Annotated in this window: 51 protein-coding genes and 5 pseudogenes (2 of these 56 cut by a window edge); 26 read left to right on the top strand and 30 right to left on the bottom strand. The window is 69.0% G+C overall.

The features are described 5' to 3' along the window. Positions 1–907, top strand: partial view of an IS4 family transposase gene (locus tag ACQPWU_RS47480; protein ID WP_433445463.1) — the 3' portion only. 41 nt of this gene lie to the left of the window's left edge; 907 of the gene's 948 nt are visible here — the last part of the coding sequence; the start codon falls outside the window, past its left edge; the stop codon is at positions 905–907. A gap of 110 nt (positions 908–1,017) precedes the next feature. On the opposite strand, the gene ACQPWU_RS47475 is transcribed toward ACQPWU_RS47480, so the two are convergent. Both ACQPWU_RS47475 and ACQPWU_RS47470 read right to left on the bottom strand, forming a co-directional pair. Then, positions 1,018–1,152 (bottom strand): hypothetical protein, encoded by a 135-nt coding sequence (locus tag ACQPWU_RS47475; protein WP_433432742.1) that lies wholly within the window; start codon positions 1,150–1,152, stop codon positions 1,018–1,020. A 266-nt stretch (positions 1,153–1,418) separates the two neighbouring features. After that, the gene (locus ACQPWU_RS47470) at positions 1,419–1,871 is read right to left on the bottom strand and encodes a MarR family winged helix-turn-helix transcriptional regulator (protein ID WP_433432740.1); all 453 of its coding nucleotides are present in this window, start codon (positions 1,869–1,871) and stop codon (positions 1,419–1,421) included. An 86-nt stretch (positions 1,872–1,957) separates the two neighbouring features. Between ACQPWU_RS47470 and ACQPWU_RS47465 the strand changes: the two genes are divergently transcribed. After that, entirely contained in the window at positions 1,958–2,527 is a 570-nt protein-coding gene (locus ACQPWU_RS47465) for an NADPH-dependent FMN reductase (RefSeq protein ID WP_433432739.1), read from the top strand. A gap of 40 nt (positions 2,528–2,567) precedes the next feature. Continuing rightward, positions 2,568–4,097, top strand: coding sequence for an amidohydrolase family protein (locus ACQPWU_RS47460; RefSeq protein ID WP_433432737.1), 1,530 nt, complete (start codon positions 2,568–2,570; stop codon positions 4,095–4,097). A gap of 81 nt (positions 4,098–4,178) precedes the next feature. Here ACQPWU_RS47460 and ACQPWU_RS47455 read toward each other — a convergent pair whose 3' ends face one another. The 10 genes and pseudogenes from ACQPWU_RS47455 to ACQPWU_RS47410 form a co-directional block, all read right to left on the bottom strand. Continuing rightward, positions 4,179–4,619 (bottom strand): MarR family winged helix-turn-helix transcriptional regulator, encoded by a 441-nt coding sequence (locus tag ACQPWU_RS47455; protein ID WP_433432735.1) that lies wholly within the window; start codon positions 4,617–4,619, stop codon positions 4,179–4,181. 92 nt (positions 4,620–4,711) lie between these two features. Next, positions 4,712–4,930, bottom strand: a pseudogene (locus ACQPWU_RS47450) (hypothetical protein); the annotation flags it as partial. A 15-nt stretch (positions 4,931–4,945) separates the two neighbouring features. Beyond that, positions 4,946–5,779: a hypothetical protein gene (locus ACQPWU_RS47445; RefSeq protein ID WP_433432733.1), complete on the bottom strand. Its 834-nt coding sequence runs from the start codon at positions 5,777–5,779 to the stop codon at positions 4,946–4,948. Continuing rightward, complete coding sequence (locus tag ACQPWU_RS47440) at positions 5,776–6,015, bottom strand: hypothetical protein (RefSeq protein ID WP_433432731.1); 240 nt, start codon at positions 6,013–6,015, stop codon at positions 5,776–5,778. The genes ACQPWU_RS47445 and ACQPWU_RS47440 overlap by 4 nt, the downstream gene beginning before the upstream one ends. A gap of 157 nt (positions 6,016–6,172) precedes the next feature. Continuing rightward, positions 6,173–7,423, bottom strand: coding sequence for a TIGR02679 family protein (locus ACQPWU_RS47435; RefSeq protein ID WP_433432730.1), 1,251 nt, complete (start codon positions 7,421–7,423; stop codon positions 6,173–6,175). Then, a complete protein-coding gene (locus ACQPWU_RS47430) occupies positions 7,420–11,508 on the bottom strand; it encodes a TIGR02680 family protein (protein WP_433432728.1) in 4,089 nt (1,362 codons plus the stop codon). Before ACQPWU_RS47430 ends, ACQPWU_RS47435 begins: the two co-directional genes overlap by 4 nt. Further along, a complete protein-coding gene (locus ACQPWU_RS47425; RefSeq protein ID WP_433432726.1) occupies positions 11,508–12,659 on the bottom strand; it encodes a TIGR02678 family protein in 1,152 nt (383 codons plus the stop codon). The genes ACQPWU_RS47430 and ACQPWU_RS47425 overlap by 1 nt, the downstream gene beginning before the upstream one ends. Continuing rightward, complete coding sequence (locus ACQPWU_RS47420) at positions 12,656–14,188, bottom strand: TIGR02677 family protein (RefSeq protein WP_433432725.1); 1,533 nt, start codon at positions 14,186–14,188, stop codon at positions 12,656–12,658. The genes ACQPWU_RS47425 and ACQPWU_RS47420 overlap by 4 nt, the downstream gene beginning before the upstream one ends. 149 nt (positions 14,189–14,337) lie before the next feature. Continuing rightward, on the bottom strand, positions 14,338–14,682 hold the full coding sequence (locus tag ACQPWU_RS47415; protein ID WP_433432723.1) for a DinB family protein: 345 nt from the start codon (positions 14,680–14,682) through the stop codon (positions 14,338–14,340). Between the two features lie 439 nt (positions 14,683–15,121). Next, positions 15,122–17,146 (bottom strand): AAA family ATPase, encoded by a 2,025-nt coding sequence (locus ACQPWU_RS47410; protein WP_433432721.1) that lies wholly within the window; start codon positions 17,144–17,146, stop codon positions 15,122–15,124. 420 nt (positions 17,147–17,566) lie between these two features. Here ACQPWU_RS47410 and ACQPWU_RS47405 point away from each other — a divergent pair, with 420 nt between their 5' ends. Further along, positions 17,567–18,031 carry a MarR family winged helix-turn-helix transcriptional regulator gene (locus ACQPWU_RS47405; RefSeq protein ID WP_433432719.1) on the top strand — a complete coding sequence of 155 codons (465 nt, stop codon included), beginning with the start codon at positions 17,567–17,569 and terminating at the stop codon, positions 18,029–18,031. 364 nt (positions 18,032–18,395) lie between these two features. After that, complete coding sequence (locus ACQPWU_RS47400; protein WP_433432717.1) at positions 18,396–21,866, top strand: protein kinase domain-containing protein; 3,471 nt, start codon at positions 18,396–18,398, stop codon at positions 21,864–21,866. A 112-nt stretch (positions 21,867–21,978) separates the two neighbouring features. Here ACQPWU_RS47400 and ACQPWU_RS47395 read toward each other — a convergent pair. After that, a pseudogene (locus ACQPWU_RS47395) lies at positions 21,979–22,113 on the bottom strand (lipase); the annotation flags it as partial. A gap of 507 nt (positions 22,114–22,620) precedes the next feature. On the opposite strand from ACQPWU_RS47395, the gene ACQPWU_RS47390 reads away from it, so the two are divergent. Continuing rightward, complete coding sequence (locus ACQPWU_RS47390; protein WP_433432715.1) at positions 22,621–24,027, top strand: alpha/beta fold hydrolase; 1,407 nt, start codon at positions 22,621–22,623, stop codon at positions 24,025–24,027. A 569-nt stretch (positions 24,028–24,596) separates the two neighbouring features. On the opposite strand, the gene ACQPWU_RS47385 is transcribed toward ACQPWU_RS47390, so the two are convergent. Continuing rightward, positions 24,597–26,303 carry a serine/threonine-protein kinase gene (locus tag ACQPWU_RS47385; protein WP_433432714.1) on the bottom strand — a complete coding sequence of 569 codons (1,707 nt, stop codon included), beginning with the start codon at positions 26,301–26,303 and terminating at the stop codon, positions 24,597–24,599. Between the two features lie 463 nt (positions 26,304–26,766). Then, complete coding sequence (locus ACQPWU_RS47380) at positions 26,767–27,132, bottom strand: peptidase inhibitor family I36 protein (protein ID WP_433432712.1); 366 nt, start codon at positions 27,130–27,132, stop codon at positions 26,767–26,769. 393 nt (positions 27,133–27,525) lie between these two features. Here ACQPWU_RS47380 and ACQPWU_RS47375 point away from each other — a divergent pair, with 393 nt between their 5' ends. Together ACQPWU_RS47375 and ACQPWU_RS47370 are read left to right on the top strand one after the other, a co-directional pair. Beyond that, positions 27,526–27,708 (top strand): alpha/beta fold hydrolase, encoded by a 183-nt coding sequence (locus ACQPWU_RS47375; protein ID WP_433432710.1) that lies wholly within the window; start codon positions 27,526–27,528, stop codon positions 27,706–27,708. Between the two features lie 11 nt (positions 27,709–27,719). Further along, positions 27,720–27,845, top strand: a complete 126-nt coding sequence (locus ACQPWU_RS47370; protein WP_433432708.1) for a hypothetical protein — start codon at positions 27,720–27,722, stop codon at positions 27,843–27,845. A gap of 176 nt (positions 27,846–28,021) precedes the next feature. Here the strand turns inward: ACQPWU_RS47370 and ACQPWU_RS47365 are convergent, their stop codons facing one another. Continuing rightward, on the bottom strand, positions 28,022–29,026 hold the full coding sequence (locus tag ACQPWU_RS47365) for a LacI family DNA-binding transcriptional regulator (protein ID WP_433432706.1): 1,005 nt from the start codon (positions 29,024–29,026) through the stop codon (positions 28,022–28,024). A 388-nt stretch (positions 29,027–29,414) separates the two neighbouring features. On the opposite strand from ACQPWU_RS47365, the gene ACQPWU_RS47360 reads away from it, so the two are divergent. The 4 genes from ACQPWU_RS47360 (at position 29,415) to ACQPWU_RS47345 (ending at position 33,772) form a co-directional block, all read left to right on the top strand. Then, the gene (locus tag ACQPWU_RS47360) at positions 29,415–30,554 is read left to right on the top strand and encodes an ABC transporter substrate-binding protein (RefSeq protein WP_433432704.1); all 1,140 of its coding nucleotides are present in this window, start codon (positions 29,415–29,417) and stop codon (positions 30,552–30,554) included. An 80-nt stretch (positions 30,555–30,634) separates the two neighbouring features. Next, positions 30,635–31,561, top strand: a complete 927-nt coding sequence (locus ACQPWU_RS47355) for a carbohydrate ABC transporter permease (RefSeq protein ID WP_433432702.1) — start codon at positions 30,635–30,637, stop codon at positions 31,559–31,561. Position 31,562: 1 nt separating this feature from the next. Beyond that, positions 31,563–32,414 carry a carbohydrate ABC transporter permease gene (locus ACQPWU_RS47350; RefSeq protein ID WP_433432700.1) on the top strand — a complete coding sequence of 284 codons (852 nt, stop codon included), beginning with the start codon at positions 31,563–31,565 and terminating at the stop codon, positions 32,412–32,414. Further along, positions 32,411–33,772 carry a GH1 family beta-glucosidase gene (locus ACQPWU_RS47345; protein WP_433432699.1) on the top strand — a complete coding sequence of 454 codons (1,362 nt, stop codon included), beginning with the start codon at positions 32,411–32,413 and terminating at the stop codon, positions 33,770–33,772. Before ACQPWU_RS47350 ends, ACQPWU_RS47345 begins: the two co-directional genes overlap by 4 nt. 123 nt (positions 33,773–33,895) lie before the next feature. On the opposite strand, the gene ACQPWU_RS47340 is transcribed toward ACQPWU_RS47345, so the two are convergent. Beyond that, positions 33,896–34,318, bottom strand: a complete 423-nt coding sequence (locus ACQPWU_RS47340) for a hypothetical protein (protein ID WP_433432697.1) — start codon at positions 34,316–34,318, stop codon at positions 33,896–33,898. 319 nt (positions 34,319–34,637) lie between these two features. Beyond that, positions 34,638–35,576: a LysR family transcriptional regulator gene (locus tag ACQPWU_RS47335; protein ID WP_433432695.1), complete on the bottom strand. Its 939-nt coding sequence runs from the start codon at positions 35,574–35,576 to the stop codon at positions 34,638–34,640. 114 nt (positions 35,577–35,690) lie between these two features. On the opposite strand from ACQPWU_RS47335, the gene ACQPWU_RS47330 reads away from it, so the two are divergent. The 4 genes from ACQPWU_RS47330 (at position 35,691) to ACQPWU_RS47315 (ending at position 38,722) form a co-directional block, all read left to right on the top strand. Continuing rightward, a complete protein-coding gene (locus ACQPWU_RS47330; RefSeq protein WP_433432693.1) occupies positions 35,691–36,608 on the top strand; it encodes an NAD(P)H-binding protein in 918 nt (305 codons plus the stop codon). Next, positions 36,598–36,963, top strand: coding sequence for a darcynin family protein (locus tag ACQPWU_RS47325; RefSeq protein WP_433432691.1), 366 nt, complete (start codon positions 36,598–36,600; stop codon positions 36,961–36,963). The genes ACQPWU_RS47330 and ACQPWU_RS47325 overlap by 11 nt, the downstream gene beginning before the upstream one ends. A 545-nt stretch (positions 36,964–37,508) precedes the next feature. Continuing rightward, positions 37,509–38,135 carry a ClpP family protease gene (locus tag ACQPWU_RS47320; RefSeq protein ID WP_433432690.1) on the top strand — a complete coding sequence of 209 codons (627 nt, stop codon included), beginning with the start codon at positions 37,509–37,511 and terminating at the stop codon, positions 38,133–38,135. Continuing rightward, positions 38,132–38,722: a ClpP family protease gene (locus ACQPWU_RS47315; RefSeq protein ID WP_433432688.1), complete on the top strand. Its 591-nt coding sequence runs from the start codon at positions 38,132–38,134 to the stop codon at positions 38,720–38,722. The genes ACQPWU_RS47320 and ACQPWU_RS47315 overlap by 4 nt, the downstream gene beginning before the upstream one ends. Before the next feature lie 27 nt (positions 38,723–38,749). Here the strand turns inward: ACQPWU_RS47315 and ACQPWU_RS47310 are convergent, their stop codons facing one another. Next, a complete protein-coding gene (locus tag ACQPWU_RS47310; RefSeq protein ID WP_433432686.1) occupies positions 38,750–39,103 on the bottom strand; it encodes a helix-turn-helix domain-containing protein in 354 nt (117 codons plus the stop codon). 647 nt (positions 39,104–39,750) lie between these two features. Next, positions 39,751–40,314, bottom strand: a complete 564-nt coding sequence (locus tag ACQPWU_RS47305; RefSeq protein WP_433432684.1) for a TetR-like C-terminal domain-containing protein — start codon at positions 40,312–40,314, stop codon at positions 39,751–39,753. Positions 40,315–40,493: 179 nt separating this feature from the next. Here ACQPWU_RS47305 and ACQPWU_RS47300 point away from each other — a divergent pair, with 179 nt between their 5' ends. Continuing rightward, the gene (locus tag ACQPWU_RS47300) at positions 40,494–41,660 is read left to right on the top strand and encodes an MFS transporter (protein ID WP_433432682.1); all 1,167 of its coding nucleotides are present in this window, start codon (positions 40,494–40,496) and stop codon (positions 41,658–41,660) included. Positions 41,661–41,742: 82 nt separating this feature from the next. After that, positions 41,743–42,564, top strand: a complete 822-nt coding sequence (locus ACQPWU_RS47295) for an alpha/beta fold hydrolase (protein WP_433432680.1) — start codon at positions 41,743–41,745, stop codon at positions 42,562–42,564. A 75-nt stretch (positions 42,565–42,639) separates the two neighbouring features. On the opposite strand, the pseudogene ACQPWU_RS47290 reads toward ACQPWU_RS47295, so the two are convergent. The 5 genes and pseudogenes from ACQPWU_RS47290 to ACQPWU_RS47270 all read right to left on the bottom strand — a co-directional run. Next, positions 42,640–42,903, bottom strand: a pseudogene (locus tag ACQPWU_RS47290) (SDR family NAD(P)-dependent oxidoreductase); the annotation flags it as partial. 33 nt (positions 42,904–42,936) lie between these two features. After that, positions 42,937–43,404 (bottom strand): cupin domain-containing protein, encoded by a 468-nt coding sequence (locus ACQPWU_RS47285; RefSeq protein ID WP_433432678.1) that lies wholly within the window; start codon positions 43,402–43,404, stop codon positions 42,937–42,939. A gap of 11 nt (positions 43,405–43,415) precedes the next feature. Then, complete coding sequence (locus tag ACQPWU_RS47280) at positions 43,416–44,027, bottom strand: alpha/beta fold hydrolase (protein WP_433432676.1); 612 nt, start codon at positions 44,025–44,027, stop codon at positions 43,416–43,418. 32 nt (positions 44,028–44,059) lie between these two features. Beyond that, positions 44,060–44,326 (bottom strand): annotated as a pseudogene (locus ACQPWU_RS47275) (alpha/beta fold hydrolase); the annotation flags it as partial. Beyond that, positions 44,323–44,904 (bottom strand): isochorismatase family protein, encoded by a 582-nt coding sequence (locus tag ACQPWU_RS47270; protein ID WP_433432674.1) that lies wholly within the window; start codon positions 44,902–44,904, stop codon positions 44,323–44,325. The pseudogene ACQPWU_RS47275 and the gene ACQPWU_RS47270, both read right to left, overlap by 4 nt. A 165-nt stretch (positions 44,905–45,069) precedes the next feature. Between ACQPWU_RS47270 and ACQPWU_RS47265 the strand changes: the two genes are divergently transcribed. Next, positions 45,070–45,567, top strand: coding sequence for a MarR family winged helix-turn-helix transcriptional regulator (locus ACQPWU_RS47265; protein ID WP_433432672.1), 498 nt, complete (start codon positions 45,070–45,072; stop codon positions 45,565–45,567). A 174-nt stretch (positions 45,568–45,741) separates the two neighbouring features. On the opposite strand, the gene ACQPWU_RS47260 is transcribed toward ACQPWU_RS47265, so the two are convergent. Continuing rightward, the gene (locus ACQPWU_RS47260) at positions 45,742–46,158 is read right to left on the bottom strand and encodes a Dabb family protein (protein ID WP_433432670.1); all 417 of its coding nucleotides are present in this window, start codon (positions 46,156–46,158) and stop codon (positions 45,742–45,744) included. A 68-nt stretch (positions 46,159–46,226) separates the two neighbouring features. Then, positions 46,227–46,727, bottom strand: a pseudogene (locus ACQPWU_RS47255) (alkene reductase); the annotation flags it as partial. A gap of 3 nt (positions 46,728–46,730) precedes the next feature. Here ACQPWU_RS47255 and ACQPWU_RS47250 point away from each other — a divergent pair. Then, positions 46,731–47,006, top strand: a complete 276-nt coding sequence (locus ACQPWU_RS47250; RefSeq protein ID WP_433432669.1) for a hypothetical protein — start codon at positions 46,731–46,733, stop codon at positions 47,004–47,006. 102 nt (positions 47,007–47,108) lie between these two features. Here the strand turns inward: ACQPWU_RS47250 and ACQPWU_RS47245 are convergent, their stop codons facing one another. Beyond that, positions 47,109–48,578 carry an aldehyde dehydrogenase family protein gene (locus ACQPWU_RS47245; RefSeq protein ID WP_433432667.1) on the bottom strand — a complete coding sequence of 490 codons (1,470 nt, stop codon included), beginning with the start codon at positions 48,576–48,578 and terminating at the stop codon, positions 47,109–47,111. Between the two features lie 312 nt (positions 48,579–48,890). Between ACQPWU_RS47245 and ACQPWU_RS47240 the strand changes: the two genes are divergently transcribed. Continuing rightward, positions 48,891–49,301, top strand: coding sequence for an alcohol dehydrogenase catalytic domain-containing protein (locus tag ACQPWU_RS47240; RefSeq protein ID WP_433432665.1), 411 nt, complete (start codon positions 48,891–48,893; stop codon positions 49,299–49,301). A gap of 50 nt (positions 49,302–49,351) precedes the next feature. On the opposite strand, the gene ACQPWU_RS47235 is transcribed toward ACQPWU_RS47240, so the two are convergent. Further along, positions 49,352–50,446, bottom strand: a complete 1,095-nt coding sequence (locus ACQPWU_RS47235; protein ID WP_433432663.1) for a hypothetical protein — start codon at positions 50,444–50,446, stop codon at positions 49,352–49,354. 784 nt (positions 50,447–51,230) lie between these two features. On the opposite strand from ACQPWU_RS47235, the gene ACQPWU_RS47230 reads away from it, so the two are divergent. The 4 genes from ACQPWU_RS47230 to ACQPWU_RS47215 are packed head-to-tail and all read left to right on the top strand — an operon-like array spanning position 51,231 to position 54,948. Further along, the gene (locus ACQPWU_RS47230; protein ID WP_433432661.1) at positions 51,231–52,187 is read left to right on the top strand and encodes a D-alanine--D-alanine ligase family protein; all 957 of its coding nucleotides are present in this window, start codon (positions 51,231–51,233) and stop codon (positions 52,185–52,187) included. Next, positions 52,184–53,563, top strand: a complete 1,380-nt coding sequence (locus tag ACQPWU_RS47225; RefSeq protein ID WP_433432659.1) for a UDP-N-acetylmuramoyl-tripeptide--D-alanyl-D-alanine ligase — start codon at positions 52,184–52,186, stop codon at positions 53,561–53,563. Before ACQPWU_RS47230 ends, ACQPWU_RS47225 begins: the two co-directional genes overlap by 4 nt. 54 nt (positions 53,564–53,617) lie before the next feature. Beyond that, positions 53,618–54,628 carry a tyrosine-type recombinase/integrase gene (locus tag ACQPWU_RS47220; protein ID WP_433432657.1) on the top strand — a complete coding sequence of 337 codons (1,011 nt, stop codon included), beginning with the start codon at positions 53,618–53,620 and terminating at the stop codon, positions 54,626–54,628. Beyond that, positions 54,625–54,948, top strand: a complete 324-nt coding sequence (locus tag ACQPWU_RS47215) for a helix-turn-helix domain-containing protein (RefSeq protein WP_433432655.1) — start codon at positions 54,625–54,627, stop codon at positions 54,946–54,948. The genes ACQPWU_RS47220 and ACQPWU_RS47215 overlap by 4 nt, the downstream gene beginning before the upstream one ends. A gap of 78 nt (positions 54,949–55,026) precedes the next feature. On the opposite strand, the gene ACQPWU_RS47210 is transcribed toward ACQPWU_RS47215, so the two are convergent. Beyond that, a complete protein-coding gene (locus ACQPWU_RS47210) occupies positions 55,027–55,617 on the bottom strand; it encodes a helix-turn-helix domain-containing protein (protein WP_433432653.1) in 591 nt (196 codons plus the stop codon). A 234-nt stretch (positions 55,618–55,851) separates the two neighbouring features. On the opposite strand from ACQPWU_RS47210, the gene ACQPWU_RS47205 reads away from it, so the two are divergent. Further along, positions 55,852–56,058, top strand: the 5' end (the start) of a protein-coding gene (locus ACQPWU_RS47205; RefSeq protein ID WP_433432651.1) for an MFS transporter. 1,263 nt of this gene lie beyond the right edge of the window; the window shows 207 of its 1,470 coding nt (coding positions 1–207); it begins with the start codon at positions 55,852–55,854; its stop codon lies off the right edge, out of view.

Below are 56,058 nucleotides of genomic sequence, written 5' to 3'. Positions count from 1 at the left end.
GTACGGATGCCGGGAGCGTCGCGTTCGCAAGCTTCCCGCGCATGTGGTCGTCTACCTGCTGATCGCGCTGTGCCTCTCCCCAGCCGACGACTACGAGGAAGTCGCCGAGAAACTGACGGGCATGCCGGCCCTGATGCCGGGGGCGCGCTGGGAGGCGCCGACCCGCGGGGCGATCACCCAAGCCCGCCGGCGGCTGGGAACCGAAGTGGTCAAGGAGGTGTTCCGGCAGGTCGCCGGGCCCGCGGCGACCAAGTCGACGCCGGGCGCGTGGCTGAACCGCCGGCGGGTGATGGCGGTTGACGGGTTCGTCGTGGACCTGCCCGACACCGAGGCGAACGTCGCCGAGTTCGGCCGCGACAGCGCGGGCGGGTACGAGACCGCCTTCCCGCAGGCCCGGGTGGTCGCCATCAGCGAGTGCGCGAGCCACGCCATGGTGGCCGCCGATGTGGCGGGGTGCTGGGCCGGTGAACAGACCCTCGCCTTCTCCCTGTACGAGCAGTTGACCGAGGAGATGCTGCTCACCGCCGGCCGCGGCTTCTACAGCTTTCCTGCCTGGAACCAGGCCCGGCACAGCGGCGCGCACCTGCTCTGGCGTGTCCAAGCCGGGCTTCGCCCGTATTGGCTGCGTGACCTGGAGGACGGGTCCTGGCTCGCCGTCATCACCAAACCCTCCGGCCTGCGCCGATCGCAGAAGGACCGGCAGCGCGAGGCCGCCCGCCAGGGCCGCGACCTCGATCCCGAGCACGCGGTGATCGTCCGGGTGGTCGACTACACCGTGCCCGACCGCAAGGACGAGCACATCCGGCTGATCACCAGCATTCTCGACCCCGGCCGAGGCCACCGCCGAAGGACCTGGCCCGTTGCTACCATGATCGCTGGGAGGCCGAAACCGGCATCGATCAGCTGAAGACGCACCTGCGCGGGCCGGGCCGTGTCATTGAGCCGACCGCCGCCGATGAACTGCGAGAGCGCATGAGGGTGTGGCCGTCCGGGACGGCGGCGATTGCTGTAGTCCCACTACTTCGCCACGAGTTTGCGGTGCCGGGCCAGCAACGTGGCCGGGGTTATCGGGAAGATCCTCCGCCATTGACGGCGGGGTATCAGGTACGAGAGCGCCGCGAACCACAGGCGGTCGGCCGGCTCGTAACGCACCCGCGGGACCTGACGGCGTAGGACAGCGTTCTGATGCCAAAGCACTAGCAGTTCCACCTCCTTGGAGACGCTCCTCCGCAGCAGCAGCGCCGACAAAGACAACAGACCCGGGTGCCTACACCGCACACAAGATCACGAATCATGATCCCAGGTGACCAGGACCGGCCATTCGGCGCCCCAGAGCCCTTCCTCCCACCGAACGAAGGGCTCTGCGCTTTAAGTGGTTTGAGTTTTTGAGCCCACAGGCTTCGGTGTCAGCCCGTACGTCACTGGTCCGCCTCCAAGCTGTTGAGGATCTTGGTGGCGAGGGCGGCGAACTGGTCGAGTTCCTCGCTGGTCAGCCGGTCGACGAACAGGCGCCGGACCTCCTCGGCGTGGCCGGGCACGGCCTTCTTCAGTGCGGTGAGGCCCTGCGCGGTGAGCACGGCGTCTATGCCGCGGGAGCCGCACCGCTCCCTGGCGACCAGGCCGCGCCGCTCCATCCGGGTGAGCTGGTGGTGCAGGCGGCTTTTCTCCCAGCCGGCGACCCGGGCGAGCTCGTAGGGGCGCAACCGCCGGCCGGGCGCCTCGGACAGCAGCGCGAGCACCGTGTAGTCGGCGTTGGACAGGTCGCTGCTGGCCTGCAGTTGCTGCTCGATGCGAGTCCGCAGCAGTTCCACCATCCGGAAGGACGTCCGCCATGCGCGGAGCTCGTGTTCGGTCAATCCAAGCTGCGCCATGAGGTCACTCTACCAGTGAGTTGACACATCTACTCAACGACTTCTAGTCTCCAGTAGACACATCAACTCGCTAGAGAGAGACCGTCATGACCCGCATCGGCATCATCGTGGGCAGCACCCGCCCCAACCGGAACAGCGAACAGGTGGCCGCCTGGGTGCACGGAGTCGCCTCGCGGCGGGACGACGCCGTCTTCGAGCTCATCGACCTCCGCGACTTCCCGCTGCCGCACCTCGACGAGGCGCTGCTGCCCGCGTTCGGTACGTACGAGAACGAGCACACCAAGCAGTGGGCGGGCACCATCGCGTCCTTCGACGGCTTCGTCATCGTGACGCCCGAGTACAACCACAGCATCCCCGGCGTGCTCAAGAACGCCATCGACTACCTGTACGCCGAGTGGGCCAACAAGTCGGTCGGCTTCGTGTCGTACGGCATGGCGGGCGGCGCCAGGGCCGTGGAGCATCTGCGGACGATTGCCGGCAACCTGCAGCTGGCCGATGTACGCCAGCAGGTCACGCTCCACTTGATGGCGGACTTCCAGGACCTCACCGTGTTCAAGCCCGGCGACCACCAGCTCGAATCACTCGGCTCCATGCTGGGCCAGGTCGTGTCCTGGAGCGCCGCGCTCGCCCCGCTGCGGGCCGTCCCCGTCTCTTGATCAGGCCATTTTTTTTGAGCACATATGAAAGGCGATCCACATGTCGAACAAAAGCATTACGCGACGCCGGGATTTTCTGAAGGCCTCGGCCGCCGTGGCGGGCACGAGCCTGCTCGCGACGTCACCGGCCGCGGCGCAGAGCGGTGACCAGGCGCCGCGCCCCGCAGGCCGCTATGTCATCCGGGGCGGGGCGGTGATGTCGATGGACCCGAAGGTGGGCGACTTCGAGGTCGCCGACGTGCTGGTCGAAGGCCAGAAGATCGTCGCGGTCCGGCCCGGCATCGAGGTCGGCGGCGCGGAGGTGATCGACGCGCGCGGGCGCATCGTCATGCCGGGTTTCGTGGACACGCACCACCATCAGTTCGAGACGGCCGAGCGCTCGTTCCTCGCCAACGGCCTGCTGCAGGATGACGGCTCCGGGTCGCCGAGCGCGTACCCGAATTACGTCGAGCACGTCCTGCGCGGGTTCGCGAAGGCGTACCGGCCGCAGGACGTTTACATCAACGAGCTGTTCGCGGGGCTTTCGCAGCTGGACGCGGGCGTCACCACCGTGCTCGACGTGTCGCAGATCCATCACTCCCCCGAACACAGTGACGCGGCGGTCCAGGCGCTGATGGACACCGGGCGGCGGGCCGCGTTCGGCTATTTCGAGGGGGACGGCCGCGAAGGAGCCAAGTACCCGGAGGACGCCCGCCGCATCAGGGATCGCTGGTTCTCCTCGGACGACCAGCTGGTGACCATGGTCATGGGCGGCGAGCTGCACCTCGACAAGGAGATGTACACCAGAGCCTGGACGATCGGCCGCGAGCTGGGTCTCAGGGTCGTCTCGCACGCGGTCGGCTCGTTCGGCATGCGGCCGGCGCTCGACGAGCTGGCCCAGGGCACCGGAGGGCTTCGAGTGGGCCCGGACAACCTCTTCATCCACATGACGGGCATGTCCGACGAGACCTGGAAGAAGATCCGGGACGCCGGAGCGCACGTCTCGCTGGCCGTCCCCATCGAGATGGTCATGCGGCACGGCACCCCGCCGATCCTCAAGATGCGGGAGCTCGGCATGGAGCCCTCGCTCAGCTCCGACGTGGAGACCACGATGGCCGCTGACCCGTTCACGCTGATGCGCTCCGCGATGGCCATGCAGCGCATGGTCGTCAACCAGCTGGTCCTGGACCAGGGCGACCCGGTGCCGCCGAACACCTGGCCGACGCCCGCCAAGGGCACGCCGGAGCTGCTCACCGTCAGGGACGTGCTGCGCTACGCAACCGTCAACGGCGCCGAGCACCTCGGGCTCGGCGGCAGGACCGGCACGCTCACGCCCGGCAAGCAGGCCGACATCGTGCTGCTCGACGCCACCGCGCTCAACGTGGCCCCGCTCAACAGCGTGCCCGGGGCGGTCGTCTCGCTGATGGACCGCACCAACGTCGAGACCGTGATCGTGGCCGGCAAGGTCCGCAAGTGGCGCGGGCGCCTGCTCGACGCCGACCTCGGCCGCCTCCGGCACGAGCTCGAAGCCTCGCGCGACTACCTCTTCAAGGCGTACGGCATGCGCAAGGACCTGTTCGCATACAGCTGACCGGCGCTCAGGAGATAGGAGCCGTCTTCTCCGCCGTCCTGCGGAAGTTCGCGCCGTCCCACCGGCAGGTCTGGCTGACGGTCAGGTCCGGGCGGCAGTTGAGGGCGCGGTCGCTGACCGGGCGACGCGTGACCGGAGCCGGTGGAAGATCTCGCCGAGCTGAGCCACCTCGTCGGCGGTGAGCGCGTCGAAGACCAGGTGCCGCACGGCGCGTACGTGACCGGGCGCGGCGCGCTCGATGGCTGCCCGCCCCGTCTCGGTGATGCGGACGAAGGCGCCGCGCCCGTCGTCGGGACATCCCTGCCGCGACACCAGGTCCCGCTTCTCCATCCTGGCGACGTGGTGGGAGACCCGGCTGCGCTCCCACTGCAGCTCCACCGCCAGGTCGGAGATCCGGCTGCGTCCCTCAACGGAGTCGGTCAGCACGACGAGCACCTGGTAGTCGGGGTTGGACAACCCTGAGTCGGCCTGCATGTCGCGGTTGAGCGTCGCCAAGGAATCGTTGCTCGGCGATGCGGTCACCCAGATCCATGACCAGGTTGCGGGCCTGCCTGAAGGGTGTCAAAATCAGGCCCAAGGCGCTGACCTGCGCATTCGTGACGGCACCTCGTTGATTAGCCAGTTCGCTGGTACTCGTTGATCAGCCCGCTGAGAACGTGGCGGCGCTCGATCCGGCCCAGCGGCAGCGGGATCACGTTGGAGTCATCATTGGTGGGAGCTCGAAGGCCGGGGGAGCGGTGCGGCCGGTGGCGATTGTAGTGATCGGTATATTCGTTCAGCACGGTGCGAAGGTGCCGTTCGCCGAAGATCAGCAGTCGGTCGGTGCACTCCCTGCGTGCGGTGCGTACTCATCGCTCGGCGAACGCGTTCGCGCGAGGCGCCCGAGGCGGGATCTTCAGCACGTCAATGTCGTCGCCTGCGAAACCCTCATCGGAGCCGCTGGTGAACTTCGTGTCCCGATCCCGTATCAGGAACCGGAACGTCCCGGCCCGGTCCTTCAGGTCGACGAGAAGGTTACGGGCTTGCTGGGTGACCCATGCGCCATCTGGGCGGGTGGTCACGCCGAGCACGTGCACGAACCGGGTGCCGGCCTCCACCACGAAGAAGACGTACAGCCGGTGCAGCGTGACGGTGTCCACCGTGAAGAAGTCACAAGCCGGCGTGCTCGCGGCGTGGGCGCGGAGGAAATCGCGCCAACGGTCGTCGGCATGTCGCGGCGCCGGAGCTGGGCGTGCCCGTTTCAGAACCCGGCGGATCGTCGCACCACTCACCTGATGGCCCAGCTGCCGCAGCTCGCCTCGGATGCGCTCGTAGCCCCAGCGCGGATTCTCCCGCGCCGGCTGCTGGATCAACGTCACGACGGCGGGATCGGTTGGTGGCCGTCCCATCCTCCGGTGCGGGTGGGTCCGGTGACGTGCGATCAGAGGCCGGTGCCAGCGCAGCAGCGCCGCTGGTGTTACCAGTCGGTGGGCGCGCAGCGCCGTCGGCAGTCCTCGAGCCAGCGCGGACAGCACCGCTCGATCCGCCCATGACAGCCTCGGACGGGACACCTGACGGCGCAGCACGGCGATCTCGTGCCGCAGTACCAGGATCTCCACGTTCTTGGAGGCGTCGCCAGGGGGCAGCAGCGTCAGCCAGCCCGCCATGCGGCAGAAGATCATATAGAAGAGACGGGGCGTCACGAGCCTCGAGCATGCACGACCCGGGCCACTGCTCCGACCAGGAAGCCGAGAGAAACCCGCAGCTCACGACCGTGAACGGAGTATTGACACCCTTCAGGCATGATCTGGGCGGATGTAATTATCGGCAGGCGCAGGCTCCGCTCGAAGGCTTCGTCGAGCTCGCGGGTGAACTGGGGCGAGAGGGCGACGTTGACCAGCCGCTCCTTGAGGGCCGCGGCGTGCTTGATGGCGTCCATGACAGCGCTGCTTCTTCGAGCCCGTGCTTTCGCTGGGCTTGCTCGGTTACTGGTCCACGGGCATCCGATGCTTCCCCGTCCCGTAGATTGGGGAACACGTGCCGGGCGGCTGAGACTACCTGACCATCGGGTCGATGATCACAAGAAAGTCTGGGCCTTAGTGCCTGCCACCTCCCTTAGGGACCAGGTCGGCGATCAACTCGGCGAGTACGAGCTCCTCCTCGACCCGTACGCCCCGCCCCTCCATCGCGATGCCCAGTTCCGGATCCCAGGGAGTCGGGCGCACCTGCCCTGACAGCGGCGCCGACGAGGGCACGGCTTGATAGGAGGCGGTATCGAAGCGCCACGGCAGGAACCCGAGCCGTTCGTGGACTGCGGCGGCGATGGCGATCCCGCCCCAGTCGAAGTCCCCATGGTAGGCGAACGCCGCGCCGCCGGCCGCAAGAAGGTCCAGAAGCCGCCAGACGGCCGCCGACGGCCGGCCGCCGCCGCATACCAGGGGTGGGCAGGAGGCTCCGAGTTCGTCGGCCGCCGCGGCGACCACGACCGGGTTCTCGCAGATCCTGACCAGGTCTGCGCGCAGCGGTGCTTCGTGGCGGCGGAGTTGACGCAGGGTCAGCACGCACGGCTCGCCTGCAGCCCTGGCGGCGCTGAGCATGCGTCCGGTGGGAGAGTGGCCGTCACCTGGCAGCCCCAGGCAGAGGACGAGGGAGGACAGGTCATCGAGGTGTACACCGACCGCGGCCCAGGCCGAGCGGCGGGCGTCCGCGCCGCCTTCGCCCGCGTGCGGCAGACCGGACAGGGCACGGGCTGCGGATAGGGCGAGGGTGGCCAGCGGGCGTCCTTCGTCCAGAGCGTGTGCGTCTGCGCAGGTCTCGGCGGCGAGCCGGCCGAGGGGCGTGCCCGGTGACGGCAGTCGCTCCAGCACGGCGCTCAACCGGTCGAGCAGGATACGTGCTTCTTGGGCTGTGGGGGTGAGCCTTCTGACCAGTCCGGTGGACTCCAGCCACGATCGCCACCCGGACAGCTCGGGTCGGTCGGCGATGAGAGCGTCGAGCCTGGCGAAGGCCCGTTCCCAGGCGGCCGCCTGCGCGGCCTTCTCGCCGGCCTGGTCCCGGATCGGGCCGCGCAGTCGTACGACGGCCTCGTGCAGCCCGCCTGCGGTGACGCCGCCCGCTCGCAGGATGCGGTCCACCTCGTCCAAGGAGACCGACAGGGAAGAACCGGCTCCCGCACGGCGGCCGAGCAGTACCTCGGCCGCGCGGCGCTGCGCGGAAGTCGCGGTCGTGAGCGTCACCGTCCCGGTCAGCGGCTTGCCCTGTTCCAGGCGGCGGCGTGCCCGATCGACCAGCCAGGCGATCTCGTCACCGCCGAGCAGTCGCCGCAACCGCTCATCCTGGACGCTCATGCGAACAGGCCGTCCTGTGCCACGGCCACGTCAGGGGCCTGCATCGCGGTGACCGGGCGCTCCGCTCGCCGCCGCTCGCGCCCGTCCCAACGCCACGGGGTGACCAGCACCGCGTCCACGCCGTCGCGACGGGACAGCTGGCAGATCGCAAGCCCCGGGACCTGCGGGTAGCAACCCCATTCGCGCTCGCTCGTCATCACCACGTCCATGTCGAACGTGGCCAGCAGGCCCAGGCATTTGGCGCGCGAGTCGTCGTCGACGCCCGCGAACGCCTCGTCCAGGGCGACCAGCCGCGGAGCGTACGGGTTGCCCGCCGATTTGTAGTGGGCCGACGCGGCGGCGAACAGCGGCACCGACGCCGCGAGCACTCTCTCACCGCCGGAGGCCGGTCCGGTGGCGGCCCGCCATTGCCCATCCTGCAGCCGCTGGATCGCGAATTCGTGCCAGACGCGGTAGTCCAAGGCCTGGGTCAGCGCTTCCATCCATCCGGCAGCAGGGTTGTCGGCATGCTCGCGGGCGATCCTGTCCTGGAGGAATGCGCCCACGGCCGACCGGTCGGCGACGGACCAGGCGTCCACCGTCTGACGGAGCTTGTCGCGGACCCGCTCCAGCCCTTCAGGAGCGTTCCTGGCGATCTTCCAGACCAGACGCAGGCGCATGCCGGTAGAGGTGGGGCGGGACTCCAGCTCGGCGTTCATCTCCCGGACCTCGGACTCGGCCGCGGCGATCAGCTCGTGCAACGTTCCGGCGACCTCGTTGAGCAGGTGGTTCTCCAGGATCTCGCGTTCCTTGGCCGACAGGAGCCGGGCCCTGTGCCCAGTCTCTTCCGCCAGCGCTTCGGCGAGGCCGGGAACGTCCCTGCTGCGGCCCTGGAACAGCACGTCCACGATCATGATCCCGTCCCGCAGGGTCAGTCCGACGGAGTGCCCGTGTCTGGCCATGGCGTCCGACAGCAGCTTGTGCTCCTCGGCCACCTTCTTCTGCACCCGGTCCCAGGGGCCGTCGCCGTCGTCCACGGCGTCGAGCTCGGCGTTGACCGTCCTGGCCAGGAGCACGGTGGGGGTGGCCGCCCACTGGCCGTCCGTGTCGGGCACGTCCAGAGCGGGGAACGCGACGTGCAGCAGTCCCGTGGCGGCGAACGCCTGGAATTCCCGTACGGCGGTGTCGCGTGCCGTGGTCGCCTCGTCGATCTGGCCGCGCAGGGCGTCGCGCACGCCCTCGGCCTTGCCTCGTTCCTCCAGGGCCGCCTGTTCCCTGCGGCGGGTCTCGCCCTCGGCTGACGTGCGTTCGCGTAGTTCTCGCTCCACCTGGTCGAGCCGGCGGAACAGCTCCTCGACCGCGGCGCCGGCGGTTTCCACCAGTGCGCGGTAGGTCTCCGCCGCGGCGTCCGCCTCGCCGCGTGCCGCCACCGCCAGCTCGGCCGCGTCGTCGAGCCGGCTCCGGGTTCGTTCGAGGTCGTCGGTGGCTTCGTGGGCAGCCTCGTGCGCGGCTCGCCGCGCCTGTTCGGCGGGCCAGAACCGGGCCAGTGCCAGCCGGTAGCCGGTGACTCCGCTCTTGACCTCGGCCAAGGCCTGAGGCTCGGCAGGCAGGCCGACGTCGCCGGCGAACTCAGCGGTCCGGTTGCCGGCCGCCTCCAGCTCGCTCTGCCGCTGGAGCGCCACCCCGGTCGCGGCGGTGTGCTGGGCGTCGAGTTCGCGCCGGCGTTCGTGCTCGGCGGCGAGCTTGACGTGGGCCTCGCGCAGCGGCGCGTCCGGAGGCAGCGCCCGGTGCTCGGCCGCGAGCCTCTCGCGCCGGGCGGCGAGCGCGTCGAGGTCGGCGCCGAGGCGATGGATCCGCTGGGCGACCTGGTCCAGCTCCGCTCGGAGAGCCGCCAGTCGGGCACGCCGCGCCGCTTCTCGCGCGCCCTCGCCTATGTAGTGGGCGTCGTTCTTGCGCCATGAGCCTGCCAGCACGCCGTTGGCCCACCGTCCGTCCACGGTCACCCACGTCCCACCGCCCTGGCCGAGCGCGATGCTCTTGAGCACGGTCTCGACGGCGGCGTCGGACAGGGCCGCGGCCTGCTGGTCGGCGCGGTCGAGGGCAGGACGCAGGACGGCGGAGCACGACGGCCCGGCCGGCGGCTCGCCGGTCACGACGAAGGTGTCGTCCTCGGCAAGCAGCCGCCCGTCGGGCGTGACCCACGCGTCCAGGATGCCCGCGGCCTCCAGGGCGGCCTCCAGCCCGGCCCGATGCGCGGCCGGCACTGCCTCAGCGAAGTCCACCACCTTCCACAGCGGACCGCCAGGACGGCCGAGCCGGGCGTCTGAGGCGCGCGTGTGCGGGGTGGGCGGAGCGTCGTGACCGCCCGCCTCCAGCCGGGCCATCTCCTCCGTCAGGGATGCGGCGGCCCGCCTCGCCTCGCGCAGCTCCGCCTCCAGTTCGGCGCCCAAGCGGCCGAGCGCGTCGGTGGCGTTCCTGGCCGCGTCGTCGACCGCCGTCGCGGCTGGGTTGGGACCATCGACGGAGACGGCCCAGCCCTCCAGCGTCGCGAGCACCTCGTCGGGGTCGTCCAGCCGCAGCTCGGTCAGGCCGGCCAGGTAGAGGGAGTACTCGTGGACCAGCCCGGCCGTGGCCGCGCCGGTGGCCTGCTCGGCGGCTTCGATGCGCTCGGCGGCGGACTGCAGCTCGCCGGTCAGCCGGTCCACCTCCGTACGGGCCGCGGCGAGCCGGGACCGAGCTTGCCGGACGGTGTCGATGAGCCGCTCCAGCTCGTTGATCGCCTGCTCCTGGCGGTCAGCCAGAGTCTCGGCCTCCCGCCGGGCCCTGGCCTGCTCCGACGGCTCGCCGAGTGCGTGCCAGTCGATGATGGAGAGGTGCCCGGCCTCGAACGCCGCCGCGCGGGCGGCCGCGAGCGCGGACTCCCTGGCCTGGTCCAGGTCCCGGTCCGCCTCCTCGGCCTTGCCGAGGGCGGTGCTCGCCCGCTGCTCTCGGCGCTGGGTCTCGCCGGTGAGGCGGTCGCGCTCCTGCTCGCACCGGCGCGCGTGGGAGTCCAGCCGGCCGGCTTCCTCTCCCATGTGTTTGAGCCGCTCGGCGTCACGCATCTCGGGGCTCTGGCGCAGCGCCTCCTTGCGGGCCTCCAGCAGGTTCCGCTGGGCTGCCAGCTCCTCCAGCACCTGCTGGGCCGCGGTCAGCTCCGCCTCCGCGGCCGCGTGGCGGGCCTCGGCTTCGCCGAGGTCGCGGCCCAGGTGCTCGTACCGGCTCTGCGCCAGGCGGGGGACGGCAGCCTTACGCTTGGCCGCGATCGCGGCGTACCGGCGGTAGTGGACGAGGAAGTCGGCCGCCGCCCTGCGCGCCTCCTCCAGCCCGCGCAGCGCGTCTCGCTCCTCGTCAAGGCCGCGGAACGCCTCGGCGACCGTGGCGATCAGAGTGGGGCTGAGCGGCGGCAGCGCCTCGGTGAGGGCCCGCGACAGGAGCTTCTCGTCGGGCTTCTTGGACAACTGCGGCTGCCGCAGCTGAATGAGGAGGTTCACCAGCGCCTCGTAGCGGTGCTCGCCGAGCCCGAACAGCGCTTCGTCCACCGCCCTGCGGTAATCGGCAGCCCGGTCGTAGACCATGCCGTGGCCCTCGATCGCCTCACGCAGCTTCTCCCTGGTGAGCACCACTCCAGTGGAGGTGAGCAGGTGGAGATCGCGGCCGATGCGCTGGGGAGTGACGAAGAACCAGTGCCGAACGATGCCGCGGTCCTTGACCGCCTTCAGCCCGCAGCCGATGGTACGGAACTCCTCGCTCCCGTCAGCGGCGCGGCGGCCGAACTCCATCCACGCGTACCCCAGCCGCTCGGGGTGCGGGTGCCTGCCGCCCAGCAGCAGGTTCCACTCCATGCGCTTCTGCCGGTCGCCGTCGGGCTCGACCCGGTGCGGGGCGAGCTCACCGTCGAGCAGGAACGGCAGCGTCAGGGCCAGCACCTTGGACTTGCCCGTGCCGTTGTTGCCGCGCAGCAGCAGGCGGCCGTCGTGGAAGTGGAACTCCTCCACGTCGTAGTAGAACATGTCGACGAGTCCGGCGCGCAGCGGCTTCCAGCGCTCGGAGGTCGGAGAAGGGGGCATCACTGTCCTTTGATGACGGGTTCGTCCAGCGCGTAACGGGCAATGGCGGGCAGCCCCACGGCCGCGTCCTCCGTGACGTGGACCAGCCGCAGCGCCGTGAGCTTGCCCAGGGCCGTGGCCAGCAGCCCGTCCTCGGCGCCCGGCTCGGTCACGCCCTTGCGCCAGAACGACGCATGGTCACGTGCGGTCTGCTGGACGAATGCCCTCAGATCATCCATGCTTGATGCCCCGCGGGTGGCGAGGTGCTCGGCCACCAGCAGCGTCACGTGGCCGTCGGTGCGCTGTTCGGGCATGCGCACGTCGGTCAGTTCGTCGTCGGGATCCACCATCGCAATACCCTCCGCGCGTACTTCTGCCACCAACCCGGTGGCTTCCACGATCCGGCGGGTGATCGCGTGCCGTTGGGAGGTCAGGTAGGCACGCTCTGCCTCATCCAAGTCGGCGAAGTAGATCACCGGGTCCTCCAGCAGCCTGCGGGTCAGCCTGCGGCGAAGTGCCTGGTTGCGCAGGTCGTCGGTGTCGGGGACAGGCTCGGCGGTGAGCTCGGCCAGCCGTTCCTCGAACGACTCCGCGATGATCGTCGATGGGCCTCGCGTGCCGGTGAGCAACGCGGCCAGTACCGGCCTGCGCACGTCGTACAGTACGTCACCGGTCGAGGTCAGATATGCCTCCTCATCGCCCGCGACTCTGCGCAGCACGCCCCAGCCGAGCAGCGTGCGCACCACGGTCACCAGATCGCCCCGCTCGGCACGGTTGTCGAGGGTGAAGCGGAAGTCCAGTTCGGGCTCCGCCGCCGCCGACAGCACCTCCTCGGCCAGGCGGCCGAGCGTGGTCTGCGCGTCGGCCCGCTCCAGCACGGCCAGCGCCAGGCACAACAGGACGTAGCGGCGCCTTCCGTACGGTTCTCCCGCTTTGCCTCTGGCGGGGTGGGTGGCGTCGGACGTGTCCGCGACGCCCTTGAACAGCCGCGCGGTGCCCGAATCCACCATCAGCCGCCAGCCGGTCTCCCGGGTGAGCCACTCGCGCAGCTCGGTCAGATGGCGGCGGACCAGCACCAGCGCCTCCGCGTCGTCCTCGGCCGTCAGCAGTGGCTTGGCCAGCAGCGCGCGCAGCGCGGCGCGCCGCTGGGCCAGCTCCTCCTCGGGCGTCATCGGACCACCATAAGATCGGAGATCTCCACCACGTGCTCAGGCCCAGTGAACACGCCGTCCTCGGTGTGGATCTCGACCTCGCCGCCATCGGGGACAAGGGTGAGCCGCACCTCCATCGAGCCGTCGCCCGTCACCGTCTTAACTTCCGTCTCCCCGGGCCGCCGGGCCGCCAGCGCGTCACCCAGCAGCCCCAGGAACAGCCGGAACGCCCGCGGGTCCAGCACGTTCAGCTCCGAAAGCAGCACCGGCCCGTCCGTGCGGAGCCGGGCCCGGGCCGTGGCGGTCTCGGCCGCCTCCCGCTCGGCCTGCTCCATCAGCAGCCTGCGCGCCTGGCTGCGGTCGGCCACTTTGTTGGGCTTGCCGCGCCGCTCGTAGGAGCCGGTACGCCGGAGCTGGGGAGAGATCCTGATCGGCGGTGCGTCCTGCCAGGAAGTCCCCGCTCCGAATTCTCGCCACTCGTCCAGGGTGGCGGCGGTGACCGTCAGGTGGCGGGCCGGGGTCAAGCCGAAGGCCGCCCGCCACAAGCGGTGCATCGCCGCTTCGTCGGGCGCCTCGGCGAACCAGCGAGCCAGGGCACGGAAGTCCGCAGATCGGTCGGAGCGTCCGGACCTCCGCTCGTTGAGCAGCCCGACCGCGTCGATGAGCTGCTTGATCGCCGTGATCGCCGCCTGGCGCAGCAACCGCGCCTGTGACGGCCGGCCCACATCCGTGGAGACGAACCAGTCCCGAAGTCCTCGCCAGCGGTTCAGCCACGAGGAGTACGCCGCCTCCTCGGCCCTCCCGTATGCGTCCGCGGCTTCCTCCCAGTCGGGCACCGCGTCGGCGGCCTCCCTGCGCGCGGCCAGTCTCAGCAGCTCCTCATGCCCGCACGTCTCCAGCCGGGCCAGCAGGGTCGCTATCCGCGCGCCGGAGTTGGCCAGGTCGGCGATGAACCGGTTGATGTACTCGATCAGCCGCTCCTTGTAGGCGACGAACCCCGCCACGTCGCCGTCGGAGAAATCGATCGCCCGGCGCAGCGAGGCCATGAACGCCTGGGCGTTGTCCGCCAGCGACGAGAACCGCTCGGCGAGGGAGAGCAGGAGCAGATGAACCCTGGCCGGGTCAGGATCCTGCTCCTGAGCCAGAAGGGTCAGCGCCTGCAGTTGTTCGGCGATGTCGCCCAGGGCCACCGACTGCAGCACCCCACGCCGCCCGATCGCCTCCTCGTAGAAGTCGATCGCCTGCTCGGCCGCCTGCCCCGCAGGGGTGAGCTGGAACAGGAACCGCTTGCGGTGGAAATCCTCCACAGAGGTGACCCTGCCGGTGTCCGCGTCGGCCCGCAGGTTGCCCCACTTTCGCAGCTTTTCCAGGGCTTGCGCGAGCGCATCGTCGTTGTCCCGCCGCAACTCCGCCGCCACGTCCTCCGGCCGCAGATGCACGATGAAACGTTCCTTCGCCCGGGCGAAGATGCGCAGGATCTCCCGGTAGAGGGCAGCGTTGGGAGCGCTCAGGTGAGCGAAAGGCTGATGCTCTCGAGACGGGAAGGCCATGGTGCCAGTTTTCCTGACTGGAGAGAGTACCGTGGCCCCATTGGTGCCAGATGTTCACAGATAGTAGGAGAATCTCGCTGTACGGTCACCGCACTGCCGCACTGCCGCACTGCCGCACTGTTCGGCGATTCGCGCCGGTGGCGGGTTTGTCAGCGGCCGGTGGATCCGTCGATCTGCTCGCGGAGGATGTCGGCGTGGCCGGCGTGCCGGCCGGTTTCTTCGATCATGTGCACCAGGACCCATCGCATCGATGGTGCCGGGCCTGGGCGCGGGGCGGGGAGGGCCAGATCTGGGCAGGCGTCGATGACCTGGTTCGCTCGCTCGACGGTCTTGCGGTAGTCGGCGAGCACGCCGTCGATGGTGTCCTGCGCGGACGGCCGCATGGTGGCGCGCCAGTCGCCGACATCCTCACCGAGGAAGTAGAACCGTTCGACGAACGCCAGATGCTTGAGCAGCCCGAGAAGGTTGGTGCCCGAGGGCACGCCTTGAGCCATCGCGAGCTGATCCCCTGCTCGTGCTCGGCTGACGGTCCACGCGCCAGCACGGCCACGTGCACGCGTTCAGTCACGATCGATCAGCCTCCGTCAGGGGTACGGAGCAGGCGCCGCCAGCGGCACGGTGTCCGCCGTCGCCGTCTACTGCTTTCACATGACCTTGTCGTACTCGCGCGAGCCGTTCTGCTGCTTCACCACCAGCCAGGACCTGCCGAACTTCTTCTAGTGCCACCGCCGGGCGTTCGGTCGGCTTCGGCGGGGTGCCGATTGTCGATCGTCCAGGACCGCACCAAGACGGTAGTCCGCCGCCATGTCGCTCCAGGCGAGGCTCGTCCCCGACGATCTCGACCACGAGCGGATCCTCGCTGTCGCCGCCCCGTACCTGGGGCCATGTCCATCTGTGCGAACCGCATGGCGTGGCCCTCCGGCAACAATGGCCTCAACTCTCATTGGTCCCGTAGAGCTCACGATGCCAGAGGTCGGCGCAGATGCGTTCGATGCCGGTGGTCAGGTGGCGGCGGTAAGTGGTGAAGGGCAGGCCAAGGCGTGTGGCGGCAGCCTCCTGGGTGGGCACGCCGCGCAGGTAGGTGGCGTCGAGGGCGCGGTGGAGCTTGCTCGCGCGCGGGTCCTGGTCCAGGTTTTCAATGCTCTGTTCGAGGAGTCGGCGCAGGGCCTGGGCGGGGTCGGCGTGGCCGGCGACGAGCCTGCTGCGGACGAGGGGATTGGCTGCCAGCTCGGAGGCGCGTGACAGGTGCCGCAGGGCTTTGCGGACAGCGTCGGTGAACTCCGCCTGCGACAGCACCCTAAGTTCAGGCTCCCGTCCGGGGGAGGGGTTCGTTGGCAGGTCGGCCGACAGCAACCGGTCGAGCCACACCTGGGCGGGCAAGGCCCGCCAGTCGTGGGCGAACAGGGTGTACTCGCGGTCTCCCAACCAGGTGTGCTCATCCACTTCGTACGGGCTGTCACGCCGGTAGTAGCCGCATCTGGGGTCATCGACGGGCAGGCCCATGAACGACCAGGCCATGCGCTCGGAGCGCAGGGAGTGGCCCACGCCGCGCCACTCCATCACCGATGACAGGCCCTGGTTCAGCTCGCGCACCCAGATTCGCCCGACACCCAGGTGCTCGCCCGGACGCAGCGGGGCGACCGCGCGGGCGTAGGCCCAGGCGGCGGCGACGATCGGGTCCGCGGCTGCCTCCTCGTCATCAGGCTGTTCCAAGCGAGGCCAGGTGCAGACACCGACCAGCTCACCGGTGGATATATGCCGATAAAGGTGGAATGCCTCCGGTTGCCGGGCAGCCCAGAAGGCGACAGCGGCTGCCGACTCCTCGCAGTCGACCTCGGCGACCATGTCCACCACGGTCTCGATGTCCTCGGGCCGGAAGGCGTCTTCATATACATTGTCCTCCTGACGCCAAAAGTCCCGCCCTGACGGAGATCTGCGGTGGCGGCGCAGATAGAACATCGAGCCGACGACTCGCAGCACGTCGGTGTCGGCCACGGTGCGGATCTGGGCCATGAGATGGGTGTTGACGCGCTGCTGCAATTCGGTGTGGCGCTGCAGGTCGCGCCAGCTAAGATCCGCCTCGAGGATCTCGCGTACGACATCGTGCGGGTACAGCCCGAGCGGGCCGGACTCCATGAAGGGCAGCCGCCGCAACCACGCGAACAGGGCTGCCGCGTCGTCGTCGGGCAGGACCGCGCGCAACAACTCCTCTGTGGTGACGTAGGTGTGCGCGCACACCTCCAGCGCGTGCCGGTGCGCCAGGCTCGGCACCTCACCGACCAACTGATCGATCAGAGTGGCGACCACATCCCGGGTCGGCGTCCAACGGGAACTCGCTCCCCCGTCCTTGATTGCCACCGCAGCGCCCAGCGACAGGGCCAGCGGATGCCCGCCGGCGAAACCCAGCAGCGGCTCACGTACCTCCTCGGCCACGCCACGGGCTTCCAGCAGCGCCGCCGCGTCTACGGGATTCAGGTCACGCAGCGGCATGACCTGCAGCGTGCCCGACCAGGCCGGATCGGCCTGCCACACCAGGTCTGGAGGAAAACGGCCGGCCACCACCACCAGCGCACCGACCGGGATACGGGGCAGGAACCGCTCGCGCAACCAGCCTTCCAGACTCTGGATGTGCTCGAAAGTGTCGACGAGCAGCACCGCGCCCTCATCGCCGAACACAGAGTCGGCGGCGGACTCGAAGGCCGCCGGAGACGGGCCCAGCGTGCGCCCGTCCAGCATCGTCACGGGCCGCCCGGCCGCCGACGCCTCCTGCGCGAACCGCCGCAGCAACGCCGACTTCCCGACACCGCCCGCACCATGCACGAACAGCACCCGGCCACCGGTACGCAGCGCCGCCTCGAAGGCGGCGAACTCCTCCTCCCGCCCGACAAAGGACCGCTCCCTCGCCGCAAGCAGACGCCGCCCCAGCGGCTCAGAACTCTGGCGCTTCCCCACAGACATATCGGTTATCGTAACTTTTCATCCGAGGCCGCTGGCGCCGGGAGCGCGGCACTTGCCTGCTCGATCCCGTCCCAGCGGACGAGGCGCAGTGGTTGTACGGACGTTCACCGGCCCGGCTTTTCGCTGTGTGTCGGCCCCACCCCTTGATCGCCAGAAGGTGGGCGCGCGAACTGATCCGAACTCCTTGGTACCCGAGATCGAGCTGTAGGGCCAACAGCCGTCCAACGTGGGGCCAGAGCTCATGCCCGCCATCAGCGCAGTGGCCCTGCCCGCTCAGCTCAGGTCGGACATGTCGAGGACGAAACGGTGGCGGACGTCGTTGCGGCGGAGGCGGCGTCGAGGGCCTCGTTCCGAAAGACTTGCTGTGCAGGCAGGCACATCGGTTGGTTCTCGAGCTGACCTGGCGATACCGTGCTGCTCATGGCGACAGAGAGGCTGCGAGAGCTTGAGGACCAGGCGTGGCGGGGTTTCCTGCTCACCCACGATCGGATCTGGCGTGAGATCGAGGCCGGGCTCGCCCCTCTCCAGGTGACCATGGCCGAATACAGCGTGCTGGCACTGCTGGGCGAGGCCGGTCGGAACGGCATGCGGATGTCGGAGCTCGCCCAGCGGCGCCTGATGTCCACCGGCGGGTTCACCCGGCTCGCCGACCGGCTGGAGCAGCGCGGTCTGATCGAGAGGCGGCGGGCGGCCGATGACGGCCGTGGTTTCGAGGCGGTGCTGACCAAGGAGGGCAGGGCGCTCCTGCGCAAGGCGTGGCGCCAGCAGCACAACGACCTGCGCAGGCTCTTCTTCGACCGGCTCGACGACGAGCACCTGCGCAATCTCGCCGAAGTCTGGGCGCGGCTCGACCCGGACGACCAGGGCGTGCCGAATCAGCGCTAAGGAAGAGCTGTGTCCTTGGCGATCTGGGCGCTGAACCCGGTGGAGGAGTAGTAGATGACGGCAAGCTTCACAGAGGGTGTCATGATGGGGGTTTGCCTTTCGTATGGTCGTGTCCGGGAGGAGACGATCCGTTATCGCGTCCGGATGTAGGTGCCATTGGGCAGGTCTGCCATGGCGGTGTGGAGGAGAGCCGCGCCCGAAGGTCAGATGCGGCACGGCGGGCCGATCCGCCGCCGCTACTGGTCGTGGTCGTACGCCTCGGGGATGTTCTTCGCGAAGTTGATTGTCTGGGTCATGTGAGGAGGGCGGGGCCAGGATCCCTTACTGTGGCAACCTTCGCGAAGAAAATGACATCTAACCCGCCATGGAAGCGCTGAGCGCGGGGGATCCCCAGCGCATCGGGAATTACTGGCTCGCCGGACGGCTCGGTTCGGGCGGGCAGGGCGTCGTGTACGACGCCTACGACGCCGACGGCAACCGGGTCGCGGTCAAGGTGCTGCACGCGGCCGACGATCGTGCGGTCCGCGACAGGTTCGCGAAGGAGACGACGGCCGCGCGGCGGGTGTCGTCGTTCTGCACGGCGCGCGTGCTGGCCGCCGATCTGGACGGGCGCAGGCCGTATCTGGTCTCCGAGTACGTGCCGGGGCCGAGCCTGGGTGGGGCCGTGCGGGACGGACGCCGGTTCACCGGTGACGACCTGTATCGGCTGGCCACGGCGGTGGCCACCGCGCTGACGGCGATCCACGACGCGGGAGTCGTGCACCGTGACCTCAAACCGGACAATGTGCTGCTCGGTCCCGACGGCCCACGGGTGATCGACTTCGGCATAGCACGCACGCTCGACATGTCGCTCACCAAGACCGGCGAGGTGTCGGGCACGCCGGCGTACATGGCGCCCGAGGTGTTCATCGGGGAGCGGGCGGGCGCACCGGCCGACGTGTTCGCGTGGGGCGCGATCATGGTGTTCGCCGCCACGGGGCTCGAGCCGTTCGCCGCCGACAACCTGGGCGCCGTCATGCACCGGGTGCTGTCGCACCGACCCGACCTGAGCGCCCTGCCGCCACGCCTGGCCCCGCTGGTCGAGGCGGCCATGGACAAGGACCCGGCGGCCCGTCCCGCGGCCCGTGACCTGCTGCTGGCGCTGGTCAGCGGGAACGGCGCCGACACCAAGGGGCTGCTGGCGGCGGGCAGCAGGACCGCCCAGGGCGTGCACGGGCCGGAGCAGGGCGATCCCGCGCTGGGGACGATCGCCGAGGACACCTACGAGTCGCTGGACCCGGAGGAGCGGGAGGTGACGGCCGAGGTGTTCCTGCGGCTGGTCGCCGTGGGGGAGGATGGGCACGAGGCCGGACGGTCAGCCGGCTACGACGAGTTGTTCGAGGGGCGCCCTGAGCGGGAGTCGGCGGCGGTCAGGCGGGTGCTCGACGCGTTCTCGTACGTGATCACCAACGGCCACGGCACGGTGGCCCTGTCGCGACCCGGCCTACTGCGTGCCTGGCCGCGGCTGCGCATGTGGGTGGACGCCGACCGCGACGGTCTGGCCATGCTGAACAGCGTCAACGTCGCCGCCCGCCACTGGGCCGAGAACGGCAGGCGCGACGCCGACGTGCTCCAGGGCAGCCGCCTGGAGCAGGCGCTGAGCTGGGCCGCGACCGGTCGCCGACACGTCACGCTGACCCCGTTCGAACGCGACTTCCTGCGCGCCGGCACCCACCTCACCAGACGGCGGGTCAGGCGCAGGACGCTGACCACGGTCGCGCTCGCCGGGCTGCTGGCAGTGTCACTCGTGGCCGGCGGACTGGTCGTCTGGCAGCGCCAGGAGACGGCACGGCAACGCGACATCCTGGCCGCCAAGCAGGCGGCCGCCGAGGCGGACCGGCAGCGAACCATCGATCCGTCCCTGGCGATGCTGCTCAGCGTGGCGGCCTGGCGGATCTCGCCGGCGCAGCCGGAGGCACGCTCCAGCCTCACGGCCTCACTCCAGCAGCAGGAGACGGCGGTCTTCCGTGACCCACCGGTCAAGGGCGTGGCGCGGCGGCTGCTCAGCCGCGACGGCCGCACGCTGGTCAGCGCCAGCGAGGGCGGGGTCAACGTGTACGACGTGCGCACCGGCAGGCGTACGGCGAGCTGGCCCCGGATGACTCTGAGCGGGACCATCGTGTATCCACCAGCGCTGAGCCGCAGCGGGCGGCTGCTGGCCGAGACCACTACCGAGAGGCTCGGTGTCTGGGACCTGAAGACCGGCAGGAAGCTGCTCGAACGGCCGCTTCCATCACCGGCCCACTTCGGCTACAGCGCTGTGTTCGGCGAGCACGAGACCACGCTCACGGTGCTGTACAGCATGCATGACATCTACTACCTGCTCGACGTCTCGACCGGCAAGCGGTTCGGCAAGGGCGTCTTCGAGCTCCGCGGGCAGAAGGCGGTGAACCGTCCGCTCGTGGATCCCGCGGGCAGGCGCCTGTTGCTGCCGGGAGATCGCCTCGACCAGATCGCTCTGCCCGGGTGGCGGATGGAGCGGCCGTTCCCCACCTGTGCGGATCATGCCAAGGAGGTGGCGTTCAGCCAGGACGGCACCACGCTCGCCTGCGCCAACAACACGGACATCGCCCTCGTCGACGCCGACTCGGGCCGCGCCCGCGGCGACTCGCTGTCCTGCCACGCCTGCGGGACCGACGGCCAGTTGCGCTTCAGCCCGGACGGCCGGTACCTCGCCTCCTTCCTCAAAAGGGATGTGCAGGTCTGGGACCTGCGCAGCCGGAACCTGGTGCTCGACCACCGCGCCGAGGGCGATCTGACCGACGTCGCGTTCGACCCCAACGGCGTCACGCTCCGGTACGTCATGGACGACGCCGTCGTCAGCCTGGACCTGCGGCCGCGCACCCAGGCGACGGACGTGCCGGGATTGCCCTACCTCAGTGGAGACGGCAAGTGGGCCGTCGTCAGAGCCGGCAAACAGCTTCGGATCTGGGACGTGGGCGCGGACAAGGAGACCGGCCGCCTGCCCGTCGACACGGAGAACGCGGTGCCCGCCGACTTCTCCGGAACGAAGCTGGCCGTCATGGACGTCAACCGCACGGTCACGCTCTGGGACATGCGTGCCCGGGCGAAGCTCTGGTCGGTGCCGATGCCCGGTAAAGACGGCGCCCCCATCGACGCGCACTTCACCCCGGACGGGCGGCGGCTCGCGATGACCGTCATGTACGGGCGGGTCCCGGTGTTCAAGGGAGTGGTGCTCGACGCCGCCGACGGGCGCGTGCTGAGCTCGTTCGACACGAGCTCCCGAGGCGGGCCGTTACTGCCGGACGGCACGGCGTACGTGTCGCCGGACGGCGGCAGGTTCATCGACGTCGGCACCGGCAAGCCGGTAGGCGCCGGGTTCGTGCCCACCGAAGCGGTCGCGATCAGCAAGGGAGGGCTCCTGGCCACGTACGAGAGCACCACCGGGCGGGTCGGGCTGTGGAACGTCGACGGGCCGAAGGCACTGCGTCCCGCCCTGCCCCGGGCCGCCGCAGCAGTCGGTTTCCTGGCCTTCTCACCCGACGGCAAGACCCTCGCCACCGCCTCGATGAGCGGCGTGCTCCAGCTCTGGGACGTCGCGGCCAGGCGGCGGCTCGGCGGCTCCTACCTGCTGCAGGAGGGCCAGCCATGGTCGCTCGCATTCAGCGCCGACGGGGCGGCCGTGTACGTCGGGGTGGAGGGGGCCGTCCACGCGGTTCCCATTGACGGAGAACGGGTCGCGCAGGAGGTGTGCGCGCGGGTCGGGCGCTCGCTGTCGCCCACCGAGTGGGAGCGGTACCTGGGCGGAGCGCCGTACCAGAACGTCTGCCCTTAACGGAAGGGGACGGGTACGGGATGCCCGCCTCAAGCCCTCCGCATGTGAACTGTTCAGCCCTGGCAGTCACACGGCTATTCGAGGTCATCGGCACGCAGGACATGCCCAGCACGGACGCGGCGTCCGGGTGGAGTTGGTCGGGTAGCGGGAGCTCGGCGAAATCCGCCTCGCCGTAGAACTCACGGCCGTCCAGATAGATGAGGTCCGGGTCCTCGACCGCCCGCTGCCGCACGATGCGGGACAGGTCGTGGTGGGGCTGGCGGCATCGGAGCCTTGGCTGATCGAGTTGTCCAGGGCGGGTCGTAACCGCTGGAGGACAAGCCGGACCAGGTGAAGAGGTATGGGCCACGGGTTACCTGGTGCCAGTCTTGCGTGATCAGGAAGTGGGCACCGATTGGACTGTCAATCGGTCATCGATGCGGTGAAGGGTGTTCCTGCCTTGGCGTCAACGGTGGAGCCGCCGCCTGTTGGATTCGGGGGCCGTGATCAAGGAGAGGCGCGCGTCAAAGGGCCCGGCCACGGGGGTGAGGCGTGGGCGGGCGCTCCTCGGTTCGAGGAGGATCGACGGCGCTTCGACCGGGCTCTGATCCTGCCCCCGCGGCCGGTCAGTGCAGCAAGGTCAGGACCGGTCGCGTGCCGTGTGAGCAGCCCGGCAAGCAACGATAGGAGCAATGTGCCACGAAGAACTTCTCCGCTCGCCATCGCCCTCGTGGCGATGGCGACGTTGTCAACCGCCACGGTGTCCTGCGGGATCGTGACGGTAAACGGAGAGGACGATGCCGTCGGCAAGCGCGGCATCGTCTGGGCGCCGTGCGAGGAGGAGCCCACCGTCGAGTGCGGCACGCTGACGGTACCGATCGACTGGTCCAAGCCGAACGGCCTCACCGTCGACCTGGCCCTCGCTCGGCGCAGGGCCACCGACCCCTCCGCGCGGATCGGATCCCTGCTGATCAACCCGGGCGGACCCGGCAACTCCGGCGTGCTCGACATGCTTCATTCCTCCGGCTTCAGCAAGGACGTCCAGCGGCGATTCGACATCGTCGGCTACGATCCCCGGGGCGTCTTGGTCAGTGGCTTCGTGAACTGCTCGGCTTCGGTGTACAACGAGATGCCGTCCCCGGTCATGACCAGCCAGGCCGACTACGACAAATGGGTCGCCTTCAACAAGAAGCTGCACGCGGACTGCCGCAAGCGCACCGGCTCCCTGTACGACCACCTCGACTCGGCCAACGTGGCGCGTGACATGGACGCCATTCGCGCCGCGCTCGGCGACGACAAGCTGACCTCGTACGGTGTCTCTTACGGCACGCTCGCCCAGCAGATGTACGCCGAGCTGTTCCCGAACCGGGTCAGGGCCATGGTGCTGGACGGCAACATGGACCACAGCCTGAACGTCAAGGCGTTCCAGGTGACCGAGGCCGCCGCCGCCCAGGACACCTTCGACGAGTTCGTCGCCTGGTGCGAGCGGGACACCGACTGCGTCCTGCACGGGCGCGACGTCCGGGCGTTGTGGAAAGGACTGCTCCAGAAGGCGGACCGCGGCGAGCTGTACTGGCCGGGCGACCCCGACCGCCCGGTGAGCGCCCACAACCTGCTGTGGCTGGGCGTGGCCCTCAACGAGCCCAACTGGCGGCAGGAGGCCAAGGTGCTCCTCGCCCTGGACGGCGGGCCGGTGCCGGATGACATGCCGGACCCTCCCGGCAACGGGCCCGTGGAAAATGAGTTCGCCGAATTCCCCACCGCGATCCTCTGCGAGGACTTCAACCTGTCGCTCCGGAACTTCAACGAGTACGCCGACGTGATGCGCAGCTCCAACGCGGTGGCCCCGGACATGCGGTACAACCCGAAGCCGATGGGCGACATGCCGATCTGTCAGGGCAAGCGGGTCAACAACCCGCAGCACCGGCTGCGGTACACGGGTAGCGCTCCGCTGCTGGTGGGCACCTCCATGCACGACCCCGACACGCCGTACGAGTGGTCGGCCAACGTGGCCCGCCAGCTCGGCGCCAAGGCCACCCTGCTCACGTACGAGGGCTGGGGCCACGGCATCTACCGAATGACCCAGTGCACCACGGCTGCAATGGACAACTACCTGATCTCGCTGACCGTGCCCGCACAGGGCGCCCGCTGCCCGGCAAAGAGCGCCAGGGCTAGGTCCTGACAGCGGCAGACCGAGATGTGATCGCCGGTGCCGCGCCGACGCGGATCAGCCCGGCACCGACCATCGGCAGACCAGCCGCCGCTCGCCGATGGCACCCCTCACGCGGCCGGTGCAACCTCGCTCTCATGCCCGGTCGTTGTTCCCTACTTGAACCCCGCCTGGGCCGGCGCACCCACCGCGCCATCCGGGCCAACCCGTTGGCGGTCACGGCGTGTAGCTTCAATACCGCTTCGGCGCCGGCTGGGCCCCATCTGGCTCCTGCCAGGCCGAATCTGTCGGCGATCAGATGGGGCAGGCGCCTTCGATCATGGGCCCCCACTCGGGGGATGAACCACGCCACGGGCGGCTCCTTCCACTTCGGCCTGTTCATGACACCCGAAGTGCCGGAACTGCTCCTGGACGGAACCGAGCACGCCTGTGGGCCAGCCGGTTGAATGTGACCGCCGCGTTCCCGCCGGAGGAGATCACCGCCATCACCGCCTCCTACACCGGGCGGGAGGCTCTACGCGCGAGCTTCGGAATTTTCGGCAGGCGCAGACATGCCGATCACCACGGTGAAGGTCTGAGGATCAGTCGGCGGCGCTGTACCCCTCGGCGGCGTCCAGGGTGATCGTGCCGGTCGTGGCGCGCAGGCCGAACCCGTGGCGCCACCGCGTCCACTCCTGCGGCGTGGCCTTCAGGTGGAGGTTGACGGTGGTCAAGCGGCGCCAGGCGCCGCCCGTCTCGGCGTACGAGGTGACCTGGGTGCCGCCCGACAGCACCAGGGCGAGGCGGTCTCCGGGCGCGAGTGTCAGGCTGGCGCTGTTGAGGGGGTGGCGCCACTTGCCGTCGACCAGTACGTCGATGCCGGCCTCCTTGCGGGTGTGGTTGTACCAGGCACCGATGTAGTTGAAATCGTCCTTGACCCGGCCGACGAACACGCTGTCTTCCTGCTTGCCGGTGCCCGCGAGCCCGCCCAGGGTGATCATGCTGACCGTGTCGCCGGAGGACGGTGCCCCGGGCAGGGCGTACCAGCCGAAGAACGGGACCTTAGCTTCGCCGGTGAGTTTGCCGCCCTCTGCCTTGATCCTCGGCATCACCTCGTCGCTGTAGATCTGGTAGCCGTCGTAGCGCGCGGCGCCGTCGAAGCCGTCGGCCGCGTCGACCGTCGGGTACGCCGCGAGGTCGAGCACCGGCCGGGCCGCGGCGGACGAGGTGGCCGCGGCGGGCGAGGTGGCTGCGGCGGGCGAGGTGGCCGCGGCCATCTCACCGCCGCCCTCGCCCCCGGCCAGCCAGGAGGGCACGAGCAGTAAGCCCGCGGCGACGGCCAGCGCCACCAGCACGCCCCCGGCCGCGAGCAGCGGCCCGCGAGAGCGCCTGGGCCGCGCCATCGTCCCGTTCAGGGCCGAGGGCGCGATGGACACCGCCGGCAGGCCGGGCCGCGCCATGTCGGCGAGCATGCGCTCGGCCCCGCCGCCGGGACGTACGGCGCCGTCGCCGGAGGTGAGGTCGCGCAGCAGCTGCTCGGTGGTCGGCCGGTCGGCGGGGTTCTTGGCCAGGCAGGCCGCCACCATCGCGCGCAGCGGCTCGGGCACCCCGGACAGGTCGGGCGGATTGTGCAGGATGGCATGCAGGACCGCCGGGATGCTGCCGCCGGTGAAGGCCATGCGCCCGGTCGCCGCGAACACCATCGTGCTCGCCCAGGAGAACACGTCCGAGGCGGGCGTGAGCGGCTGGTCGCTGAGCTGCTCCGGCGACATGTACGCCGGGGTGCCGGTCACCTGGTTGGTGGTGGTCACGGCGTCGAGTGTGCGGGCGATGCCGAAGTCGATCACGACCGGCCCCTCGGGGCCGAGGATCACGTTGCCCGGCTTGAAGTCGCGGTGCACGATCCCGGCGCGGTGGATCGAGGCGAGGGCGGTCAGCGTACTGATCGCCAGCCGGTCCAGCCCGCCTCCGGTGCGCGGCCCGTCCCTGCGTACCAGGGCGTCCAGCGACGGGCCGGGGATGTACTCGCTGACGATGTACGGCTGCTCGCCCAGCGTCCCGGTGCCGATCACCCGCGCCGTGCAGAACGGCGCGACGCTGGCGGCGACCTTCGCCTCGCGCAGAAACCGGCGCCGGACCTCCGGATCGGCGGCGAGCCACCCGTGCAGCACCTTGATCGCCACTCGCTCCGCGGCGGGCGACTCCGCCAGGTAGACCCCACCCTGCCCGCCTTCGCCGAGCAGCCGCACGACCTGATGCTCACCGATACGTCCCGGGGCGCCTGAGCCCGGCACCCGAGAGTCCGTCACCGACTCACCCCCGCCACCTCACGACGATCTCACGTCGCCCCAGGCTATCTCGCACGGCCTGCCCACCGGCCGCGGATGCGGACCTCCAGGCGATCTTACCGGCCCGTGGCCCAGCCGGTCGCGGTCATGCGGGTCATGACCGGCGGTCGCCGGCCCGTCAGCATTGATCCCGGTCTGGGCAGGGGCCGCAGTAGCGGCGGTCGAACTTGACCACGCAGTACGGGCCTGCACGGGCGGCTCCAGCCAATTGCCGCTGACCTTGCCGTTTGGGCAGGTCACCTGGCGGCGATCGAAGTCGACGGTGAAGAGCGCCAAGGAGAATCCGGCCTGCTCTCGGTGCTGCCTGGAGTTGTTCTTGGGGACCGGTCCGATCAAGATCACCCGGTGCTCGCGGGCCGCGCGGTCCAGTAACGCGACCGAGATGTAGCCATCATCCCTCCGGTAAGCAATGACGGTCGGCTCGTCAGCAGAACGTGTAAGAGGTGATCTTGTCGTTGGCGGCGCTTCCGACATTGGCCGTCCACCCACCAGGGCCAAGCCTGACGAGTTCCCTTCCCCAGGTGTCCGCGTGTTCGTAGAAACAAACCGTGTACGAGGTGCGGTTCCAGATGGAGCTGGTCAGGTCGTTCATCCGGGATCCGACGTTCCTGAGGGTGGGCCCCGCTGTGTTTAGGTAACGTCCCTCGCCGTTGGTGTCGCCATACAGGCAGACATATCCCTCGTAGCACTCGGCCCAGGCCGTCGCCTTCGCCTGCGCCGGTGCCGCGCCGACCAGGGCGGCCGTCGCGCATGCCGCCGCGATCACGCCGGCGATCAGGGTCTTCCTCATTTGATGCCTTCCTTCTCCTCTACCTCGGGGCCGCATGTCGACGACCTTCGTCGCACGGGCGCGGAAAGTGCAGCGGTATTTTCCCTTTTGCCTTCGCCTTGGGATTGAGTGAAGCATTTTCATTATGTGGGATTTGATGCAGGGCAACCCTCGCAGTTTCATGCCTAATTGTGTGATCCCGGCCACATCGAGGCCTCGGGCGGAAAATGAGCAGAAAATGGATAATAAAATGGACACTCTATTTTGCTCTGGTGTTTCCGGGGGTTGGACAGGGCCGCCTTGGGACGTCGCGCCCGCGCGATATGGATTGCGAAACCCGCGCAAACGCGCAAACCTCCGGATGTGCCCGGCCCAGCCATCCGGGCACTCGGGAACCCGTCAGAGAGTCACGAGGTGGGCCTGCCGATGCCGGCCCTGGCCGTCGGCGGCGAGCACAACGCGGGCAACCGGCTGGCCGAGGCCCTGCGCCCGATCGCACCACACCTGTCCGCGGCGGTCATCAAGGACAGCGGGCACTTCGTCCCCGACGAACGCCCCGAAGACTTCGCCCAGCAACTGATCGCTTTCCTGACCTGAGGAAGAACATCATGAGCATCCCGTACCTGGCCCAGCCCGAGCAGCAACAGAAGCTGGAGCTGTCCGAGGGCGGCATCGTCTACCTTGTGGGTGCCGAATATCGTGTCATCTCATACGACCTGGGCGTATTCGTGTAGTAGACCACCGAGCCGGTCTCTTCGAGTGACCGTGATGTCGGCACCCACAGGTCTTCGAGCTGAAGGACTGCGACTGGTCACAACGCTGCCGCGGACGCCGCGAGCGAATACCAGCACGCCGCTTAACCGCAGCTCAGGACAGGTAACTCAATATTCGAGCGGCACACCCTTCAGATCTACCCGGTGGAGCCGCGGACGACCAGCGGGGTGGGCAGGATCAGTGGGGGAGGGCTGACGCCTTCGTTGATCATCGTGATGACCGCCGCGGCCGCCGCCGTACCGAAGCCCGCCTTGTCTTGGGCCAGCGTCGTCAGTCCCGGCGGCACCAGCGCGGCCAGGTCGATGTCGTCGAACCCGACCAGCGCGAGATCCTCGGGCACCTTCAATCCCGCCTCTGCCACGGCCCGCAGTGCGCCGATCGCCATCTCGTCGCCTGCCGCAAACACCGCGTCCGGCGGCTCCTCCAGCTCCAGCAGGGTACGCATCGCGGCATAACCACCGGACAAGTAGAAGTCGCCCTCGACGACCAGCTCCGGCCGGTGTGGCAGGCCGAGGGCGGCCAACTCCTCCAGGTAGCCGCGCAGCCGCTCCGCGCCCGGCCTGGTGCGGACCGGGCCGGTGATGGTGGCGATGACCCGGCGCCCGGTCGCGTGCAAGTGGCGGACCGCCTCGCGCGCCCCGCCCACGTTGTCGGAGGTCACGTAGGTGGTCCACGGTCCCTGGACGGGCCGGTCGAGGGAGACGCACGGCACCTCCGACCCTGCCAGCGACTGGAGCGAGGGGTCGGCTCTGCCGTTGTCTATGAAGACCACGCCGTCGAGGTTGTGCCTGCGCACGGCGCGGAGATAGCTGTCGGGCGTGCCGTCCTCGCTGGTGGCGAGCATGAGCAGGTGGTAGCCGCGCTCGCTCAGCGCGGTCTTCAGCCCGATGAGGATCTCCTGGAAGAACGGGTGCCGCCAGCCGGGGCGGCGGTGGTCGGTGTCCCAGATCAGGCCGACCATGTGGGACCTCTTGGTGGCCAGGGTGCGGGCCGACTCGTTGGGCAGGTATCCGATACGTGTCGCGGTGCTGAGAATGAGCTCGCGGGTCTGAGCGTTCACCACCTCAGGGTTGTTGAACACGCGGGAGACAGTCGCCGGCGACACCCCGCAAAGGCGCGCCAGCTCTCGAATCGTTGCCACGGACGTACGTTATCGCATCTCGCTGAAACCGGTTTCATGTAACCGGTTGCATGGAAGATATGGGAGAGCTCGCACCATGTCAACCCAACACCGCAGATTTCCGCTGCGTGACGTTTCTGTGACTTGACAGAGGATGGTGGCTTTCTATGGGATATGCCACTGACAGGCCGATGCCGCACCGTTGCCGCGGGGCTCGGCCTTCTCATCGCATCTCGCAGTCACCCTTTCTCTCCCTTCGAAGGAGTCCCAGGTGTCTGCTGGACGAATCCGTCTCGCCGCCGGAGTGCTGGCCATCGGCATGCTCGCCGCCGGTTGCGGCGGCTCCACCTCCACCGGCTCCACGCCGGCCGAGGGCAAGATCACTTTAACCCTCAACCTGTTCGGGAACATGGGCTTCAAGGAGCTCTACGCCAAGTACGAGGCCGCCCACCCCAATATCAAGATCGTCGAGAGGACATCGGCGTACAACGACCACCACCGCAACCTCGCGGCGCACCTGGCCACCGGCAGCGGCACCGCCGACATCGAGGCGATCGACACCGGCTTCGTCGCCCAATTCAGGAGCCAGCCCCAGCACTTCATCGACCTGCGCCAGCACGGCGCCGACCAGCTCAAGGACCGCTGGCTGCCGTGGAAGTGGGAGGCGTCGGTGGCCAAGTCGGGGGCCCAGATCGGCTACGGCACCGACGTCGGCGGCCTGGCCATGTGCTACCGCCGCGACCTGTTCGAGAAGGCCGGGCTGCCCACCGACCGTGACGAGGTCTCCAAGCTCTGGCCCGACTGGACGTCGTACTTCGAGGCCGGCAAGCGCTACACCGCCAAGAAGCCCGTAGGCACCGCGTTCTTCGACGGCGGCCCCCAGGTGTTCAATGCGATGATCGGCCAGGCCGAGACCGGCTACTACGACAGCCAGGACCAAGTCGTGGTCGCCACCAACCCGGCCGTCCGCGCCGCCTACGACCAGGTGCTCAAGGCCGTGGCCGACGGTGAGTCGGCCAAGCTCGTCGGCAGCTCGCCCGCCTGGAACACGGGCTTCGCCAAGGGCCAGTTCGCCACCATCGCCTGCCCCGCCTGGATGCTCGCCAAGATCCAGGACCAGGCCAAGGCCTTCGCCGGGCAGTGGGACGTGGCCGCCATCCCCGGTGGTGGCGGCAACTGGGGCGGCTCCTACCTGACCGTCCCCGCCCAGGGCAAGCACGTGAAGGAGGCCGTGGAGCTGATCGCCTGGCTGACAGCGCCCGAACAGCAGATCGAGGTGTTCACCAAGCACGGCATCCTGCCCTCCACCGTCGCCACCTACGACAAGCCCGAGGTGACCGGGCTCAAGCACGAGTTCTTCAACGACGCGCCGATCGGGCAGATCTTCACCACCGCCGCCCGCAACCTCAAGCCGCAGTATCAGGGCCCCAGGGCCGGCGACATCCAGACCGCCATCCGCGACGCGATCAACCGCGTGGAGGAGGGCAAGCAGGACGCCGCCGAGGCGTGGACGCAGATGCTCGGGGACGTCGAGCGCATCAGCAAGTGACGCGCATCGATCCGTGAGAGCCGGGCGACGGCGGGCGGTCAGGGGCCCCGCCGTCGCCACCCTTCCCCGAGGAGCCGACCATGACCTCCGCAAGATCGCGGCCCCGGCGCCGCTGGGCCTACCAGCTCGACGTCAAGGGCTCGCCGTACCTCTACATTGCCCCGTTCTTCCTGCTGTTCGGCGTGTTGGGCATGTTCCCGCTGCTGTACACCGCGTACGTCTCGCTCACCGACTGGAACCTGCTGGACCCGAACCGCGAATGGGTGGGGCTGGCCAACTACGCCGAACTGCTGGCCGACGACTACTTCTGGAACGCGCTGTTCAACACCGTCAGCATCTGGCTGTTGTCCACCGTGCCGCAGCTGCTGGCCGCGCTGTTCATCGCGCACATGCTCAACCGCAGGCTGCGCGCCCGCACTCTGTTCCGGATGGGCGTTCTGCTGCCCAACGTGACCTCGATCGTCGCGGTCACGATCATCTTCGCCCAGCTCTTCGGCCGCGACTTCGGCTTGGTCAACTGGGCCCTCGGCCTGGTGGGCCTGGACCCCGTCGACTGGCAGGCCGGTACGCTCTCCTCGCATGTCGCGATCTCGATGATCGTCATCTGGCGGTGGACCGGCTACAACGCCCTCATCTACCTGGCCGCCATGCAGACCATCCCCGAGTTCCTGTACGAGGCGGCCCGGCTGGACGGCGCGAGCCAGTTCGCCCAGTTCCGGAAGATCACCGTGCCGATGCTCCGTCCCACGATCATCTTCACCGCCGTCGTGTCCACCATTGGCGGCTTCCAGATCATCGCCGAGCCGCTGCTGTTCCAGGCCGGCACCGGCAACCCGACCGGCGGTTCGGACCGCCAGTTCCAGACCGTCGGCCTCTACCTCTACGAGCAGGGCTTCAGCATGTACGAGTTCGGCTACGCCTCGGCGATCGCCTGGACCCTCTGCATGATCATCGTGGTCATGGCGCTCGTCAACTTCGCCATCACGCGCAGGATCAGGAGCAGCTGACATGGCAACCGCCACCGCGGTCCGACGCCGCTTGAACCCCCGGGGAGCCGGGTTCTGGACCTACGCCGCGCTCGTCGCCGTGCTGCTCGGGTCGCTGTTCCCCATCTACTGGTCGCTGATCGTGGCCTCCCATGACAACGACGCCATCGCCAGCGTGCCGCCGGTCCTCACCCCCGGCGGTCACCTGTTCGAGAACATCGCCCGGGTCTTCGACACCACCCCGTTCGGCCTGGCGATGCTCAACTCCGTCCTCGTGTCAGGCTCGGTCACCGTCTCGGTCGTCTTCTTCTCCACGCTGGCCGGCTTCGCCTTCGCCAAGCTGCGCTTCCGCGGGCGCAACGTCCTGCTCCTCGTGGCCATCGCCACCACCACCGTGCCGCAGCAGCTCGGCATCATCCCGCTGTACATCCTCATGGCGGAGTTCGGCTGGACCGGCAGGCTCGAGGCGGTGATCGTGCCCGGCCTCGTCACCGCGTTCGGGGTGTTCCTCATGACCCAGTACCTCTCCAGCGCCATCCCCGACGAGCTGCTGGAGGCCGGTCGTATCGACGGGTGCAGCACGCTCCGGCTGTTCTGGCACGTCGTGCTGCCCGCCGCCCGCCCGGCCGCCGCCGTGCTCGGCCTGTTCACCTTCATGCATGCCTGGAACGACTTCTTCTGGCCGCTGGTCGTCCTCACGCCGGAGAACCCGACCGTCCAGCGCGCGCTTTCCAGCCTGGCCAGCGGCTACACCACCGACTACGCGCTCGTGCTCACCGGCACCGTGCTCGCCATCGTGCCGGTCGTGGCGGTCTTCGCCGCGCTGGGCCGTCAGATCATTGGGGGAATCATGTCAGGAGCGATCAAGGGATGACCCAGGAACATAAGGCCTTTCCCCCTGGGTTCGTCTGGGGGACGGCCACCGCCGCGTACCAGATCGAGGGCGCCGTGGACGCCGACGGGCGCGGGCCCTCGATCTGGGACACGTTCTGCCGCATCCCCGGCGCGGTGGCCATGGGCCACAGCGGTGAGCACGCCTGCGACCACTACCACCGCTGGCGGGAGGACGTGGAGCTGATGGACCGGCTCGGCGCCGGCGCCTACCGCTTCTCGCTGGCCTGGCCCAGAATCATGCCCGACGGCGACGGCCGGGTGAACCAGCGCGGCCTCGACTTCTACCGGCGGCTCGCGGGCACTCTGCGCGAGCGCGGCATCGAGCCGTACGTCACCCTCTACCACTGGGACCTGCCCCAGGCGCTGGAGGACCGCGGCGGCTGGCGCGACCGCGACACCGCCGAGCGCTTCGCCGACTACGCCGAGGTCGCGCATGAGGCGCTGGGCGACACGGTGTCACAGTGGATCACACTGAACGAGCCGTACTGCTCGTCCATCGTCGGCTACGCCGAAGGCCGTCACGCACCCGGCGCACGCGAGGGTCACGGCGCGCTCGCCGCCGCCCACCACCTCCTGGTGGGCCACGGCCTCGCGGCGGCCAGGCTGCGGGCGCGGGCACGGCCGGGACAGCAGGTCGGCATCACGCTCAACATGTCGCCCACGGTGCCCGCGACCGGCTCGGCGGCCGACGCCGACGCGGCACGCAAGATGGACCTGCTGGTCAACCGCCAGTTCACCGACCCGCTGCTGCTCGGCGCCTACGCGTCCGACATGGTGGAGACCTTCGGCGCGATCAGCGACTTCTCCTTCCGCCGCGAGGGCGACCTGGAGGTCATCGGCGCTCCACTGGACTTCCTGGGCGTCAACTACTACTACCGCATCCACGCTGCCGCGGCGCCGTACGAGCAGGCGGATCCCGCGCTGCGCTCCGCCTTCGACCTCGGGGTGCGCAGCGTCATCCCGGACGGCGCGGCGACCAGCGGGCTGGGCTGGCCGATGGAGCCGCAAGGGCTCCACCAGACTCTCCTCGGCCTGGCCCGGCGCTACCCCGCGCTCCCGCCGATCTTCATCACCGAGAACGGCTACGGCGACGACGGGACTCTCGACGACACCGGTCGCGTCGACTTCCTGCGCGACCACCTGGCCGCCATCCGCGCCGCGATGACCGACGGTGTGGACGTGCGCGGCTACTTCTGCTGGTCGCTGCTGGACAACTTCGAGTGGGCCCGCGGGTACGCCGCCCGTTTCGGGCTCGTCCACGTCGACTACGAAACCCAGGCCCGCACCGAGAAGGCGAGCTTCCACTGGCTGCGCGAGTTCATCGGGAAACAGGGATGAAGATCCTGGCATTCGACCCCTGGCCGCTTCAACTGGCTAGATGACGCGGTGGTCACCGCCGGCGTCCGCATGGCTCAGGTGCAGCGCTCGTAGCCCGGTCAGCCGACTGGCTCCGAAGGTGCATCACATGCTCTCCAGGGCGGCCATCATGAGCAGCACGGAGAACGAGCACCCGCCTAGAAGAAGGACCCCCGAGGCAGCAAGCGCCAGCCGGGCCGAGAACAAGCGCCGCACGATCAGATAGGCCACCACGGTCCCCAAGAAGGCGAACACAGGGAGAAAGGGGACAAAAAGGCAGGTGGCGCCCACAAGGAGGGCGCAGGCCAGAGGAACCACCGTCCTACCTCCACCCCCTAGATCACGACGCGTGACCACAAAGGCGACGCCCCCGGCGAATGCGGCGCACGCCGCGATCATCGCGATGACATAGTCCACGAATAGCCTCCGACTCGGCTGACTCCACCAAAACGCGTTGGTCACCCACATCTGATCCAGCCCGGAGGCAAAAGGTTCGATCTCGCGTTCACCGGCGTCACCGAAGAGCATGCGGCCTGTAGGGGTCGGAGTCCGTCGGCGCTGGGCATGTCCTGCGTGCCGATGACGGAGGTTGGGCCGATCCTCGAACAGCCGTGTGACTCAGGGCTTGAATGAGCCGGCAGCCGTTCGGCCGCGAGCTTCTCCAGACACGCGGAGTTGAGGCAGCCGCGGCCGCGTCGGGTGGTGGAGCAGCGGGTCCGAGCGGTAGTGGCACCCGCCCTGGGTTGTCGAAGTCGTCTGCCGCGGCTTCGACAACCCAGGGCTTCTGGCCGCAGCCGGGGTCGGGCCTGTGTCCGGGCGCCCGGGTATGCGCGGACCGCCCCGTGGGCTATTCCTCCCGGGCCGGACGGAGTACCCGCCGCACGGCGCCACGCAGCCACTGGTGGGCCCCGTCGGCGGTGTGGCGTGGGTGCCAGGCCATGCCGATCGTCAGTGGGGGCAACGGCAGCGGGATTTCCAGCAGGCGTAGTCCCAGCGCGTGCGCCGCGCCGCTGAGTGGTGAAGGGGGCTCACCCGGCAGCGCGGTCGGCACCAGGCAGACCACGTCGCCGACTGCAGCCAGCGCCATTGCCGCCAGATGTCCGGGCAGGACGGCGCTGACCCGCCGGCTGAGCCCTTGCTCGGCCAAGGCCGCGTCCAGCGGGCCGGTGAAACGTCCCCGGCGGCTGACCGCCACGTGCTCGGCCGCGGCCAGCCTGACGGGCGTCAGAGTTCCTTCGGCGAGCGGGTGCCCGGCCCTGACGCCGGCCGCCATCCGCAGCGTGATCAGCTCTTCGACCCGGGTCTCCGGATCGACGTGGTCGATGGCCCCGATCTCCAGATCGATCCGGCCCTCGCGCAGCGCGGGGCCTGCCTCCCACTCCTCGGCCAGCACCCGCAGCGAGACGCCCGGCGCCTGGCGCCGGGCGAGCCCGAGCAGGCCCGGGGCCAGCGCCGCGCCGACCAGGTCTGAGGCCTGGACGGTGAAGATGCGCCGCAGTGCGGCGGGGTCGATGCCGCCGCTCGGGGTGAGCAATGCCTCCAGCCGGCGCACCACCGCGGCGGCCTCGTCCCGCAGCGCCTCGGCGCGGGGTGTAGGCACCATCGCCTGTCCTGCCCGGACCAGTAACGGGTCCTGGAGCACCCGGCGCAGCCGGGCCAGGGTGCGGCTCATCGCCGCGGGGGAGGTCTGCAGGCGCGCGGCGGCTCGGGTGACGCTCTGCTCGGTCAGCAGGGCGTCGAGGGCGACGGCGAGGTTGGCGTCGAGGTTCGGGGATGGGCTGCTCACCGGCATTATTCCGTTTCGGGCAATGATTGGATGCTGAAGTTCCCATTGTGGCAATGCGGTTCGGGTCTGCACTATCAGGGGGCGTACCGATCCGACACAGACCGCGAGGTTTTCATGATCGTCATTACCGCCCCCACCGGGAACATCGGCCGGCGGCTGCTGCCGTTGCTGGTCGAGGCCGCGCCCGCGCACGGAGAGGAGTTGCGCGTCGTGGTCCGCGATCCTGCCCGGCTCCCCGAGGCCGTGCGCAGGCGGGTCGAGGTGGTCACCGGCTCGCACGGCGACGCCGCGACCGTCGAGCGCGCCTTCGCTGGGGCCGACGCCGTTTTCTGGCTGGTGCCGCCGGACGCCTCCGTCACGCCCGACGAGGCGTACAGCGGCTTCACCCGCCCGGCTGTGCGGGCGTTCGCCGCCCACGGCGTCGGCCATGTCGTCGGCGTCTCGGCGCTCGGCCGCGGCACCCCGCACGCCGCCCAGGCCGGGCTGGTCACCGCCTCCTTGGCCATGGACGACCTGATCGCCGGCTCCGGCGTCGCCTACCGCGCCCTGGCCAACCCGTCCTTCTTCGAGAATCTGCTGGAGGAGGCCGACTCGATCCGCGAGAACGGCGTCTTCACCGACACCGTCGCCGCGGACCGCCCGGCCCCACTGGTGGCCGTCGCCGACATCGCCGCGACGGCGGCCGGGCTGCTGCTGGACCGCTCCTGGACCGGCGTCGGCAGTGTTCCGGTGCTCGGCCCGCAGGACCTGTCGCCCCACGACCTGGCCCGCATCATGACCGAGGAGCTGGGCCGTCCGGTCCGCTACCAGCGCCAGTCGCTCGACGAGCTGCGGTCCACCCTGCTCGGCTACGGCCTCAACGAGGCGTTCGTCGAGGGCGTCGTCGACATGAAGCGCGCCAAGGACCAGGGCCTGGATTCGGGCGTCGACCGCTCGCCGCAGGCGGGCCCGGCCACCGGATTCGCGCAGTGGTGCGCGCAGACTCTCAAGCCCGCCGTCCTCGCCACACCGGAGGCAGTCGATGCCCACTGACCGAACCGAGCCGCCGGTCACCGCGTTCATGCTGGTCAAGACAACGCCCGAGTGGCTGGCGATGACCGTGGCCGAACGCGTCCAGGCCTTCACCACCCAAGTCGTCCCGGTGATCGAGGCCCGCACCCGCGGCGTCCGCTCCCGCTTCTACGACACGGAGTTCTACTCGGCGCGGGTCACCGACATCTGGGTCTGGGAAGCGGACGACCACGGCGCCTACCGGCTGCTGATCGACGCGCTGCGCGAAACCCCCTTCTGGGACCGCTACTTCGACGTTGTGGACCTGCTCGTGGGCACCGAGAACGGCTACGCCCGCACGTACGACCTGGAGCCGGTGGCCACCCTCGCCACCTGACGCTCCTCCCTGACCGGCCGGTGCCGCCACCGCCCTGCGGAAGCACCGGCCGGCAGTTGATCTCGAACTCCCGCGCCACCGATGCGACCGTCCGATCACCCTCCAGCACCATCCGGATTCTTCTTCCTTGAACTCCGGCGAGAACTGCCTGCGACGCCTCGTCCCGCTCGAAACCGAGTTTTCGAGCGGGACAGGCCGTCAGTGCAGGGCCGTCCCGGGCCTCCCCTGTCGGTGAAGGTCCACTTGCGCGCTACGAGGATGCGGTGCCAGCGCAAGATCGTCACTGGGGTGACGGGGAATGAGTCCGCCCACCGGCGGTGGCGTATCAGCCGCGACAACGCCGCAAGCCAGAGAGCCGGTCGGTGTGATCCCAACGCGGCCGACTATCGATCTCCTACCACTCGCCCGCTCGATTCCAGGACGCAGTGGTACGAACCGGGCCGGAAATCGAGTTGTCCCTGCTCAGGAGTTCTCTCTGCTCAGAGCAGATCTGCCCCAGGCGGATCGTGTCGACGCCGATCCGGATCGCCTCACATGATGGACGCATGAGCGAAGAATCGAAACTTCCGCTGTTCAACGCGCGGGTAAGACGCGAGCTCTACGAGCAGCGTGTTCTCGTTCTCGACGGCCCTCTCGATGACGACAATGGGACGCTGCTGGCCACGCAACTGATGGCACTCGCCACGCAGGATGCGTCCTCCGATATCGCATTGTGGATTCACTCTCCGGGCGGCTCGGTTCCATCGATGCTTGCGATCCGCGACATCATTCGACTCATTCCCTGTGACGTGTCGACCCTCGTGCTGGGCATCGCTTACAGCGCTGGGCAATTCTTGCTGTCATCGGGGGCCCGAGGGAAGCGCCGCGCCCTGCCGCACGCACGTGTCCTGATGCACCAAGGCTCGGCGGGCATCGGTGGCACCGCAGTCGACATCGAACTGCAGGCCGGCGACCTTCGGCATACTCGCGACACGGTGCTCGGACTTATCGCCGAGGACACGGGTCAGCCCGTCGAGCGCATATTCGAGGATTCTCTGCACGATCGCTGGTACACAGCGCAAGAGGCACTGGACTACGGCTTCATAGACGCAATCGTGCAGAACTTCGACGAAATCGCGCCTTACAATCGCCCACGGCCCGGATTCGGCGTCACCGAAGGAGTCCGCCAGTGACCACATATACGATCCCGAACGTCATCGCTCAGAATTCTCGTGGCGAGCGGATCATGGACGTTTACTCGCATCTGCTCACCGAGCGAATCGTGTATCTGGGCACCGCGATCGACGCGGGCGTCGCGAACGCGCTCATCGCGCAGCTGATTTTCCTGGAGTCAGACAACCCCGATGGCGAAATACAGTTCTATATCAACTGCGAAGGCGGGGACCCGAGCGCAATGCTCGCGATATACGACACCATGCGCTATATCCGCCCGCGGGTTTCGACAACCTGCGTTGGACAGGCTGTCGCGGTGGGTGCCGTCCTTCTCGCCGCGGGTGCCGAAGGAAAACGTGCCGCTCTCCCGCACGCGCGAATAATTCTGCACCAACCGGCCGCTCAAGGGCGCGGAACGATCCCCGATCTCATCTTGCAAGCCGACGAGGTCGTACGTGTCCGGGCAGACATCGAGCGCATACTGTCACGGCACACCGGCCAGACGGTCGAGACCCTACGTGCCGACACCGATCACGATCGCGTGTTCACCGCGACCGCGGCCTTGGAGTACGGGCTCGTCGATCAGATAATCGAGGAGCGTTCATAGGCCCGTGGACAACCCCGGCAAGCCGCGCTACGCGGCCAGAGCATACGCCACCGAGCAGGTAGCACCTCTCGACGCGCTGTGCTGAGCAGACCGCAAGCTCTCGGCAACGGCAAGGGTCAGATCGACCAGGGTCACATCCAGCGCGCCGGCAACCGCAGCGATCATTTCGCTTGACGGCTCTTTGATGCCTCGTTCCATCTCGGAGAGATATTGCGGCGAGATTCCGGCGCGACTTGCCGTCTCGCTCAGCTTCTCGCCCCGCTCGTGACGAAGACCTCTCAGACGCTCACCGAGCACGTGCCGCCACAGCGGCTCGCGAGCCGGAGACGGCTTGGGGGCGGTCCGATCGACCGGACGTAGCGGCGGGATGGAGGAGGCCATGCCTCACCATAGGCAGACGGCGCGTTCGAGTTCTGCCGGCTTCGCGCAGAGCAGAACCGTCCCCGCCTCCTCCGCTACCTGGGCCGCTCGAGGAATTCAAGCCTGGGGTGTGAGCTGGGGTTTGTCGGCGGCGGCGTGGGCCGGTCTGGGAGCCTTACGAGGTGCTGTCGTCCCTCGCTTACATGATCGTGCGGCGGATGCTGGAGCTGATCGTCGTGCTGAGCTGAGCCCCTGGAGGGTGTGCTCGGTGCCCGCGTACGCGGTCATCACGGCCAGACCGAGCAGGACGAACGGCCCGAGCAGGCCGTCGGCGAAGGTGTCGGCGGTGTCGATTCGCGATATTCACACCAACCTCCAGCGAAGGGCGGATGTCCCGAGGGAGCCTCCCGTACCGCGGCACCAGGCGGCGGGTAGACAGGTGTGACGAGCAGCGCGGCGGTGGAAGGCAGAACGGACAACCCCGCCTGCAAGCCCAGTGGCACGACCGGGACGGCGTGGCGCCGTTCGATGAGGACCAGGGCGAGCAGCCCGGCGATCGCCGGCGCGAACGAGACCGCGCGTCGCCGGGTCGCCGGTGACGGACCAGGTGCGCGTCCACGACCTGCTGCGCATGTTCGCCCGGTCGGCGGCTGGCGGTGTGGCTGTTGTCAGTCGGGCAGCAGGTGCGACACGAGGGTGCATGCCCATTCGGGAGTAGGGGCCCGGTCGGTGAAGACGGCCCGGTAGTAGAGGGGGGCGAGCAGGGCGTCTATGGCGCGTTCGATGGACGGTGTCTCATTGCCCCGTGCCTGTTCCCGTTCGAGCATGGCTTCGAGCTGTCGCTGGCGCTCCGCGCGGCAAACGCTGGCGCCTTCTCCGCCCGTGCCGACGATGGCGCGTACCAGCGTGAGGGTGTCCGGGTCGCTGAGGTCCTTGGCCAGGTCGGACGCGAAGCGTTCGAGATCCTCGCGCAGGCTTCCGGTGTCCGGCACCACGATGTCGCCGGAGAAGCGGCTGGTCGCGACGTCGGCGAGCAGCTCTCCGACGGAGCCCCAGCGGCGGTAGACCGTGGTGGCGTGCACGCCTGCGCGGGCGGCTATCACCGGGATCGTCAGCTCGCCGGCCTCGTCGGTGAGCAGTTCCTTGACCGCCTGGTGGACGGCCGCGCGGACTCGGGCCGAGCGGCCGCCGGGCCGGCTCTCGGTGCGGGGCGAGGTGGTCGTAGGGGACATGTGGCCATTATTGCATTGATCGCTGCTTTATAGTCGCAGTGATCGATGCGTTTGTGGTACGTTGAGGCCACTAACGCAACGATCACTGCGAGATGTCCATGTCTGTTGGGTCTTCTGACCTCCCCGCACCGCCCGTCGGCGGTCCGCACCGCGTGCCGTGGAAGGGTGCCTTCCCTTCCGTGGCCGCCATCCTTGTCCTCTTCCTGGCCGCTTCCAGCGCCCCGTCCCCGATCTACGTCATCTACCAGCAGCAGTGGCAGTTCACGGCGTGGGTGCTGACGGTCGTCTTCGCCCTCTACGTCTTCGGCCTGCTGGGCTCGTTGCTCGTCGTCGGAGCGCTGTCGGACCACCTCGGCCGCCGGCCGGTGCTCGCCGCGGCGATCGCGCTGGAGGTGATCGCGCTCGTCCTGTTCCTGGTCGCCGGGAACGTGCTCGTCCTGTCCGCCGCCCGGGTGTTGCAGGGCATCGCGACCGGGGCGGCGACGACCACCCTGAGCGCCACTCTGGTCGATCTCGAGCCGTCACGGGGGCGGGCGGGCGTCGTCACCTCGGTGGCTCCCCTGACCGGGCTCGCTGCCGGCGCTCTCGGCAGTGGCGTGCTGGTGGAGTTCGGCCCCGCCCCGACCCGGCTGGTCTACGCGCTGCTGCTCGGCGGAATGCTGCTGGCGGCGGTGGTCGTCGCCCTCATCCCAGAGACGTCGCTGCGCCGGCCGGGAGCCGTCGCCTCCCTGCGCCCGCGGGTCGCGATGCCCGCGCACCTGCGCGCTGACATCGTCCCGGTGGTGCCGGCGATGGTCGCGACCTGGGCCTTGGCCGGGATGTACCTCTCGCTCGGCCCGTCCGTCGCGGCCGAGTTGCTGGGGCTGCACAACCACCTGATCGGCGGCGTCGTCGTGACGCTCCTGGCGGGAACCGGAGCACTCGCGGTCTTCCTGCTCCGCTCCCGGCCCGCGTCCTCGCTGCTGGCTGCCTCGTCCGCGATGCTCGGGCTCGGCACCCTGATCTCACTCGGCGGGACGACCGAGGACCTCGTCTGGCTCGCTGCCGCCGGCACCATCGTCGCGGGGCTCGGCTTCGGCGCGTCGGTGCTGGCGACGTTCGGTACGTTCGCCAGGATCGCCAGGCCGTACGAGCGCAGCGCGGTCTTCGCCCTGGCGAACGTCATCAACTACCTGGGCAACAGCGTCCCGGCCGTACTCGGCGGAATCGCCGTCACCGCCCTGGGACTGAGGACCGCGACCATGATCTACGCGCTGGCGATCGTGATGATCACGTTCTCCGCCTTCGTCCTGCGCCTGAACCAGCTACGGGCCAAGCGCCGCACCGTCATGGTCACGTGCACGTGAAGCGCCGGGCCGGCTGCACGGGATCCAGCGACCGTCGTTTTCATCACACCAATCGATCCATGATGCGTAACAAGGAGACATCGTGACAAACGCAAGCAGGACCAGGCAGAACCTCGAGGTCCAGCGATCCGACCACACGACCATCCGGTACACGGCCAGCGGCCCGGCCGGAGGGCCGACCCTGGCCCTCATCCACGGCTGGGCGTGCGACCGCGGCGACTTCGACGCGGTGATCGACCATCTGCCCGAGAACTACCGCGTCCTCGCGATCGACCTCGCCGAGCACGGCGAGTCGCGGTCGACGCGGGACGTTTGGACGATGGAGGAGTTCGCCCGCGACGTGGCGGCCGTATTGGAGGCCGAGTCGGTGGACACGGCGGTCGTGGCCGGGCACTCCCTCGGCGGGGCGGTCGCCGTCGAGGTCGGCCGGCTGCTCCCCGGCACGATCTCGCGGGTGGTGGCGCTCGACGCGCTGCACTATCTGTCCCTGTTCCCGGCGATGAGCGACGAACAGGCGGAGGCGATGCTGCGCCTGTTCCGTGAGGACTTCGCCGCAGGGGTGCGGGGCCTCGTGGAGGGAGGCTCGCCGGCGGGGACCGATCCGGCTCTCAAGGATGCGTACTTCGAGAAGATGGTCGCAGTGCGGCAGCCCGCGGGGCTGCGTTCCATCGAAGGGCTCATGCGCTGGGACATGGACGCGGCGTTGCGCGAGACGAAGCAGCCGATCACCGTGTTCGCGATCCGTGACCTGGTGACGCAGGAAGCGATCGACCGTTACGGGGACCGGCTCGACATCGTGCTCGTCGAGCTGGGCAGCCATCACTTCCCGGTGGAGGCGCCCGAGGGCACGGCTAGGCTTCTGGCCGGCGTGGGGGCGTGCCCGACACCTCGCCGGTCCTGGTGAGCGACGTGTCGAGCGGTGGGGCCGGTCAGGTTGATGTCGAGCACGCGGCGCCAGGATTCCTGGGGTGATCTCCTCGTACGGCTGTAGCGGGAAATGGCCGGCGGCATTGACGATCACATCGACATGACCGGCGACGTGGCGGGCGAATTCGGCCAGTCGCGCGACGCCCGGCTCTGCGGAGAGGTCGGCCGCGACGGTATGCAGCGCGCTGTGGTGGTCCATCCGCTCGGCCAGCCGCTTCAGTGCCTCGGCGCTGAGGTCGGTGGCGATGAGGGTGTCAGCGTTGTCCACGAAGCGCGCGGTCAGTGGCGTGCCGATACCTCTCGCCGTTCCGGTCATGACGATGACGCGGTTGCTTTCATGGTGCTTTCCTTATCGGGGTGGGCCGACGGTGATCTGGCCGTAGGCGTCGGCCGCCGCGGCCAGCGCGTCCTTGGAGATCTCGAAGCCCTCGGGTCTCGGGGTGGAGGCGTCGCGTCCGGCCTGGCGGAACATGCCCTCGATGCCGGCAGGTGTGGCGATCAGGAGCAGGTCGGCGCGGTCGGAGGTGATGCGGTAGCCGTGCGGGATGTTGCGGGGCAGGTAGACGATGCCGCCCTCGGACAGCTCCAGCTCCTGCTCGCCGACCCAGAGCAGGGCGGTGCCTTTGATCAGCATGAAGACTTCGTCTTCGCTGGTGTGCAGGTGGAACGGCGGGGCCTCGCCCTTGGGGGCGTCGAATCGCCCGACGGTGAGTTGACCGCCGGTGGTGGCGGCGTCCAGCAGGACGGAGAAGGTGCTCCCGCCCAGCCATTCCAGCTTCTGTTGCTGCTCGGGCTGGGCCAGGTACGGAATGCTCATGATGTTCTTCCTCAGGTCAGGAAAGCGATCAGTTGCTGGGCGAAGTCTTCGGGGCGTTCGTCGGGGACGAAGTGCCCGCTGTCCTTGATGGCCGCCGCAGACAGGTGTGGTGCGATCGGGCGCAGGGCCTCGGCCAGCCGGTTGCCCGCGTTGTGCTCGCCGCCGACGGCCAGGACCGGCATCGGCAGGCCGGCTCCGCCCTCGGCCCAGGCCTGGTTGACCCGTCCGTCCTGCAGCAGGGTGCGGTAGTGGCCGAAGCTCGCGCGTAGAGCCTCCCGTCCGGTGTAGGAGGCGGTGATGGCGGTGATCTCCTCCGGCGGGAACGCGGCGGTCACGTGGGCCAGCCGGTTGAACCACCAGGTCAGGAAGGCGTGCTCGGTTCCGCCCAGGAGCAGTTCCGGCACTTCGGATGTCATGAACAGGCCGAAGTGGAAGGAGCCGCCCGTGGCGGGGTTCATCGCGCGTTCCAGTCCGAGTCCGGGCAGAGCCAGCTCGACAAGCGCGAGCCGCGCGACCTCCTGCGGATGGCGGCGGGCGTAGGCGAAGGCGACCATGCCGCCGATGTCATGCCCGACCAGGCGTACCTTGCCGGTGATGCCGAGCCGGTGCAGCAGGGCGCGCATGTCCTCGGCTGGGTGTCCTTGTCGTAGCCACCGGAGGCGCGGGTGCTGTCGCCGAGGCCGCGCAGATCGGGCGCGATGACCCGGTATCCGTGCTCGGCGAGGATCGGCATGACGTGCCGCCAGGCCCGCCAGGTCTGGGGCCAGCCGTGCAGCAGGAGCACCGGTGCGCCCGAGCCGCCGATCACCGCGTGCAGGGTGATGCCGTTGGCGGTGACGGTGGTGTGCTCGAACCCGTCGGGCACCGGGCCGCCGACCCGGCTCGAGACCGGGTCGGGCGCCGGGTCGTGTGGAGTGTTCATGACGTGGGGATGAGGGCGCCGACGATGGGGAGGAGCTTCTGGCCGGCCGGTGAGGACCAGCTGCGGGCCAGCTGCGTGAGGATCATGTTCGTCGAGGCGATCTCGGCGCCGGCCTTCTCCATGCGTCGCAGTGCGATGTCGTCGGCCGGCTTGGTCATCGATCCGCCGGCGTCGGCGATGACCTGGACGCGGTATCCCTGCTGGAGGGCGGTCAGGGTGGGGTAGACGGTGCAGACGTCGTTGGTGACGCCGGCGATGATCAGGTTGGGGCGGCCGGTGGCCTTGACCGCGGCGGCGAAGGCGGGGTCGTCCATGGCGTCGACCACGCCCGTGCGCTGGATGCGTTCCTCGAACTGCTTGGGGGCGATCTCGGCGATCTCGGGCAGCAGCGGCCCTTGCGCGTGATCTTCCAGCGAGGTGGTCAGGATCAGCGGCATGTCCAGCGCCACCGCGGCCTTGGCCAGCGCGAGCGCGTTGGCCTTGACCTCGTCATGGTCGGCCGAGCCTACCCAGCTCATGGTGCCGAGCTGGTGATCGATGAGCAGGATTGCCGTGTCATCGGGTGTGAACAGGACCATCGTGGTTCCTCTCTCAGTGCGGCGGTATCGCCGCGTGTCAGGGCGATGCGGCCAGCCGGGCCGTCATCGTGTGGCTAGCCACATAAAATCTACGCCCAGATTTACGTGGCTGGCAACATAAGTTAGAGTTCGAGGGACCGCCGCAGATCCGAGGAGGTCAACGCCGTGACGAACACGCAGCCACCACACGCTGCACGCGCCGGACACCTGAGCTTCGCCATCTTCGCGCTGGCGCGGGCCCACCGGGCGACCGCAGCGGCCATGCTCCGCGCCCTCGGCCTGCATCCCGGCCAGGAATTGCTACTGATGCAACTGTTCGAAAGGGACGGCCAGACACAGTCCGAGTTGCTGGACAGCGTCGGCCTGGACCACTCCACCGTGTCGAAATCACTGCGCCGTATGCAGGAAGCCGGCCTCGTCACCCGCCGGCCCAACGAGGACGACCGGCGGGCGCTCAACGTCTGGCTCACCGACCGCGGCCAGGCGATGCGCGAACCCATCGAGGCCATGTGGGCCACGCTGGAGGAGATATCCACTCGAGACCTGGACGAACAGGCGATCAGCTCATTCATCGTCACCGCTCGCACGATCGAAAATTCGGTCAATGACCGCGGCCGGAAGGAATCGAGCCGAACTTCCCGGGAAACGCAAGGCACTACTTGAACAGCGCCTTGGAGTACGCCCGCCCTGATCGTTATGGTGCCCTGGGGCGTTCTGCGGAACGCGCCGTTGTGCGTGCGGGGACCATGTGTGGCGAGTGGCCCCGCCACAGACGGTCCTTCCAAGACCCTCGGACATGGCTTGTCTGCGGTAAGGTCACCGGCCGTGGCTCAGCCGTCACTTGGCATGCGGCCCGGGGGCGCTGCTGCCGGTGTAGGAGTTCAGGTTGGACACGAGCTTGGCCAGAGCCGGGTCCTCGTCGTAGCGGCGCTGGTGCAGCGCGGCGATCTTCTCGGCGATCTGGGGGTCGGGGTCGTCGGTGATGTCGAAGGAGACGAACTTGTCGACCAGGGGGAGTCCGATCTCGTCGGTGTGGCGGTGGGAGGGGTGCTTGAGGTACGTCCAGTAGCCGTCGAGATCCTTGATGAGGTAGGTGGCGCCCCACTCGTACTCGCCGCCGATGTCGGGGCCGACCACGAACGAGATGACCGAGGGGATGACCCGGCCCTGGTTGCGCAGGCTCTCGACGGCCTCCTCGACCTTGTCGGCGGGCACGCCGGGCCGGAGGGTCATGCGGGTGATGTGGTAGATCATCAGATCTGCTCCTTTACTCGAGGGGATGGCTGGACCAGGCGTACGGTGGCGGCGATGACGCCTGCCGCACCCGCGAAGCCGGCGTCGATGGCGCGGCGCGCGGTCTCGGCGTACGACTGGACGTGGTCAGGCACTTCGGCCGTCGCCAGAGCACGCGGCGTCGGCGCGGCCTGCGGCCCGGTCGGGGTGAACACATCGCCGACGGCCGAGACAGCCGAAGGCGCGACCGGCTGCATACCGGTGGTGTCGGGATGTGAGACGCGTCCGCCGTGCATGATCTGGGCGAAGAACCGGCCGCCGTTGGCGTGCACGGCGTCGGTCACCTGGAGCCACGCGGCGGCCTGCTCATCGGTGTACAGGCCGGGCGTACCGGATTGGACTGCCCGACCAAGCTCGGCTGCACGCCCTCGCTCACGATCAGCCCGGCCGTCGCCCGCTGGGCGTAGTACGTCGCCATCGATGGCGTCGCCAGACCACCGGCGGCGGCCCCGGATCCGCGTCATCGGGGCCATCACCACCCGGTTGGGCAAGGTCAGATCACCGAGCTGATAGCTGCTGAAAAGGCTCATCGCATGAGACTCCTATCTCCGTGGTGCCCGGATCTCGGGCCGCATCGCAACACGCGTTTCGGGCCGGTGCGCAGCCGCACCATCGCCGAGCTGCTGCCTTGCGTCGTATTGCCCAGCCAGGAGAACTCCGACGCTGCGCTGGAGCGGATGACGCGGGAGTGCCAACGGCTCTCCCAGCACATCACCGACCTCATGCGCACGCGGGACGCCCTCGATGAGTTGATGGCCATGAACCGAGCGCATCGGGAGAGCCTGCTGACAGCAGCGGCCGCCAGCTGACTCACCCTGGCTGGTGGGTGAAGAAATACGACACTGTCGCTTGACCTGCTCACCGGACAGTGTTGCTGGAAGCAAAGGCGGGAGGCCCTGGGGCACAGAGTTCTATGCCAGTTGCGGGGCGGCGGTCGCGTACGTCTTGAGGTTCTGGAATTCGGCGATGGCCGCGGGCCCGCACAGGACGCCGTACCCGCTCTGCTTGAAGCCGCCCTGCTCGAAGTGTTCGGAGAGCACGCCCCAGGTGTTGATCCAGATTCCACCGAAGTGGAGGTTGCGTCCTACTCGGCGGGCCCGGATGTCGTTGCGGGTGAACACGGACGCGGCCAGGCCGAACTCCGTGGCGTTCGCCCGGTGAAGTGCGTCGGACTCATCGTCGAAGATCTCGAAGGTCTGGACCGGGCCGAACACCTCCTGCTGCACCAAGGGGACGTCGAGCCGTTCCACCTCAACCAGCGAAGGGCGGTAGAACGCGCCGCCGGCCATTTCGGGATCGGTGACGGCGCCGCCCCTGACGATGACCTTGGCGTAGGAGGCGGCCTCGGCGACGATGCGGTCGACCCTGGCGACGCCGGCCTTGTCGATCAGCGGCCCCAGCTGGCTGGAAGGATCTTCCGCGGGCCCGACCTTGACCGCCTCCAGCGCGGCGGCCAGCCGGGTACGCAGCTCATCGGCGATGCCGCGCTGAGCGAGCACCCGCGAGCCGGTGCAGCAGAACTGCCCGTTCATCAGGATGCAGCTCATCACCAGTTGCGGGACCACGATGTCCAGGTCGGCGTCGTCGAAGACGATCATCGGGGTCTTGCCGCCCAGTTCGAGGTTGACGCGCTTGAGCGTCGGCGCGGCCGCGGCGGCGATGGCGCGCCCGACGTGCGTGCTGCCGGTGTAGCTGAGCACATCGACGTCCGGCGACTCGACCAGGAACGGTGCCACCTCGTTGCCTGCCTCGGTGAGGATGTTGACCACACCCGCGGGCAGGGACTTGGTGGCGGCGACGGCCTCGGCGAACAGAGCGTTGGTCAGGGCGGTCTGCCCGGGCATCTTCACCACCGTCGTGCAGCCGGCGCCGATCGCCGGCCCGAGGGCACGGACCAGCAGGATCACCGGGGAGTTCCACGGTGCGATGATGCCGGCGACCCCCATCGCCTCAGGGGTCGAGTAAAAGTAGGTACCCGGCTGGGGTTCGCCGGCTCGGCCGGCGATCTGGGTGAGCGCGGAGGCGGCGCTGTAGCGCAGCCAGTCGACGGAGAGCGACACCTCCCAGGTCGTCTGCGCGAGCAGCTTGCCGTTCTCCCAGGCCAGAGTACGGCCCATGTCAGGGACGCGTTCGGCGAGCCGGTCGGCCAGTTCGTTGAGTGCCTGGGCTCGCAGCGACGCGTTGCGGGACCAGTCGGTGGTGTCGAAGGCGGTGCGTGCGGCGGCGATCGCGGCTTGCGCCTCGGCGCGGCCCGCTGAGACATACGTGCCGACGACGTCACCGGTAGAGGGGTTGATCGACTCGTGCAGGGAGCCGGCGTCACTCCACTGTCCGTTGATCAGATTACGAGCGGCTATGGAGAGGCTGACGGTGGTCGACATGGTCGTCCTTCCGGTGCGAACTGAGCGGCTCTGCTGGCGCGTCCACCGTCGATCGGCGCAACGGCCGCAGCCGATGCAAGCTGCGACGGCAGGACTCGTGGTATCACCCTCACCGCGGGCTGGCGCTGTTCGCATCGGCGACGATCGCCTATTAGTGCTTCGGCGGGGATCGCCTAGTCTTGGGCGGAAAGCGATGTTGGCGGACACGGGTTGACGCCCGCGGGGGGGAACCGGACGATGCTTCGAGGTCGACGCGCCGAGCGTGAGGTCGTCGAACGGTTACTCGCCCAGGCGCGGGACGGACGCAGCGGCGTGCTGGTGGTGCGTGGGGAGGCCGGCATCTTGAACCCGGGTCACGTCCGCCTGACAATCGAGGCCTGTGGCGTCTGCCGTTCGGACGCGGCTTTCGTCGGCGCTGCCTTCCCCAACGTGCCGTTCCCGCTGGTGACCGGGCACGAGATCGCCGGACGCGTCGACGCGGTCGGCGACGATGTCGAAGGCTGGCAGGTTGGCGACCGGCTGGCCGTCAACGCGCTGACGGCCTGCGGAACGGACGCCGGGGACGAGACCGTCGCCTGGCACGTGGCGGCCCGCCCGTCCACGACATCTTCCGTGCCGCCGCGCCGCACATCACTCTGCGCCGCCGTGCTAACCGCCGAAGGCCTCGCCGCGCTCAAGAAGGCCGTGATTTCGCCACTCTCCCGAGCGGAAGTGGGCCACTAGGTAAGTGAGGTGCACGTTGATCCGGGGTGAGAACGGCGTCGGCACCTGTCTCAGGACAAGGTCTGCTGCAAGAAGTAGACGATCAGTGAGGCCAGGATGCCCAGGACGTACTGCAGGATTGCCGCCGTCCTGATCGGCAGCGTGCGCAGCGTACCGAAGTGGGCGTACGCCTTGAGGTCCTCCTCGGACCAGCCCACGCGGGCAAGGGCGTCGGACGGACTACCGGCAGGCGCCATCAGCGGCGAGATCACCTCGTCGAGGTGGCGGCGCACCATCCGGGACAACGTCACGTACGGCTGGACGCCCACGTACAGGGCGATCCCGGCGGCCAGTACCGGGAAGCCGAGCAGGAAGGCGTCGAGGTAGGGCCCGGAGTTCTGGGAGGCCAGTACGATCGCTGCGGCCTCAATGCTGACGACGCCCAGCGCCATGGCGGCTGAGACCAACGCGTAGCAGTGGCACAGCCGCACGATCGCGGACGTGCCGGCGGGGTCGATCCACGCCAGGCGGAGCTGCGTGTACGTGCGCAGGCGCAGAGGCAGGTCGGCCACCGTAATGAGCCAGTAGAGCGTGTTGCCGCCGAGGAAACCCATCCAGCAGTTATGCAGATAGACGGCCGCGTTCGGCTCGATGGCGTCGCCGGGTTGCAGTGCGGTGAGCACCAGCATCATCGTCGAGACGGCGGCTCCGGCGAACGCGGACAGGAGCTGGCCGGACACTCTCATCCACCGGTGGAGCCAGCCGATCAGCTTTTCCCTCTCCGGCGAGTCGGCGACCAGGTCGCCGAGCGGTGCGACGAGTTTCTCGGCATGCCTCCAGGCGCCCCAGGCCAGGGCGAGCATGGCTGCGCAGACGACCGTCGTCGACATGATGTACACGGTGGTCGGCACGTTGTCGAAGGCCTGATCGGGCGCCACGAACACGAGCGCCAGATCGGCGAGGTAGGGCCAGGAGGCCATCGCCAGCACGGACACGCTCGCGGTGAACCAGTTGACCCGGGCGCCAGGCAGGAGCGCCGCCATACGCCGGGCGAGAGACACGATCATGGCGCGGCGGTAGCCCTGTTCCAGGGTCTCGGCGAGGCGATCAGCAAAACCGGGAACGACCCCGTCGGCCCGATCGGCTAGAACCGGGCTTTCCACCATCTCACCGGCCATGTTATGCCCTGCGGCGAAGAGCTACCGTGATCACTCCGCCCTCCAGCATCGCCCGCCGGCGGTCAGGGCCTTGCAAATGGATATCCTCATGACCTCTTCTGGGAATTCCGGAAATGATCTACTGGCGAGTAGTCTTCCCCACGCCGGTGACCATTCGACAGTCCATTCGGTGCCCATTTCCTGCCCACGACGCCATCAGCAGTCGTTCGCATCGTGGACCCCGGGCAGGGGCGCTGGACTTAGATATTCGACTGGCGCCACCTGTGGACGACCGCCCCCCCAGGGCGCCGGGCTGTGGAAGTGGACCCTATCAAAGGCGGAGTCGACCAGCCGGTGGGTGTCGTCGCCGTCAACGACGACCGAGGTACCCGCCCCTACATCTTCGGCCTCGTCCAAGGAGAATTGCAGCTGTACTCGTGGGGCGGCCCGTCTCCGGTGCCGCCCCGCATTCCGTTGATCGTGCTCGGTGCTGGTCAGCCAGGAGGTCGGCCGCCGCGTCGACGTCAGCGACGGTAGGGCCACGGCGCAATCAAGCTCCTGCCCGGTGAACAGCGTCATCGAGCGGTTCGAGCCGGGCAGGAGGGCGGCGTGCTCACTTACGCGGCCACCCGAGCGCGGCCCACAGCGGGTGCTCGTCGGCCAGGAACTGGACAGCGAATGGTCTGGGAACTGGTCAGGCGAAAGGCCGATACTCGGCAGGCTCGTCCTGCAATGACGTACACCGTGCCGCTGGCGGCACTTGGCCTGTGCTACTGAGGAAGGCTGATTGATCGTGACTGAACGCGTGCGCGTGGCTGTGCTGGCGGGTGGGCCGTCCGCCGAGCATGAGGTGTCGCTGCAGTCGGCGCGGGCTGTGCTCGATGCTCTGCCGAGGGATCTGTACGAGCCCGTCGCCGTCATCATCGACCGGCAGGGCAGGTGGCCGGTGGAGTTGCGACGCGATCTGGTGGACGTGGTCTTTCCCGTGCTGCACGGGCCGTTCGGTGAGGACGGCGTCGTTCAGGGTCATTTGGAGGCGTTGGGCATCCCGTACGTGGGCTGCGGCGTCCTGGCCTCGGCAGTGGGCATGGACAAGGTGGCGATGCGGCGCACGTTCCTGGCGGAGGACATTCCCCTCACCCCGCATGTGTGGTTCACCGAGCATGAATGGCGTACCACCACCGACCACTGGGGTCTGGTGAAGTCGCTCGACTGGCCGATGTACGTCAAGCCGGCCAACATGGGCTCCTCCATCGGCATCTCACGTGTCACCTCCATGCAGGAGTTGCGCGCGGGTGTGGAGCTGGCGTTGGGCTACGACCGGGTGGTCGTCGTCGAGCAGGGCGTGAGCGCGCGCGAGCTCATCTGTGGCGTGCTCGGTGGCTATGACACGCCGGATGTGTCGGTGCCGGGCGAGCTCATCGTGCCCGGTGACTGGCTCGACTATGAGGCCAAGTATCTCAGCCGGGCCGAGATCGCCACCATCCCTGCCGTGCTGCCGGAACGGGTGGCCGAGGAGGTGCGTGAGCTGGCCCTGCGCGTCTTCCGGGCGATCGGTGGCTATGGCCTGGCGCGTGTCGACTTCCTCTATGAGCAGGACACGGGACGCCTGTACGTGCTGGAGATCAACACCATGCCCGGTTTCACCTCCCGTTCGGTCTACGCCAGGGCCTGGGCCGCAAGCGGTGTCGCGTACCCGGACCTGCTGGGCCGCCTCATCGACCTCGCCTTCGCCAGGAGCGGTTCATGATCCCCATGACGCTGAAGGAGATCGCGCGGGTCGTCGGCGCGAGCCTGTCTGACGTGCGCGACCCGCAGGCGCTGGTGACGGCGCCCTCGGCGGTCGACTCCCGCGAGGTGGTGCCCGGTGGCCTGTTCGCCGCGACGGTCGGCGCCAACGTCGACGGGCACGACTACGCGGCCGGCGCCGTCGCGGGGGGCGCCGTCGCGGTGCTGGCCGCAAGGCCCGTCGGGGTGCCCGCCCTCGTGGTCGAGGACGTCCAGCTCGCGCTCGGCCTGCTGGCCAGGCATGTGCTGGAACGCCTCAGCCCGACCGTGATCGGCCTGACCGGGTCCGTGGGCAAGACCACGACCAAGGACCTGCTGGCCCAGGTGCTCGAGCGGCACGCGCCGACGGTCGCCACCGACAGGTCGTTCAACAACGAGCTCGGGCTGCCGCTGACCGTGCTGCGTGCCGATGCCGGCACCCGGTACCTGGTGCTGGAGATGGGTGCGGGCCGCAAGGGGGATCTGAGGTATCTGACCGGGCTGGCACCGCCCCAGGTCGGGCTGGTGCTCAATGTCGGCACCGCGCATGTGGAGCGGATGGGAGGCGGGCCGGCCGATGTGGCCGAGGCCAAGGGCGAGCTGGTCGAGGCGCTTGCGGCGGACGGGTTCGCGCTGCTCAACGCCGATGACCCGTACGTCATGGGCATGGTCGGTCGCACCCAGGCCCCGATCCTGTTGTACGGCAGGTCGGCGAAGGCGGCGGTGCGAGCCGAGGACGTGCGGCTGGACGAGCGCGCGCGAGCCGCGTTCGAGCTGGTGACGCCCTCCGGCCGCGCCCGGGTCGAGCTCGGCCTCATAGGCGAGCATCAGGTGAGCAACGCCCTGGCCGCCGCCGCCGTCGCCACCGCACTCGGCCTGGGCGTCGCCGAGATCGCCGATGGGCTGAACGCCGCACGGCGGCGCTCCGCGGGCCGGCTGGAGATCGTCGAACGACCTGACGGCATCACCATCGTCAACGACGCCTACAACGCCAACCCCGAATCCATGCGGGCCGGGCTGCGGGCGGCCAAGGCCCTGGCCGGCACCCGTCGTACCGTCGCCGTGCTCGGCGCGATGGGCCAGCAGGGGGACGCCTCCCGCGCCCGGCACGCGGAGATGGGCCGGCTCGTCGCCGACCTCCGCTTCGACGTGCTGATCGCGGTCGGAGCAGGGGATCCGCTCGCGATGGCCGAGGCAGCGCAGTCCTCGAACCAGGGCGTGGCCGTCCATACCGTCGAGGACGCGGCCGCCGCCCTCAGGCTGGCCACCGCACTGCTCGAACCGGGAGACGTGGTGCTCGTCAAAGCCTCCAGCGAGATCGGGCTCAGCACCTGCGCCCGTGCGCTGGCCGGCGCCTGACCGCCGGCGCATCGCCGAGGGGCACATACGTCCGATGCGAGATCCGGGGAGCAGATGGAGAGTAGTGCCGCTGAGCTGAGCGAAGCGGACGCCGTCTTCGAGGCGATGCTGGAAGGGTGGTCGCGACAGCAGGGCGGCACCGGGCGGCTCCAGCCGACAACGCTCATCTTCCGGGAGAAGGCGGTGCGCCGGTTCGCCACGTTCGCCGCCGCCTACCCGTGGCAGTGGTCACCCGAGCACGTCGACAGGTGGATCACTCACCTGAGGGAACGGCGCAGAGCACAGTCGACGGTGCGCCGCTATCAGACCGCGCTCCGGCTCTTCTGTGACTACGTCACCTCGCCACACCATGGGTGGCTGCTGGAGTGCGAGGCTCGCTTCGGCAGAGCCCCCGCGCAGGTCTTCCATGACTGGAACACGGACGTGCACCTCGTCGGCCATCACGGCGACCCGGCGCGCCGGCCGATGACCCGCGAGGAGATCCAGATCTTCCTCGATCATGCCGACGACCAGGTCGAGGTGGCCCTGCGCCAGGGCCACAAAGGGGCGCTGACCCGCTACCGGGACGCCACCGTCTTCAAGGTCATGTACGCCTGGGGGCTGCGCTGCTCGGAGGCGTCCTGTTTGGACGTATCCGATTTCCACCCCCATGCCGACGCGCTGGAGCTGGGCCGGTTCGGCTCCCTACGCGTCACATCCGGCAGGCCGATCAGAGGCCTTCCGCCACAGCGGCGAACAGTTGTCAGTCTGATGCCGTGGGCGGTGGAGGCGGTCCAGGACTATCTGGACCACATCCGGCCTCGATACCGCGGCAACCACGAGCCCGCGCTCTGGCTGACCGAGCGGGGCAGCCGCTTGGGGATCAGGGAGATCGAGGATCGGTTCGCGGCCTACCGGGACGCGCTCAACCTGGACAAGGCGTTGACGCCGCACTGCATGCGCAGCGCGTACATGGCCCATCTCCTTGAGGACGGCGCCGATCTGGCGTTCGTCCAGAAGCAGGTCGGGCATCGCCTCGCCGCGACGACCGCGACCTGCGTCCGTTCGGCGGAGGCAACGGCGTGACGGCGGCGTTCGACTATCGCTGGCATCTCCGCGCCGTCATGGCCGGCCGCGGCATGTACGCCACCACCGACCTACGACCGCTCCTGGCCGAACGGGGTTTCCAGCTGTCGCAGAGCCAGGTCTACCGGCTGGTTGCCGAGCGGCCGGAACGGCTGAATCTGCGCCTGCTGATGGCCCTGCTGGACATTCTCGACTGCACGATAGAGGACCTGATCGAGCCGGTCCAGAACACGGAGGGCCGGGAGGCGGCCGAGCGACGTTCCGGTGCGGAGACCCGGTTCGGCTCGCGGCCGACTCGGGCGCGCGTCCTGCCCGAATGAGGGGAACCGCTTCGGCTTAGGGTCGCGGATGTATTCGCGTTGTGCGCCTGCTCGATGGCCTCGGGGAGGCCCCGCGCGTCAGCCGCCGTTCGGGCGCGGCCGGGCACGTACGTGAGCGCGTTCCCCCTGGGGCCCGAACAGGATGAGCACCTCGACCGGCGTGGCCCCGGCGTTCCCCATCCAGTGCGGGACATGCGTGTCGAACTCGGCCACTTCACCAGGCGCCAGGATGAGGTCCTGGCCACCGAGCACAAGCCGTAGCCGGCCGCTGAGCACGTAGAGCCACTCGTAGCCTTCATGGCGCTGCGGATCGGGCTCTGTAGGGCCCGTCGCACCGGGAATGATCAGCTTGTACGCCTGAGTGCCGCCCGCCCTGTGGGTCAGCCGGATGTACGTCATGCCGTGGCGCTGGATCGGCCGCAGGTGGACGCGCGGGTCGCCGGTCTGCGGTGCCCCGATGAGCTCCTCCAATGGCATGCCGTGGGCCCTGGCCAGCGGGAGGAGGAGTTCGAGGTTCGGCCGCCGCCCGCCGCTCTCCAGGCGCGACAGGGTGCTCTCCGAAATGCCGGTCTCCGCGGCCAGGTCGGCCAAAGTCAGGCCGCGATGGCGGCGCATCCGCCGAAGCCTCGGCCCCAGGGCCGTCAGCGCGGCGTCGAGATCGTCGTCCACAGTGGCCATCCTTGCTGGTTCGGCAACGGGGAACGCAAGCGCCGGACGCGGGTCCACGTCCAGCCATGGCGTCAACCGTCCACGGATGCGCTCGAATTCCCCCGGGGCGTCTCTTGCCGGGTCGGCAATTTTTCGTGCGTCCGTGTCCGGGGCCGACGCAGACTCGCAGCCGTGCGACGCCGGCCAGGCGCCGAACACAGTCAGCACTGGCCACAGTCAGAAGGGACGCTTACGGTGAGCACCCAACCCCTCCAGAGCACCGGCCACGATCCGGGCGACGACCGCGTCGTCCCGCCGGGTCAACGGCTGGCGGCGAGCGGCGACCACCTACCCTCCGCACAGCGGCTGCGTTACCCGGCGGTCATCGTGTTGTGCCTCACCCAGCTCATCCTGGTGATCGACAACAGCGTGGTGAACGTCGCGTTGCCGCAGATCCGGCAC

This window comes from Nonomuraea sp. CA-141351 (genome assembly GCF_050944675.1).
In the GTDB taxonomy this organism is placed as follows: Bacteria; Actinomycetota; Actinomycetes; order Streptosporangiales; family Streptosporangiaceae; genus Nonomuraea.
Note: the sequence above shows the minus strand (reverse complement) of the source record. Positions and strands in the feature narration are given on the sequence as shown.

What these genes read in the sequence shown, in the direction of transcription:
- ACQPWU_RS47470 (WP_433432740.1), bottom strand. Translation starts at nt 1,871, where the DNA reads ATGGCGCAGCTTGGATTGACCGAACACGAGCTCCGCGCATGGCGGACG.
- ACQPWU_RS47465 (WP_433432739.1), top strand. Translation starts at nt 1,958, where the DNA reads ATGACCCGCATCGGCATCATCGTGGGCAGCACCCGCCCCAACCGGAAC.
- ACQPWU_RS47460 (WP_433432737.1), top strand. Translation starts at nt 2,568, where the DNA reads ATGTCGAACAAAAGCATTACGCGACGCCGGGATTTTCTGAAGGCCTCG.
- ACQPWU_RS47440 (WP_433432731.1), bottom strand. Translation starts at nt 6,015, where the DNA reads ATGGACGCCATCAAGCACGCCGCGGCCCTCAAGGAGCGGCTGGTCAAC.
- ACQPWU_RS47435 (WP_433432730.1), bottom strand. Translation starts at nt 7,423, where the DNA reads ATGAGCGTCCAGGATGAGCGGTTGCGGCGACTGCTCGGCGGTGACGAG.
- ACQPWU_RS47430 (WP_433432728.1), bottom strand. Translation starts at nt 11,508, where the DNA reads ATGCCCCCTTCTCCGACCTCCGAGCGCTGGAAGCCGCTGCGCGCCGGA.
- ACQPWU_RS47425 (WP_433432726.1), bottom strand. Translation starts at nt 12,659, where the DNA reads ATGACGCCCGAGGAGGAGCTGGCCCAGCGGCGCGCCGCGCTGCGCGCG.
- ACQPWU_RS47420 (WP_433432725.1), bottom strand. Translation starts at nt 14,188, where the DNA reads ATGGCCTTCCCGTCTCGAGAGCATCAGCCTTTCGCTCACCTGAGCGCT.
- ACQPWU_RS47415 (WP_433432723.1), bottom strand. Translation starts at nt 14,682, where the DNA reads ATGGCTCAAGGCGTGCCCTCGGGCACCAACCTTCTCGGGCTGCTCAAG.
- ACQPWU_RS47410 (WP_433432721.1), bottom strand. Translation starts at nt 17,146, where the DNA reads ATGTCTGTGGGGAAGCGCCAGAGTTCTGAGCCGCTGGGGCGGCGTCTG.
- ACQPWU_RS47405 (WP_433432719.1), top strand. Translation starts at nt 17,567, where the DNA reads ATGGCGACAGAGAGGCTGCGAGAGCTTGAGGACCAGGCGTGGCGGGGT.
- ACQPWU_RS47400 (WP_433432717.1), top strand. Translation starts at nt 18,396, where the DNA reads ATGGAAGCGCTGAGCGCGGGGGATCCCCAGCGCATCGGGAATTACTGG.
- ACQPWU_RS47380 (WP_433432712.1), bottom strand. Translation starts at nt 27,132, where the DNA reads ATGAGGAAGACCCTGATCGCCGGCGTGATCGCGGCGGCATGCGCGACG.
- ACQPWU_RS47370 (WP_433432708.1), top strand. Translation starts at nt 27,720, where the DNA reads ATGAGCATCCCGTACCTGGCCCAGCCCGAGCAGCAACAGAAGCTGGAG.
- ACQPWU_RS47360 (WP_433432704.1), top strand. Translation starts at nt 29,415, where the DNA reads ATGGGCTTCAAGGAGCTCTACGCCAAGTACGAGGCCGCCCACCCCAAT.
- ACQPWU_RS47355 (WP_433432702.1), top strand. Translation starts at nt 30,635, where the DNA reads ATGACCTCCGCAAGATCGCGGCCCCGGCGCCGCTGGGCCTACCAGCTC.
- ACQPWU_RS47350 (WP_433432700.1), top strand. Translation starts at nt 31,563, where the DNA reads ATGGCAACCGCCACCGCGGTCCGACGCCGCTTGAACCCCCGGGGAGCC.
- ACQPWU_RS47345 (WP_433432699.1), top strand. Translation starts at nt 32,411, where the DNA reads ATGACCCAGGAACATAAGGCCTTTCCCCCTGGGTTCGTCTGGGGGACG.
- ACQPWU_RS47340 (WP_433432697.1), bottom strand. Translation starts at nt 34,318, where the DNA reads ATGCTCTTCGGTGACGCCGGTGAACGCGAGATCGAACCTTTTGCCTCC.
- ACQPWU_RS47330 (WP_433432693.1), top strand. Translation starts at nt 35,691, where the DNA reads ATGATCGTCATTACCGCCCCCACCGGGAACATCGGCCGGCGGCTGCTG.
- ACQPWU_RS47325 (WP_433432691.1), top strand. Translation starts at nt 36,598, where the DNA reads ATGCCCACTGACCGAACCGAGCCGCCGGTCACCGCGTTCATGCTGGTC.
- ACQPWU_RS47320 (WP_433432690.1), top strand. Translation starts at nt 37,509, where the DNA reads ATGAGCGAAGAATCGAAACTTCCGCTGTTCAACGCGCGGGTAAGACGC.
- ACQPWU_RS47310 (WP_433432686.1), bottom strand. Translation starts at nt 39,103, where the DNA reads ATGGCCTCCTCCATCCCGCCGCTACGTCCGGTCGATCGGACCGCCCCC.
- ACQPWU_RS47305 (WP_433432684.1), bottom strand. Translation starts at nt 40,314, where the DNA reads ATGTCCCCTACGACCACCTCGCCCCGCACCGAGAGCCGGCCCGGCGGC.
- ACQPWU_RS47285 (WP_433432678.1), bottom strand. Translation starts at nt 43,404, where the DNA reads ATGAGCATTCCGTACCTGGCCCAGCCCGAGCAGCAACAGAAGCTGGAA.
- ACQPWU_RS47280 (WP_433432676.1), bottom strand. Translation starts at nt 44,027, where the DNA reads ATGCGCGCCCTGCTGCACCGGCTCGGCATCACCGGCAAGGTACGCCTG.
- ACQPWU_RS47270 (WP_433432674.1), bottom strand. Translation starts at nt 44,904, where the DNA reads ATGGTCCTGTTCACACCCGATGACACGGCAATCCTGCTCATCGATCAC.
- ACQPWU_RS47260 (WP_433432670.1), bottom strand. Translation starts at nt 46,158, where the DNA reads ATGATCTACCACATCACCCGCATGACCCTCCGGCCCGGCGTGCCCGCC.
- ACQPWU_RS47250 (WP_433432669.1), top strand. Translation starts at nt 46,731, where the DNA reads ATGAGACTCCTATCTCCGTGGTGCCCGGATCTCGGGCCGCATCGCAAC.
- ACQPWU_RS47245 (WP_433432667.1), bottom strand. Translation starts at nt 48,578, where the DNA reads ATGTCGACCACCGTCAGCCTCTCCATAGCCGCTCGTAATCTGATCAAC.
- ACQPWU_RS47235 (WP_433432663.1), bottom strand. Translation starts at nt 50,446, where the DNA reads ATGGTGGAAAGCCCGGTTCTAGCCGATCGGGCCGACGGGGTCGTTCCC.
- ACQPWU_RS47225 (WP_433432659.1), top strand. Translation starts at nt 52,184, where the DNA reads ATGATCCCCATGACGCTGAAGGAGATCGCGCGGGTCGTCGGCGCGAGC.
- ACQPWU_RS47220 (WP_433432657.1), top strand. Translation starts at nt 53,618, where the DNA reads ATGGAGAGTAGTGCCGCTGAGCTGAGCGAAGCGGACGCCGTCTTCGAG.